Origin of the sequence: Serratia marcescens subsp. marcescens ATCC 13880, from assembly GCF_017299535.1 — a bacterium.
Lineage (GTDB): Bacteria > Pseudomonadota > Gammaproteobacteria > Enterobacterales > Enterobacteriaceae > Serratia > Serratia marcescens.
The window spans coordinates 3,406,099-3,463,769 of sequence record NZ_CP071238.1; the positions used below are offsets into that span (position 1 = coordinate 3,406,099).

The following is a 57,671-nucleotide window of genomic DNA, read 5'->3' on the forward strand; positions in this document are numbered from 1 at the left end:
GCCAAGGGAGATAACCACGTGGGCGATGCCCTGCTCGCGCAGCGCATGCGCGGCCTCGACCACGTCCGCCAGCGTCGGCAGCGGGCGACCGGCCCAGATTTCCAGCTCGCGGCGGTTCGGTTTGACCAGCCACGGCGAGGCCTTCAGCCCGGCGACCAGCGCTTCGCGGCTGCTGTCGAAAATGATGCACGGGCACTTGGCGCGCAGCTGGGTCATCCAGTCGGTAAAGGCGTCGGGATCGACGCCGGCCGGCAGGCTGCCGCTCACCGCCACCATGTCAAATTGGCCCAGCCAGCTCAGCGAGTCGCTGACGAAGCGATCCCAGTCCTGCGGCGTCACTTCGAAGCCGGAGAAGTTGAAATCGGTCACTTCGCCGTCTTTTTCCGTCAGCTTGACGTTGATGCGGGTGCGCCCCGGCACCACCTGAAAGCGGTTGGCGATCCCCAGATCGCTGAACAGCAGCTGGAAACCGTCCTGATTGTCTTTGCCCAGGAAGCCGCCGACGGTGACGTCGATGCCCAAATCCTTCAACACCTTGGCGACGTTGATGCCCTTACCGGCGGCGTGCAGGCCGGCGGTTTTTACCCGGTTGACTTCCCCGCGCTCGATCTGCGGGCAGAAACCCACCAGATCGTACGCCGGGTTCAGGGTGATCGTTGCTACTCTTCTGCTCATGCTGCGCCCTCGCCCAGTCCTTCATTAATCGCTTCGCCTATCGCCTTCAGCGCGGCTTCAGCATCTTCTCCATTGGCGGTAAAGCGCAGGTGATGCCCTTTCTTCACGCCCAGCGCCACCACCTTCATCAGGCTGCGCCCGTTGGCCGGCTTGCCGCTGCCGTCCAGGTTGGTGACGGTGATGTCACTGTTGAAACTTTTGATCACGTTGACCAGCGCCGTGCCCGGCCGCGCGTGCAGACCATGCTCGTTGCGGATCACGAATTCGGCGCTCAGCACGCTGCTTTCCTCAGCCACTTCACTGGTCAGCAGCGCCAGCACCCCGGCGGCATCCGCCTTCAGCAAACGTTCAGCTTTACTGGCCAGCAGCAGATCGCTGAGGTAGTTGAGCACCGCCAGCGGCTGCGCGTCGGCGACCGACACCGTCAGCAGCAGCGCCACCGGCTCGCCGTCTTCCACGAAAGCCTGCGCCGGGCGGCTGACGGTGGCCGCGCTGGCCAGGTTGCCTTCGACGCTGTCGCTCAGCCAGATGCCCTGCCCCAGGTTCAGCGGCTTGCGGGTAATGACATCACTGACGAACTGCGCGTTGACCGCGCCGGCCTTTTGCAGCCGGCCGGCGTTCAGCGCCTGCAGCGTCATCAGGCTGTCGGCGGCGACGTCGAGCGCAATCAGCGAGACGTCGAACTGGAATTCGGCGCTCTGCTGTTCGCCCATCAGCAGGCTGCGCAGTTCCTCCGCAGAGGTGGTTTGCGCCAGCCGCTCCGCCACGCTGTCATCGCTCAGGACGTGAGTGAGCTGGCGCAGCAGCGCCAAATGCTCGTCGGAGCGGGCGGCGATGCCGATCGCCACATAGGCGGTCTGGCCTTCGCCCCACGCAATGCCCTGCGGGAACTGGAACACCTGCACGCCGGTTTTCAACACCAGATCGCGAGTATCGGTGGTGCCGTGCGGAATGGCGATGCCGTTACCCAGATAGGTGGACGTCTGCAGTTCGCGCTGCAGCATGCCGTCCACGTAGCCGGCGCTGACGCAGCCGGCGTCGGTCAGGGCGGCGGCCACCAGGCGGATGGCCTCTTGCTTACCGTCGGCAACAGCGCCCAGATGAATGTCTTGCGGTGACAACTGGAACATGATTCTCCTCTCCTGCTGAATTGAATCGTTTCAGCTTCATTGAGAAAAAGGAGCGTTATCCGTTCGCCACAAGCGGCCGGACAACGCTGAAACGTTTCAAGGAGTGTGTGAGCTGCACAAGACGAAAGCAAGCTTTCTCCCTTTCGCCATTGCAGATTTTTGAGCTTACGCACACTTTCATCGGCTCATTGGTCAGCGCCGGAGCAAAATGACATACTGTGCTGAAACTTTGCTGACGGAGAAAAGCATGAACGTAGTGACGGGCGTCGGGGTGATCATCGTCAACCCACAAGGTGAGATTTTGTTGGGTAAACGCTGCGGCTCCCACGCGCCCTTTTGGTCGATCCCCGGCGGGCATCTGGATGCCGGTGAAACCTTCGAGCAGTGCGCCCAGCGCGAAATCGCCGAAGAAACCGGGTTGCTTATCGATCCGCCGCGCTTCGTTGGCGTCAGCAACAATCTGCAAACCTGGCGCGCCGAAGGCAAACACACCGTGTCTATCTGCCTGCAGGTGGATCACCCCGGCGGCAACGCCGAGCTGAAAGAGCCCGAGAAATGCGCCGAATGGCGCTGGTGCGCGCCGGACGCCCTGCCGGAACCGCATTTCGAAGCCAGCCGCACGGCGATCCGCCTGTGGTTGAGCGGCCAGGCCTATCTGCCCACGGCCTGACCCATCGCGAGCGCGTGCTGCGCTCGCTTTCCCTGCTGCATCGCCCCACCGCTATATAATTTAGAACATAACGCTATTTTTTGCGATATACGCCATTTTTTTGACTACGGATAACCCTATGGGGTTAACCCTCTTCTATCATTACCCCTGCAATCGACGTGGCATTCTGACCTCCGGTCGGTGGCCTTTTGGCAAGATTTTATTTTAAATTCATAATTATAAGCGGGTTTACCATGAGCAAAAAACTGACTGGCTTTGAAAAAAAGCGCCGGTGGGGATGGCTATGGCTTTTGCTGCTGGGGATTATCCTCGGCGCGGCGCTGTTGGCCGGGACTGCCACCGTCTTCCATAAAACCAGCGATACCGCCTTCTGCGTTTCCTGCCACACCATGCAACAGCCGCTGGCCGAATATCAGGGCAGCGTCCACTTCCAAAACACCAAGGGCATCCGCGCCGAGTGCGCCGACTGCCACGTGCCCCATCAGCCGATCGACTACCTGTGGACCAAGATCCGCGCGGTGAAAGACATTTACGGCGAGATGGTCGGCACCATCGATACGCCGGAAAAATACGAAGCGCACAAGCTGGCGATGGCGCAGTCGGTCTGGAAAACGCTGAAAGAGAACGACTCGGCCACCTGCCGCTCCTGCCACAGCTACGACGCCATGGACATCACCGCCCAGCGCCCTGAGGCGCGCCTGCAGCACCCGGTGGCGATCAAACAGGGCGAGACCTGCATCGACTGCCATAAGGGCGTGGCCCACATCCTGCCGGACATGAGCGGCGAAACCCAGGCCGGCGCCGCCGAGCTGGCGAAGGCCGCGGCGTTGACCGCCCCGGGCGCCACCACCCTCTACACCATCGCCACCGAACCGTTCTTCCTCGGCGCGGACGACAGCCATAACGCCGGCAACCTGATGCCGTCCACCGAAGTGCAGGTGGTGAAACAGGAGGGCGACAAGGTGCTGGCCACCGTGAGCGGCTGGCAACAAGACGGCGTCAGCGAAGTGTTTTACGCCGCGCAGGGCAAGCGCATCCTCAGCGTGCTGCTGGGTGAGGACGCGCGCCAACAGCTGAAGACCGCGTCGACTCAGACCGATGCGGAAACCGGCCTGGTCTGGCATCAGGTTTCTTTGCAGGTGTGGCTGCCGCGCAAGCAGCTGATCGACGATCAGCAAAAAATCTGGCGTTACGCCGCGGACATGATGTCGGCCAACTGCACCGGCTGCCACGGGCTGACCGCGCTCGATCGCTTCAACGCCAACCAATGGATCGGCGTCATCAAAGGCATGGCGCCGCGCACCTCGCTGACGCAGGAACAGCTGCGCGTGCTGACGCAATACGTACAAAAACACGCCAGCGACATGCCACCTGCCACACCGGCCAAGCTTTAAGGGAGAAGCGCAATGAGCAACCAACAACCGTTAAAAATGAGCCGCCGCCGCTTCCTGACCGGCGCCGCCGCGCTGACCGCCGCCCCGCTGCTGGCGGGCTTATGGCCCAAAGCGGCGCTGGCGCAGGCCATCAGCGAAGCGCTGCCGCAGTTCATCGTCTTGCGTCAGGCGCAAAAAGGCATCCTGACCGGCGCCCACTGGGGCGCGTTTGAGGCCATCGTGCAGGACGGCAAGATGGTCGGCGTGCAGCCGGTGCAGGACGATCCGTATCCCAATGAGCTGATCACCATGGCGCCTTATCAGGTGCACGCCGAGAACCGCATCAAATACCCGATGGTGCGCAAAAGCTGGCTGGAAGGCGGCCCCGGCAGCCGCACCGAGCTGCGCGGCCGCGATGAGTGGGTGCGCGTCAGCTGGGACAAAGCGACCGAGCTGGTGTGCAATGAGATCGTTCGCCTGCAGAAAGATCACGGCCCGCAGTCGATCTACGCCGGTTCCTACGGCTGGAAAAGCGTCGGCATGCTGCACAACAGCCGCACGCTGCTGCAGCGCCTGATGAACCTGACCGGTGGTTTCCTCGGCTACGCCGGCGACTACTCCACCGGCGCGGCGCAGGTGATCATGTCGCACGTGGTCGGTTCGATGGAGGTCTACGAACAGCAGACCGCCTGGCCGAACGTGATCGAGAACAGCGAGTTGGTGATCCTGTGGGGCTGCAACCCGATGGTCACGCTGAAGAACAGCTGGAACGTGCCGGATCACGTCGGCCAGACCGGCTTCGAAGCGCTGAAGAAGAAAGGCACCCGGGTGATCAGCATCGATCCGGTGCACAATGACAGCGCCAAGTTCGTCAATGCGCAGTGGATCGCCCCGCGCCCTTACACCGACGGCGCCATGCTGATCGGCATCGCCCACACGCTGCTGACCGAGAAGCTGCATAACCCGGACTTCCTGAAAACCTATACCGTCGGCTTCGACAAGTTCCAGGCCTACCTGCTGGGCGAGAACGACGGCGTGGCGAAAACCGCCGAATGGGCGGCCGACATCAGCGGCGTCGATGCCGGCACGCTGCGCGCGTTGGCGCGCGAGATGGCGAAGAGCCGCACCATGATCATGGGCGGCTGGGGCATTCAGCGTCAGCACCACGGCGAACAGCAGCACTGGCTGTTGGTGACGGTGGCGGCGATGCTCGGCCAAATCGGCCTGCCGGGCGGCGGCTTCGGCTTCAGCTACCACTATTCGTCCGGCGGCAGCCCGACCGCCAAGGGCGGCATCATCGCCGGCATCTCCGCCGGCAATGCGCCGAAGAACTCGCCGGCGCCGATCCCGGTGGCGCGCATCGCCGAATGCCTGAGCAATCCGGGCAAAACCATCGACTTCAACGGCGCCAAGGTCACCTACCCCGAGGTGAAAATGGTGTATGTGGCGGGCGGCAACACTTTCCACCAGCATCAGGACACCAATAACCTGGTCAAAGCCTGGCAGCGGCCGGACACCATCGTGGTCAACGAGCCTTACTGGACCGCCACCGCCAAGCATGCCGATATCGTGCTGCCGGCCACCACCAGCTACGAGCGCAACGATCTGGAAATGGGCGGCGACTATTCGCAGCTCTACGTGTTCCCGATGCATCAATGCGTGCCGCCGCAGCACGAATCGCGCAGCGACTTCGACATCTTCTCGGCGATGGCGGCCAGGCTGGGCGTGCAGGAAGCCTTTACCGAAGGCAAGGACGAAACCCAGTGGCTGAAAGGCATGTACGACGACATGAAAAACCAGGCGCGCGCCGCGCGGGTGGCGCTGCCGCCGTTCGACATGTTCTGGCAATCCAACAACTACGTGCGTTTCCCGGTGCCGGAGGCCAATAAGCAGTGGGTGCGCTTTGCCGACTATCGCGACAACCCGCTGCTGAACCCGCTGGGCACGCCGTCGGGCAAGATCGAGATCTACTCCGATGCCATCGCCAAAATGCATTATGCGGATTGCCCCGGCATCCCGACCTGGATGCCGCCGCACGAGTGGTATCGCGGGCCGGAAGCGGCCAAGTATCCGCTGTCGCTCAATACCGCGCACCCGACCAATCGGCTGCATTCCCAGCTCGACAATACGCCGCTGCGCAAGAAATACGCGGTGGCGGATCGTGAGGCGATCTTGATCCACCCGCAGGACGCGCAGCCGCGCGGCATCACCGGCGGCGATCTGGTGCGGGCGTTTAACGATCGCGGCCAGATCCTGGTGGGGGCGGTGGTCAGCGAAGACGTGCGGCCCGGCGTGGTGCGCATCAGCGAAGGCGCCTGGTTCGATCCGGCCGATCCGGCGCAGCCCGGCTCGCTGTGCAAGAACGGCAACGTCAACTGCCTGACCTTCGACATCGGCTCTTCCAGCCTGGCGCAGGGCAACTGCGGGCAGATGGCGCAGCTGCAGATCGAGAAATATCAGGGGCCGGCGCTGAAAAATACCGCACACGCGGTGCCGCAAGGCGCCTGATTTACCGGCAAGCAAGGGGGCGCGGCGCGCCCCTGTTTTCTCGTCGCCGCGCGACAGAGTCGCTTACTCTGCGCCGAGGGATAGCGGTTTGCGTTTCATTTCAACGGGCGTATGATGCGCGCGAGCTCCCTTTTTCGACGAATTATCAACCGCCATGCCAACTTCATCCGCAGTAACGCGACGCACGCCCGATCTCACTTCGCTGGCCTTTTTGGCGGTGGCCTTCCTAACCGGTATCGCCGGCGCGTTGCAAACCCCGACGCTGAGCCTGTTTCTGGAAACCGAAGTCAAGGTGCGGCCGGCGCTGGTCGGGCTATTCTTTACCGGCAGCGCGGTGATCGGCATTCTGGTCAGCCAGTTTCTCGCCGGCCGTTCGGATAAAAAAGGCGACCGCAAATCACTGATCTTCCTCTGCTGCATGCTGGGCGCGTTGGGATTCACCCTGTTCGCCTGGAGCCGCAACTATTACCTGCTGCTGCTCGTCGGCGTGCTGCTCACCAGCTTCGGCTCCACCGCTAACCCGCAAATGTTCGCGCTGGCGCGCGAACACGCCGATCGTACCGGGCGCGAGGCGGTGATGTTCACCTCTATCATGCGCGCCCAGGTCTCGCTCGCCTGGGTAATCGGCCCGCCGATCGCCTTCGCGCTGGCGCTGGGATTCGGCTTCAAGACCCTGTATCTGGCGGGCGCGGCGGCCTTTGTGTTGTGCGGCCTGCTGGTGTGGCAGCGGTTGCCTTCGATGCCGAAAGCCGTCGCGACGGGCGCCCCGCTGGCCGCGCCGCGCCAGCATCGCCGCGATGCGCTGCTGCTGTTCGCCGCCTGCACCCTGATGTGGACCGCCAACAGCATGTACCTGATCACTATGCCGCTGTATGTGGTGCACGAACTGCGGCTGCCGGAGCGGCTGGCCGGGATATTGATGGGCGCCGCCGCCGGGCTGGAGATCCCGATCATGCTGCTCGCCGGGCTGGCGGCGAACCGCTGCGGCAAGCGTTTCCTGATGCGCGTGGCGGTGGCCGCCGGCGTGCTGTTCTACGCTGGTCTGCTGCTTATCACCGGCAGTGGGCAACTCATCGCTCTGCAGCTGCTGAATGCGGCGTTTATCGGCGTGCTGGCGGGGATCGGCATGCTCTATTTCCAGGATTTGATGCCCGGTCAGGCCGGCACGGCCACCACGCTGTTCACCAATACCATTCGGGTGGGTTGGATCATCGCCGGCGCCCTCGCCGGCGCGGTGGCGGAAATCTGGAGCTACCATGCGGTGTTTTACGCCGCGCTGGCGATGGCGGCAGGCGCGACGCTGTGTCTGTGGCGGTTGAAAGACGCTTAAGGCGCGGTGTCCGCTTCCAGCCTGGCGAGATAAATCAGCGCCTGATCGCGGTGATCGTGGCACATGTCGCGGCTCGGCTGCAGGCTGCCGCACACCTTCGGCCGCAGCGGCGAATGAAACAGGCCGCAGCGCAGCCGCTCATCCAGATGAATGCAGCGGGTATTGGCGGGCTTGCCGTTTGGCATGCCGGGGATCGGGCTGGATATTGACGGCGCGATACAGCAGGCGCCGCAGTCGCTGCGACAGTCCATCAGCGCTACTCCTGGCGGGCTGGGGAAAAGAAGCGCGACAATAGCAGCCGCGTGCGGCCGCCGCCAGCAGAATCCCTGCGCCTTGCCGATCTTTACACTCGTCCCGCAACCGTCTTACCCCGGCCGATTCGCCGCATGGCGAATAAACGCCCAAAAAGCCGCAATTTAAAGACAAAAACGCGTGAAGCGTGCAATTCCTACGCTTTACATGCGCCATACACACATGTACCATTGAGCTAGTACAAAAGAACCTCTTCCCTCAGGAGCACGCATGTCTACGGACACCATCCAGAAGCTGGCCCGCCCTTCCGTCCTCGGCGGCGCGATGATCATTGCCGGAACCGCCGTTGGCGCCGGCATGTTTTCCATTCCGATCGTCACTTCCGGTGTCTGGTTCAGCGGCTCCGTCGCGCTGCTGGTGTATACCTGGGCCTGCATGCTGCTTTCCGGCCTGATGATCCTCGAAGCCACGCTGCACTACCCGAGCGGCGCCAGCTTCAACACCATGGTCAAGGATCTGCTGGGCAAAGGCTGGAACGCCGTGAACGGCCTGTCGGTGGCGTTCGTGCTGTACATCCTGACCTACGCCTATATCTCGGCCGGCGGCTCGATCATCGCGCACACGCTGGAGGGCATCGTCGGCGTCGGCCAGACCACCGCCGGCCTGGTGTTCGCGCTGGTCGTGGCGTTTATCGTCTGGCTCTCCACCCGCGCGGTCGACCGCCTGAGCACCATTCTGATCGGCGGTATGGTGATCACCTTCGTGATGTCGGTGGGCGACATGTTTACCCACGTGCAGCCCGCGGTGCTGTTCAACACCGGCGATGACCAGGCCAGCTATCTGCCTTACGCCCTGGCGGCGCTGCCTTACCTGCTGACCTCATTCGGCTACCACGGCAACATTCCCGGGCTGGTGAAGTACTACCGCAAGGACAGCGGCTCCGTGGTGCGCAGCCTGGTGTACGGCACCCTGCTGGCATTGGCGATCTACATCCTGTGGCAGTATGTGATCCAGGGCAATATCGCGCGCGACGCCTTTAAGCAGGTGATCGCCGAGGGCGGCAACATCGGCAGCCTGCTCAAGCAAATGGGCAACGTCTCCAGCAGCCAAACCGTCAGCCAACTGCTGAACGCCTTCTCCTATATGGCGCTGGCCAGCTCGTTCCTCGGCGTGTCGCTGGGCCTGTTCGACTACCTGGCGGACTTCTGCAAGTTCAAGGACGACGCCGTCGGGCGCAGCAAGACCGCGCTGGTGACCTTTGTGCCGCCGACCCTGGCCGCGCTGCTGTTCCCGAACGGTTTCCTGTACGCCATCGGCTTCGCCGGGCTGGCGGCCACCGTCTGGGCGGTGATCGTGCCGGCGCTGATGGCGCGCGCCAGCCGCCGCCGCTATCCGCAGGCCGGTTACCGCGCGCCGGGCGGCAACGGCGTGATCCTGTTCGTCATCCTGTTCGGGTTGATCAACGCCGCCGCGCATATTCTGTCGCTGTTCGGCCTGCTGCCGGTCTTCCGGTAATCCTCGAAGGGAGAGCGCCTGCTCTCCCTTTCCCGCACTGTTTTTACGCCGGGCTATTGCCTGAAATCGGCGGCGCGAGTACCTTGTCGCAACTTCTCTAATACTCTTCATTGCGGATGAATTGAAATGGCAAGAGCTAACGAAATTAAGCGCGGCATGGCGATCAGCTACAACGGCAAGCTGCTGCTGGTAAAAGATATCGACGTGCAGAGCCCGAGCGCCCGCGGCGCCAGCACCCTGTACAAAATGCGCTTCTCCGACGTGCGCACCGGCCTGAAAGTGGAAGAACGCTTCAAGGGCGACGATATCCTGGACACCATTTCCCTGTCGCGCCGCAAGGTGAACTTCTCCTATATCGACGGCGAAGAATACGTGTTCATGGATGACGAAGATTACACGCCGTACATCTTCAAGAAAGACCAGATCGAAGACGAGCTGCTGTTCATTCCGGAAGGCGGCCTGCCGGGCATGCAGGTGCTGACGCTGGATGGCCAGGTGCTGGCGCTGGAGCTGCCGCAGACCGTGGATATGGAAATCGTCGAGACCGCGCCGGGCATCAAAGGCGCTTCCGCCAGCGCCCGCAACAAACCGGCCACCATGGCGACCGGTCTGGTGATCCATGTGCCGGAATACCTCAGCGCCGGCGACAAGATCCGCATTCATATCGCCGAACGCCGCTACATGAGCCGCGCCGACTAGTCGCGCCAGCGGGGCCGATGCTCGGCCCCGTTTCATTTTCCGCTACGGCAATTCCGGGAAAAAGCGCCGCTTGAGCGCCAGCTCGACGCCGCGCAGCTCCGCCAGCCCTTTCAACCGCCCGATGGCCGAATAGCCCGGATTGGTTTTCTTTTTCAAATCGTCCAGCATCTGATGCCCATGATCGGGGCGCATCGGGATCGGCCGCCGATCGCCCGCCCGCTGCCGACGCAGTTCTTCGGTCAGGATCGCTTCGATCACCGCCACCATGTCCACATCGCCCTGCAGATGCGCCCCCTCGTGGAAGCTTTTCGGGTTTTCCTCGCGGCAGGTGGCGCGCAGGTGGGTAAAGTGAATGCGATCGCCGAAGGTTTCAATCATCCGCACCAGATCGTTGTCGGCGCGCACGCCGTAGGAACCGGTGCACAGGGTGAAGCCGTTATGAATGCTGTCGACGGTCTGCTTCAGCCACTGCATGTCTTCAATCGTGGAGACGATGCGCGGCAGGCCGAGGATCGGCCGCGGCGGATCGTCGGGATGCACCGCCAGCCGGATGCCGGCCTCTTCCGCCACCGGCACGATGGCGCGCAGAAAGACCGCCATGTTTTCGCGCAGCTGCGCCTTGTCGATGCCGTCGTATTCCGCCAGACGGCGGCGGAACTGCTCCAACGTATAACCTTCTTCCGCCCCAGGCAGCCCGGCGATGATATTGCCCGTCAGCGTGGCTTTCTCCTCCTCGCTCATGGCGGCGAAATAGGCCGCCGCCTGACTGCGCTCTTGCGGCGTATAGTCGGCCTCGGCGCCGGCGCGCTGCAGGATATGCAGCTCGAACGCAGCGAAGGCGATCTGATCGAAACGCAGCGCTTTGGCGCCGTTCGGCAGCGGATAGGCCAGATCGGTGCGCGTCCAGTCGAGGATCGGCATGAAGTTGTAGCAGACGGTGTCGATGCCGCAGGCCGCCAGATTGCGCAGTGACTGCTGGTAATTGGCGATGTACCGCCGCCAGTCGCCGCTGTGAGTTTTGATCGCCTCATGTACCGGCACGCTCTCCACCACCGACCACACCAGCCCCTTTTCCGCCAACAGCGCCTGCCGCGCGCGGATCTCGTCGATCGGCCAGACTTCGCCGTTCGCGATATGATGCAGCGCCGTCACCACCCCGGTCGCCCCGGCCTGACGCACGTCGTCCAAAGAAACCGGATCGTTCGGGCCATACCAACGCCATGTTTGTTCCATGTATTGTCCTTATGCCTGTCTCGCACCGCAATGTTGTTATACCAGTTTAATTTAGATGTCAGTTATCTTTAACTTACTCTTTCGCCACGCGCTGTCAAAACCGAACCCCTCATTGGTTGATCCACTTCACGCTTCTGGCTTATTTTGGACTGACCAATTCCTTTAACCGGCCGACATCCTTACACTGGTCGCAGTTTTTTATCACCGGCGCCACCCTGTCTATGTGGCAGAAAACTGGTCTGCTAACTTGGCGCAAGTGGCCCGCCAGCTGTCTTACATGCTTTGGAGATGAGATGAAAACGATCGCCAACACCCCGCTGCCGGGCGCCGTACGGCAGCCGGGCTATGACCGCCGGGCCCTGCGCAGCCGCATCGTGCACCTTGGCTTCGGCGCGTTCCACCGCGCGCATCAGGCGCTGCTGACCGATCGGGTGCTGAACGCCCACGGCGGCGACTGGGGCATTTGCGAGATCAGTCTTTCCGGCGGCGTGCCGCTGTTTGAGGCGCTGCGGCAACAGGATCATCTGTACAGCGTGCTGGAGAAAGGCGCGGACGGCCATCAGGCCATCGTGGTCGGCGCGGTGCATGAGAGCCTGCACCGCAAGCTGGAGGGCATCGCCGCGGTGCTGGAGAAGCTGGCCGAACCGCAGGTGGCGATCGTCTCGATGACCATCACCGAAAAAGGCTACTGCATCGAACCCGGCAGCGGACGGTTGGATCGACAGCATTCGGGGATCGTCGCCGATCTGGCGTGGCCGCATCAGCCGCAGACCGCGCCCGGCATTTTGGTGGAAGCGCTGCGGTTGCGGCGCGAACGCGGCCTGCCCGCCTTCTCCCTGCTTTCCTGCGACAATATTCCGGAGAACGGCCACGTGTTGCGCCGGGCGGTGCTCGATCTGGCGCAGGCGCGGGATCCGTCGCTCGCCGACTGGATCGCCACCGCCGCCACCTTCCCCTGCACCATGGTGGATCGCATCGTGCCGGCCGCCACGCCGGCCACGCTGGATGAGATCGCCGCCGCGCTGGGCGGCGTGCGCGACGAATGCGCCATCGCCTGCGAGCCCTTCATTCAATGGGTAGTGGAAGACAACTTCACCGCCGGACGCCCGGCGTGGGAGTTGGCCGGCGCCCAGTTGGTCAGCGATGTGCTGCCGTTTGAACACATGAAACTGCGCATGCTGAACGGCAGCCACTCGTTCCTGGCTTACTTAGGCTACCTGGGCGGCTACCGCTATATCAACGAGTGCATGGCGGATGAGCACTACCGCCGCGCCGCCCTGCGGTTGATGCTGGACGAACAGACGCCGACGCTGAGCGTCACCGGCATCAGCCTGCCCGACTATGCCGCACGGCTTATCGCGCGCTTCAGCAATCCGGCGCTGCAACACCTCACCTGGCAGATCGCCATGGACGGCACGCAGAAACTGCCGCAGCGCCTGCTGGATGCCGTGCGCTGGCATCTGCGGCACGGTGGCGACTATAGCGGGCTGGCGCTGGGCGTGGCGGGCTGGATGCGTTACGTCGGCGGCGTCGATGACGCCGGTGAGCCGATCGACATTCGCGATCCGCTGGCAGACGTGCTGAAGCAGACGATCGCCGCAACGCCGGACGATCGGCGGCGCGTAGCGGCGCTGTTGGCGTTGAAATCGGTATTCGGCGAAGCGCTGGCGGCGCATGCGGCATTTACCGAAGCGGTGACGCAAGCCTATTTGTCGCTGCGCGATCGCGGCGCGCGTGAAACGGTGAAGGAGTGGGTGATGCGGTGAGGAGCCTGCAGGGCCGAGAATAACCATGCCGGCGTAACGTTACGCCGGCATGGCGGAACGACTTAACGATAAACGACCGTCATAACAGCGAGTTTCTTCTGTTGGTCCACCCACTTCATTTCGGTTGTGCCTAGATTTAGCGGAAGTTCTTTGCGTGTAGTATCAAAACCTGACAACGCTTGCTGGGCCTGATAACGCTGGCCGTTGCGGTAACATTGCGTATTCGCCTTAGAATCTGCAATATTGACCGTGCAAGGACTTTCAACGATAGAACCGACGAAGCGAATTACCCCGCCGGCCACTCCTGCATGACTCACTGCCGTCCATGAAAACAACATTCCTACGATCAAAAATAACCGAAAGGCATTCATGGCAACCTCATTTTTAGTTAAGCCAATTTAACCATAGAGGATCTTGTTAGGAATAATCGCAAGGAAAGGGACGAGATTTGATCGTTAATCTCGTCATTAACAATGTAAAAACAAGCTACTAACAAAAGTTAACCGCCTCTAATACAGGGTCTTATCTAAGAATTTTCTTGTTATAAACGGTGGATTTTGTCGGTTGAAAAGCGCATGGTGACGTGCAAAATTTGCGAGATAGAGCACAAATTTAAATCGCGGCCGTTTCACCGATACGGCTGCGTAACTCATTTATTAAGCAGGTTAATTTTTGCGCCAGGAATTATTAATGACCAAAACCAATTTGATTACCGGTTTCCTCGGCAGCGGCAAAACCACCACTATCCGCCATTTGCTGGCTCATAAGCCCGAACATGAACGCTGGGCGGTATTGGTCAATGAGTTCGGCGAGATCGGTATTGACGGCGCGCTGCTGGCGGACAGCGGCGCGGTGCTCAAAGAGATCCCCGGTGGCTGCATGTGCTGCGTCAACGGCCTGCCGATGCAGGTGGGCTTGAATATGCTGTTGCAGCAGGCCAAACCGGATCGGCTGCTGATCGAGCCGACCGGGCTCGGGCATCCGAAACAAATCCTGTCGCTGCTGACCCAGGAGAGTTATGCCGGCTGGATCGATCTGCAGGCCACCCTGTGCCTGCTGGATGCCCGCCAGCTCAGCCAGCCCCGCTACCGCGACAACGAAAACTTCCGAGATCAGCTGGCCGCGGCCGATATTATTTTGGCCAGCAAAAGCGATACCTACCGGCCGGAAGACAAGCTGGCGCTGGAGGCCTGGAAGGCGCAAGACCCGCTGCAACGGCCCTGCTATGCCATCGCGCAAGGCGAAGCGGATGTCGCGCTGTTGTCACTTCCGCGCACGAATCGTACAGAATTGCCGGACGCGCAGCATCATCATGGTCAGGCGAAAAAGCAGGGGCTGGCGGCGCTGCGGCTGCCGGAGCACGCCCGCTGGCGGCGAGCGTTGAATGAAGGGCAAGGCTTCACCAGCTGTGGCTGGATTTTTGACGGCGATACCCGGTTCGACACCGTCGGTTTCATGGAATGGGTGCGACTCGCGCCGGTCGAACGCGCCAAAGGCGTGGTGCGGATCCCCGAAGGCACATTGCTGATCAATCGTCAGGGGCAGGATCTCAACATCGAAACCCGCCCGGTCGCGCCGCTCGACAGCCGAATTGAGCTTACCCACAGCGAAAATGCCGATTGGAATGCCCTGCAATCCGCCTTGTTTAAGATTCGTTTAAGTTAGACCCCGTACCGTTTCCCCCCGGTTGCCGCAGGGTAGCCGGGTTTTATTTCGTTTTCATTTTTCCAACAGGTTATGTCATGACACGCCGCAATTTACCCCTCATTCTCTTCTTCAACTTACTGGGCGTTGCGCTGTTTCTGTCCTGGTTCCTGCCGGCCAATCACGGCGGCTGGTTTACCCTGGATTCGGCGATTTTCTTCTTCTTTAACCGCCATCTGGCCACCGACCCGGCGTTTTTACATCTGGTCGCCATCACCAACAACCGCGCGTTCGACGCGATCTCGCTGCTCGCCATGGGGCTGCTGTATCTGTACTTTTATCTGAAGCAGGACGCCGCCGGCCGCCGCCGCCTGGTGATCACCGGCGTGGTGATGCTGCTGACCGCCGTGGTGCTGAACCAGCTTGGCCACCTGCTGCCGGTGAAACATCCAAGCCCCACCCTGACCTTTGACAATATCCATCGCGTCAGCGAGCTGACCGGCATCCCCACCAAGGACGCTTCCGGCGACAGCTTCCCCGGCGATCACGGCATGATGCTGATTATTTTTTCCTGCTTTATGCTGCGCTATTTCGGCCGCGGCGCCTTCGCCGTCGCCCTGCTGATTACGGTGGTCTTCTCATTGCCGCGCGTGATGATTGGCGCCCACTGGTTTACCGATATCGCCGTCGGCTCATTGTCCGTAGTGCTGGTTGGCGCCAGCTGGGTGCTGATAACGCCTTGCAGCGACTGGATCGTCGATCGGTTGAATCGCCTGTTGCCCGGCAAGCACCGCCCCGGCCAACCATAATTTGTGTCTATGACTCATTCCGGGAGGCGCCCGCCTCCCGTCCTCTCCCCCTCGCCGCGCGCAAAAATTTCCCCGCCGTTCGTTAACGCTTTTGCAACCTGATTTCACGCCAGATTCATACATCGGACAATTGGCGTTTTTTATATGAAGATTTACATTATGTTACATCACAAATTCATATAAAAAAGACGGGAAAAAGGCTCGCAATCCCCTATTGGTTCCGGTAATCTCAGATGCGTTTGTGCCTGGTTTAAGTCGAATCAGTATGAAATCCGATAAAAATGTGCGTTCTCGCACGTTTTCAACGGTAACTGGTTGTCGATGCAACAGGTGCGGACTAGGCTCGTTTCGTTTGGCATTTTTCAGGTAGCGACTTTCGTCGTTAAGGACTTCAAGGGAAAACAACAACAATGGTCAAATCTCAACCGTTTCTGAGATATTTTTTGCGGGTAGTCCCTGCAATTGCCGCTGCGGTTATGCTGTCAGCGTGCAGCTCGACTCACACTTCGAACTTGAATAACGCACAAACTGAGATGCGTGCAGTTAATGACAAAGACGGTCTTTTACTGCAAGCCTCTCAGGATGAATTCGAAGCGATGGTCCGCAACGTTGACGTCAAGTCAAAGATTATGGATCAGTACGCGGACTGGAAAGGCGTTCGCTACCGCTTAGGCGGTGACACCAAGCGCGGCATCGATTGCTCGGCGTTTGTACAGCGCACCTTCCGCGAACAGTTCGGCATGGATTTACCGCGTTCAACCTATGAACAGGAAGATCTCGGCAAGAAAATCCAGCGCACCAAGCTGCGCGCCGGCGATTTGGTGCTGTTCCGCGCCGGTTCTACCGGGCGCCATGTCGGCATCTATTTAGGCAACGATCAGTTCGTTCACGCCTCCACCAGCAGTGGGGTCATGATTTCCAAGCTGACCGATAACTATTGGAATAAACGTTATCGAGAAGCGCGCCGGGTGCTGACCAACGGCTGACGGCGCAACGCCCTGAAGATCCTGAATACCAAACGAGCGATAAGCGCCGCCCACGGGCGGCGTTTTTTTTTGGGCTGTCGAACGGGTATCATCAAGATTGATCCCTGCCTTATCGTCACCGTTCCCCACTTAACACTGCCGCACGTCGTTATTTTGATAAACTGTTGGCAGGAAATCGCGCCGTCGAGGAAAAACTCGCCTATTATCGTCAGATGACGGCAACGGCGCCCCGGCGTTATTTAAAACGTTTCCGCTGATATTATGCGCATGATATTTCTGTCGGCGACGCCGCATATTTAAACGGCGCCGCCGGTTGGTACGGGATAAAAAGGCAAAAATGAAAAAAAAGCCGCTGGCACAATCCATTAACTGGCTGCGCGACACGCCTGACGCCCTGTTGCAGAGGGCTCGGTTATGGGCTTGAAAAGAGCTTTCGCCCGCAGCGTGTCTCACCGACAACGCAGCCTGGCTAAAAGCGGTGTCGCCGCCCTGGTATTTTTTACGCTATTCACCGCGGTCACGCTTTCTTTGATCAATCACCAGCGCACGCAATATCAACATAAGGTCGAAGCGCGCACGCAAAAGTTCACGCTGGGTTATATCTCGCATCTGACGGCGGTGATGCGGCAAATGATGCCGCTGCTGGACAAGCCTTGCCTCTCCAGCCAGTCGGACATTACCTACCAGGCGGCCTTTACCAGCGGCGTGCGCACCTTCCTGTTGGTGAAGGACGGCTACGCCTATTGCTCCTCCGCCACGGGCGACATGATGTTGCCGATGAAAAATATCTACCAGGATATCGACTGGGATCTGCCTCTGGATCTCAAGCTGCAGCAGGGTACGCCGATGGTGCCAAACAAACCGGCGGTTGCGATTTGGCTGCGGCATCCCGGCGAAAAGGCCACCGGCATCCTCGCTACGCTGGACATCGATCTGATGCCCTACCTGCTGTTCACCTCGCACGACGAACAGGCGCCGGGCATCGCCATCGTGATGGGCAACCGCGCGCTGACCACTTTCAGCCCGAACCTGATGCCGGTCAATCAGCTGCCGAAGGGCAAGGCGGATACCCTGACGATGCCCAATCTGCCGCTGACCATCCTGTTCTACAACGAGAAACTGACCCCCAACGACATTCGCCTGACGCTGCTGGGCAGCTTGGTGCTGTCATTGATGACCGGCGTACTCTGCTACTACATGCTGCTGCTGCGGCAAAGCCCGGAACGCGCGCTGCTGCGTGGCATCAAGCGCAACGAGTTCTTTATCGAATACCAGCCGGTGTTCCATACCGACAGCAACAGCATCGGCGGGCTGGAAGCGCTGATCCGCTGGCAGCATCCGATCGAGGGCCGTATCCCGCCCGATGTCTTTATCCCCTACGCCGAAAGCAACGGGCTGATCGTGCCGCTTACCCGCCACCTGTTCAGGCTGATCGCCGAAGATGTGCCACAGCTCGCCAAAGCGCTGCCACGGGGAGGTAAAGTTGGCCTCAACATTTCCCCCGCCCACCTCAGCGCGCCGTCGTTCCACCAGGACGTGTATGAACTGTTGACGCAGCTGCCGGGCGATTACTTTACGCTGGTGTTTGAAATCACCGAACGCGGCATGGTGGAAGAAGAGAGCGCGCTGGCGGAGTTTGACTGGCTGCACAAACAGGGCATCGAGATCGCAGTGGACGATTTTGGCACCGGGCACAGCGCGTTGATCTATCTTGAGCGCTTCACCATGGATTATCTGAAGATTGACCGTGGCTTCGTCAACACCATCGGCCAGGATACGGTCACCGCGCCGGTGCTGGATGCGGTGATCTCGCTGGCGAAAAAGCTGAAAATGCTGACGGTGGCCGAGGGCGTGGAAACCGCCGAGCAGATGCAGTTCCTGCAAGAGCACGGCGTCAATTTCATGCAGGGGTACTACTTCAGCAAGCCGCTGAGCATCGATGATTTCGTCGCTTACTGCAATACTCATCAGGTCTTTGATTATCAGGAAAAAAATAGTTAATCTTTAAGCATCTTTACCCTGCGCCCGCCCGAAGAATGTTATGCTGGGCGCAGGCTGTACTTTATTCCACAGCAGGAGCTTACCGTCTGATGTCCGTGCGCATTTTCGCTGCTCTGGTGCTCTCGGCACTGAGCTTCGGTCTGCGGGCCGAAGCCCTCAACGAAAGCTACGCTTTCGCCCTTCTCGGTGAACCGAAATACGCCACCGACTTCAGCCATTTCGACTACGTCAACCCGGCGGCGCCCAAGGGCGGCGACGTGCGGCTGGCGGCCATCGGCACCTACGACAACTTCAACCGCTTCGCTACCCGCGGCGTGCCCGGCGAGCGCACGATGGAGCTGTACGATACGCTGTTCACCAACTCCGACGACGAACCCGGCAGCTATTACCCGCTGATTGCCGAATCGGCCCGTTTCCCGGCCGACATGCGCTGGATGGAATTGGATATCAACGCCCGCGCCCGCTTCCAGGACGGCAGCCCGATCACCGCCGCCGACGTGGCCTTTACCTTCAATAAATTCATGGCCGAAGGCGTACCGCAGTTTCGCTCCTTTTACAAAGGCGTCACGGTCAAGGCCATTTCCCGGCTGACGGTGCGCATCGAGCTGCCTAAGGCGAACCGTGAGCAAATCCTCAGCCTGCTCAGCCTGCGCGTATTGCCGGAAAGCTTCTGGAAAAACCATAAGCTCAACGAACCGCTCAGCACCCCGCCGCTTGCCAGCGGCCCGTATAAAATCGGCGATTACCGCCTCGGCCAGTACATCACCTATCAGCGGGTGCGCGACTACTGGGCCGCCAATCTGCCGGTGAACCGCGGCCGCTACAACTTCGACAGCATTCGTTACGATTATTATCTGGACGATAAAGTGGCGCTGGAAGCCTTCAAGGCCGGCGCTTACGATTTCCGCATCGAGCCGTCGCCCAAAAGCTGGGCCACCCAATATCAGGGCGGCAACTTCGCGCGCAACTACATCATCAAGCAAGACGAGACCAACCAGGCGGCGCAGAATACCCGCTGGCTGGCGTTCAATCTGCAAAAACCGCTGTTCGCCGATCGTCGGGTACGGGAAGCGATCGGCCTGGCTTTCGATTTTAACTGGATGAACAAGGCGCTGTATTACAACGCCTATCAGCGCACCGACAGCTATTTCCAAAACACCGCCTACGCCGCCCGCGGCTACCCGGACGCCGCTGAACTGGCCTTGCTGGCACCGCTCAAGGGCCAGATACCGCCGGAGGTATTTACCAGCATCTACCAACCGCCCTCCTCCGACGGTAGCGGCAACGATCGACAAAACCTGCTGAAGGCGACCCAACTGCTGAAAGAAGCCGGTTGGGTGGTCAAAAATCAAAAGCTGGTCAACGCCAAAACCGGCCAGCCGTTCACCTTTGAACTGATGTTGCTGAGCGGCAGCAACTTCCAGTACGTGCTGCCGTTCCGCCACAACCTGCAACGGTTGGGCATCGATATGCAAATCCGCGAGATTGACGCCTCGCAGTACACCCGCCGCATGCGCGAGCGCGATTTCGACATGATGTCGACGGTGTATATGGCGATGCCGTTCCCCAGCGCCGATCTGCAAATTCTGTGGGATTCGCAGTACATCGATTCCAGCTATAACACCCCCGGCGTCAAAGATCCGGCGGTCGACAGCCTGGTCAGGCAAATCGCCGCCCATCAGGGCGACGAAAAAGCCCTCTTGCCGCTCGGCCGCGCGCTGGACCGGGTGCTGACCTGGAACAACTACATGCTGCCGATGTGGTACTCCAACCACGACCGCTACGCCTATTGGGACAAATTCTCCACGCCGTCGATTCGCCCGGCCTATGCGATCGGCTTCGACAACTGGTGGTACGACGTCAACAAGGCGGCGCGCTTACCGGCTCAGCGGCAATAAGGAGTCGGAATGGCGGCCTATCTGATACGCAGACTGTTATTGGTGATCCCCACGCTGTGGGCGATCATCACCATCAACTTTTTTATCGTGCAAATCGCCCCCGGCGGTCCGGTCGATCAGGCCATCGCCGCCATCGAGCTCGGGCACGGCAGCGGGTTTGGCAGCGGCGGTGTCGGCGAAGGCCTGGGCCACGCCCGGACGGGCATCGCGGCTGGCGACGGCCAATATCGCGGTTCGCGCGGCCTGGATCCGGAGGTGATCGCCGAGATCACCCAACGTTACGGCTTCGACAAACCGCTGCACGAGCGCTACTTCACCATGCTGTGGAACTATATGCGCTTCGACTTCGGCGACAGCCTGTTTCGCGGCGCTTCGGTGATGCAGCTGATCGGCCAGAGCCTGCCGGTCTCCATCACGTTGGGCCTCTGGAGCACGCTGATCATCTATCTGGTGTCGATCCCGCTCGGCATCCGCAAGGCCGTCCACAACGGCAGCGCGTTCGATACCTGGAGCAGCACGCTGATTATCATCGGCTACGCCATTCCGGCTTTTCTGTTCGCCATTCTGATGATCGTGCTGTTCGCCGGCGGCAGCTACCTGGACTGGTTCCCGCTGCGCGGCCTGGTATCGAGCAACTTCGACACCCTCTCATGGCCGGCGAAGATCGCCGACTATCTGTGGCATATCACCCTACCGGTGCTGGCGACGGTGATCGGCGGCTTCGCCACCCTGACCATGCTGACCAAAAACGCGTTCCTCGACGAGATCCGCAAACAGTACGTCACCACCGCCCGCGCCAAAGGGCTGGACGAGAAAAAAATCTTGTACCGCCACGTGTTCCGCAACGCCATGCTGCTGGTGATCGCCGGTTTTCCGGCCACCTTTATCAGCATGTTCTTCACCGGCTCGCTGCTGATTGAGGTGATGTTCTCGCTCAACGGCCTGGGGCTGCTGGGCTACGACGCCACGCTGCAGCGCGACTACCCGGTGATGTTCGGCACGCTGTATATCTTCACCCTGATCGGCCTGCTGTTGAATATCCTCAGCGATATCACCTACACCCTGGTCGATCCGCGCATTGACTTCGAGGCCCGCCAATGAGCCGCCTTAGCCCGATCAACCAGGCGCGCTGGGCGCGTTTTCGCCGCAACCGCCGCGGCTACTGGTCGCTGTGGACCTTTTTGGTGCTGTTCACCCTGAGCCTGGCAGCCGATCTGATCGCCAACGACAAACCGCTGTTGGTGCGTTATGAAGGCCGGTTGTACCTGCCGTTTATGATTAGCTACAGCGAAACCGCCTTCGGCGGCGAACTGAATACCGAAGCCGACTATCAGGATCCGTTCGTGCAGCGGCAGATCGAACGGCACGGCTGGGCGGTCTGGGCGCCGATCCGCTTCAGTTACGACACCATCAACTTCGCCACCGAGGTGCCCTTCCCTTCGCCGCCTTCGCGGCACAACCTGCTGGGCACCGACAGCAACGGCGGCGACGTGCTGGCCCGGGTGCTGTACGGTTTTCGCATTTCGATGCTTTTCGGCCTGGCGCTAACGCTGTTTTCCAGCCTGATCGGCGTGTGCGTCGGCGCGACGCAGGGGTATTACGGCGGGCGTTTCGATCTGTGGGGGCAGCGCTTTATCGAAGTGTGGTCGGGCATGCCGACGCTGTTTCTGATCATTCTGCTGTCGAGCATCGTCCAGCCCAATTTCTGGTGGCTGCTCGGCATCACCATCCTGTTCGGCTGGATGAGCCTGGTGGGCGTGGTGCGCGCCGAATTCCTGCGCACCCGCAATTTTGACTATATCCGCGCCGCGCGCGCCATGGGCGTGCCGGATCGGGTAATCATGTCCCGCCATATGCTGCCCAACGCCATGGTGGCGACGCTGACCTTCCTGCCGTTTATCCTCTGCGGCTCGATCACCACCCTGACGTCGCTCGATTTCCTCGGTTTCGGTCTGCCGATAGGCTCGCCGTCGCTCGGCGAATTGCTGCTGCAAGGCAAAAACAATCTGCAGGCGCCGTGGCTCGGCATCACCGCCTTCCTGGTATTGGCAGTGCTGCTGTCGTTATTAATCTTTATCGGCGAAGCGGTGCGCGACGCCTTTGACCCCAGCAAGGCGCATTGATATGGCCACTCCTTTGCTCGCTATTCAGGATCTCAGCATCGCCTTCCGCCAGGGCGACACCGTCACGCCGGTGGTCAACGAACTCTCGCTGCAAATAGCGCCGGCGGAAACGCTGGCGCTGGTAGGGGAATCCGGCTCCGGCAAAAGCGTCACCGCCCTGTCGATACTGCGTCTGCTGCCCGCGCCGCCGGTGGTTTACCCTGCCGGCGATATTCTGTTCAACGGCGAGTCGTTGTTGCATGCGCCGGAAGCGGCACTGCGCAAGGTGCGCGGCAATCAGATCGCGATGATCTTTCAGGAACCGATGGTGTCGCTCAATCCGCTGCACACCATCGAGAAGCAACTGGCGGAGGTGCTGATGCTGCACCGCGGCCTGCGGCGCGAAGCCGCGCGCGCAGAGATCGTCGAATGCCTGGAGCGCGTCGGCATCCGTCAGGCCAAGAGCCGGCTGCAGGATTACCCGCATCAGCTGTCCGGCGGTGAACGCCAGCGGGTGATGATCGCCATGGCGGTGTTGACCCGCCCGAAACTGCTGATCGCCGACGAGCCCACCACCGCGCTCGACGTGACTATCCAGGCGCAGATCCTGACGCTGCTGCAAGAGCTGAAGCAAGAGATGGGCATGGGGTTGCTGTTTATCACCCATAATCTGAATATCGTGCGCCGCCTGGCGGACAACGTGGCGGTGATGCGCCAGGGGCGCTGCGTAGAGCAAAACGGCCGCGCGCAGCTGTTCAGCCGGCCGCAGCATCCCTACACGCAGCAGCTGCTGGCCACCGAAGACGTCGGTGAGCCGCTGCCGTTGCCTGCCGCGGCCAACGCGCGCTCCGGCGACGAGCGGCCGCTGCTCAAGGTGGAAGATCTGCAGGTGCGCTTCCCCATTCGGCGTGGCCTGCTGCGCCGCACGGTGGATTATCATTATGCATTGAAATCATTGAGTTTCGAGCTGCGCGCCGGGGAAAGCGTGGGGCTGGTGGGAGAATCCGGCTCGGGTAAAAGCACCACCGGGCTTGCGCTATTGCGTCTGCTGGCCTCGCAGGGCGCCATCTGGTTCGACGGCGAACCGCTGCACCCGCTCACGATGAAACAGATGCTGCCCTACCGCAGCCGAATGCAAATCGTCTTCCAGGATCCTTATTCCGCACTGAATCCGCGCCTGAGCGTGCAGCAGATCATCGCCGAGGGGCTGGAGGTGCACCAGCGACTTAGCCCCGAGCAGCGGGAACAACGCGTGATCGCGGTGTTGCGGGAAGTCGGCCTGGATCCGCAGCTTCGCCACCGCTATCCCACCGAGTTCTCCGGCGGCCAACGCCAGCGTATCGCCATCGCGCGCGCGCTGATCCTGCAGCCGCAGCTGCTGATCCTCGACGAGCCGACCTCTTCACTGGATAAATCGGTGCAGGCGCAGATCCTGACGCTGCTGAAATCGCTGCAGCAACGCCATCGGTTGGCATATCTGTTCATCAGCCATGACCTGCAGGTGGTGCGTTCGCTATGTCACCAGGTCATCGTACTGCGACAGGGGGAAGTGGTTGAACAGGGAGACTGCCGGGCGATTTTCGCGGCGCCCGCGGCCGACTATACCCGTCAACTGCTGCAGTTGGCGGATTAGCGGCGAATTCAGAAGGGGTATTGCGCGCTGAGCGGTTCGGCGATCGCGGCGCCGACGTTTTTCAGGCGGCACATGGTGGCGCTCTCGTCGCTGCGCTGCACGAACAGGCAAGGTTCCCCTTCCCATTCGACGATCGCACAGTCGACCTGAATCTCCTGCAACGACAGATTGAGCTGTTGCATGACCTGCCAGGCCTCGGCCCCTTCATGGCTGAGCAACTTCAGCCCAATCAGGTTGTTATCTTCGTCTATTCCGTTAAACGGAATCGGTTCGACCTTCACGCCGGTGAAACCGGATAGCCAACGATAACTTTGCGGCAAGCGATGCACTACCGAAAGTTGGATACTCTCCACATGAAATCCCTAGATTGAAAAGGTGAAACACTTTTACCTGACAGGGTTACTAAGTTATAGCCGTTGACTCCCGACTCTGCCGCGCACAAATGTTATTTAAATGTAAATTTTGCCGCAAGCCATTAACCTGACCCCGTGCTTGCCGATGCCGTGCCACTTTTTGGCGCGCCGTGCGGTGTTATTTCACGGCATTTTGCGACTCAGCTCGCATTTTTGCGTTATATGTAACCCTTTCCCGCAGCGATCTCAACTCTTTTTTCTTGCAATGCGACTACTTTTTCGTCGCCATATTTTTACAATGAAGAAACATCTTACCCATCACGTTAGCGCAGGCACTGTTGCTAATACCTTGATTTACATCAATCCTAATACAAACCCCCGCGCTGCTCAGCCAACAGCGCGCCGCGCTACTCGGGGAATATTGGGCGGCACGCCGGCGGATTTTTTTAACAAAAAGCACACAGATGGGAAAACGGCCAATTAATTAGCTTGCGTATATTTAGCAACAAATTTTTCATTGCCGGTTGCCCCCTGAAATGGCAGGGCGCACCCCCGTGACGATGCGGAGCGACACGCCCCGCATCGGGAGAACATCAGGCTGCGCGATCGCGCGGCCGGCTGGCGTAAACATAGAACAGCACCGCCACGATGCTGCACAGCGCCATCGAGGTGACCATTGGCCAAGCGCTTTTGCCCGGCGCCATCGACAGCACCGCCCCCACCAACGCACCGATGCTGAAGCGCAACGTGCCGGCCAGGGAAGAAGCGGTGCCCGCCATATGCGGAAAATCATCCAGGATCACCGCCATGGCGTTGGAGGAGATCATCGCGATGCACCCCAGATAGACCGCAACGCCGATCACCAGCGCCCAGAATCCCAGGCCCACGGTGCTCACCGCCATCAGCCACAGCCCCATCGCCAGCTGTACCAGCAGCCCCAGCTTGAACATCTTGACCGCGCCGAAGCGCCGCACGTTGCGGCTGTTGATCAGCGTCGTCAGGAACAAGAAGACGATGTTCAGCGCAAAATAGTAACCGAAATGCTGCGGCGAAACGTGGTTCAGTTCGATGTAGACGAACGGCCCGGCGCTGAGGAACGAGAACATGCCCGCAAACGAGAAGGCGCTGGCCAACATATAACTCAGCACCCGCTTATGGCGGAACAGCGAACCGAAGTTGCCCAGCGTGGTGCGCAGGTGGAACCGTTGTCGCCGCTCTTTCGGCAACGTCTCCTTGATGAACAAGGCTACCAGCAGCGAACCGATCAGCGCCGCGGCGCCCATGGTCCAGAAGATGGCGTGCCAGCTGAACCACAGCAACAGCGCGCCGCCGATCATCGGCGCCAGCAGCGGCGCAATGGTCATCACCAGAATGACGAACGACATCATGCGCGAGAACTCATCCTTGGTGAACATATCGCGCATCAGGGCGTTGATCACCACGCTGGCGGCCGCCGCCGCCAAACCATGCAGGAAACGCAGCCCGATCAACTGATCGATAGACTGCGCCATGGCACAGGCGCAGCCGGCGATGGCGAAGATCAGCGTTCCCCACAGGATCACCGGCTTGCGGCCGATGCTGTCCGACATCGGCCCATAGAACAGCTGCCCGAAGGCGAAGCCGAGCATATAGGCGCTGAGCGTCATCTGCACGCTGCCGGACTCGACGCCAAACTGGGCGGCGATCACCGGCATGCTGGGCAGGTACATGTCGATGGCCAACGGCATCAACATGGACAACAGGCCCAGAATGAAAATCAAACCGAGATGAGAGGTTCGGTTCTGTTGCACGTTCCACGACTCCTTAATCGGCCGCAATCAATGATCGGTTATCAGTCCTGCAGGTGCGGCGCGCCCACGCTGGCGATCTCTTCTTCCGTCAATGGGCGGTATTCGCCCGGCGCCAGATCGTCATCCAGCACGATGGCGCCGATGCGCTCGCGGTGCAACGCGATCACCCGGTTGCCGACGGCGGCGAACATCCGCTTCACCTGGTGGTAGCGCCCTTCGCTGATGGTCAGGCGCACCACGTGCTCGTCGACCTGCTCCAGCGTCGCCGGCCGCGTCAGATCTTTCTCGTTGTGCAGTTGCACCCCTTCAGCGAAACGCTGCGCGGTGTCTTCCGCCAACGGGTGCTCCAGCGTGACCAAATAGGTTTTCTCGCAGTGGTGGCGCGGCGACGTGACGCGGTGCGACCATTGACCGTCGTCGGTCATCAGCACCAGCCCGGTGGTGTCGATATCCAGCCGCCCGGCGGCGTGCAGCTTGTACGCGACCGGCTCATCGAGGAAATACAGCACCGTCGGATGATCGGGATCGTCGGTAGAGCAGACGTAGCCCTGCGGTTTGTTGAGCATGAAATAGCGCGGGCCGTTCTGCTGCTGCAGCGGATTGCCGTCGAACGCCACTTCTTGCTCCGGGGTCAGTTTAATCGCCCCGCTCTTCACCACCTCACCGTCCACGGTGACGCGTTTAGCCCGAAGTTCGCGCGCGACCAGCGCACGGCTGATGCCTAACTGCTGAGATAAAAACTTGTCCAATCGCATGGGATCTGCTTTGCCTGTCGTTGTTATGATCGCATTGATCGTATTGCCAAAATATGACGCCCACCGTTGCACCGGGTGCAAATAGCAGGTTCAGGGGGGAAATCGCGTGGGGGAACAGCGATTGCTGTCACACAAGTATAGCGACACTACGCGTTGCCCGACAGAGGTAATTTTCACGCTTCTCGCACCGCGCGCGCGCAGAAGGCATAATAGTAGAAATTTTTCGGCCGCCCGGGGCGTAAAATGTCGCTGTTTCTGTGGGAACGGAGGCGACAAGATCTGTACCCGGCGGCCCATTCCACTCTACGGCGTTCATTTATGGCCTTTACCCTACGCCCCTACCAACTGGAAGCGGTCGAAGCCACCATCAACCATTTCCGGCGGCGTCCCGAACCGGCGCTGATCGTGCTGCCGACCGGCGCCGGCAAAAGCCTGGTGATCGCCGAACTGGCGAAGCGCGCCCGTGGGCGGGTGCTGGTGTTGGCGCACGTCAAGGAACTGGTGGCGCAAAACCACGCCAAATACTGCGCCTACGGCCTGGAGGCGGACATCTTCGCCGCCGGCCTGCAACAAAAAGAAAGCGCCGGCAAGGTGGTGTTCGGCAGCGTGCAGTCGGTGGCGCGCAACCTGCCGCTGTTCGACGGCGCCTTTTCGCTGCTGATCGTCGATGAATGCCACCGCATCAGCGATGACGACGACAGCCAGTACCAACAAATCATCCAGCATTTGCAGAAAACCAACCCGCAGCTGCGGCTGCTGGGGTTGACCGCCACGCCCTATCGTCTGGGCAAGGGCTGGATTTACCAGTATCACTACCACGGTTTCACCCGTGGCGACGGCGCCAGCCTGTTTCGCGACTGCATCTATGAGCTGCCGCTGCGCTATATGATTAAGAACGGCTTCCTGGTGCCGCCTGAGCGGCTGGACATGCCGATTGTGCAGTACGATTTCAGCCGGCTGGAGGCCAGAAGCAACGGCCTGTTCAGCGAAGCGGATCTGAACCGCGAGCTGAAGCGGCAAAACCGCGTCACGCCGCACATCATCAGCCAGATTGTGGAATACGCTGAGGATCGCAAAGGCGTGATGATCTTCGCCGCCACCGTCGAACACGCCCGCGAGATCCACGGCCTGCTGCCGAACGGCGAAGCCGCGCTGGTCAGCGCCGAAACGCCACCCGCCGAGCGCGATGCGCTGATCGAGGCGTTCAAACAGCAGCGGCTGCGCTATCTGGTCAACGTCGCGGTATTGACCACCGGTTTCGACGCGCCGCACGTCGATCTGATCGCGATCCTGCGCCCGACCGAGTCCGTCAGCCTGTATCAGCAGATCGTCGGCCGCGGGCTGCGGCTGGCGCCTGGCAAGGAAGATTGTCTGATCCTCGATTACGCCGGCAACCCGCACGATCTGTTCACGCCGGAGGTCGGCGTCAGCAAGCCGCACGGCGACAGCCAGCCGGTGCAGGTGTTCTGCCCGGCCTGCGGCTTCGCCAATCTGTTCTGGGGCAAGTGCACCGAGAACGGCGACATTATCGAGCACTACGGCCGCCGCTGCCAGGGGTGGCTGGAAGACGACGACTGCCACCGCGAACAGTGCGATTACCGCTTCCGGTTCAAGAGCTGCCCGCACTGCGGCGCGGAGAACGACATCGCCGCACGCCGCTGCCATCAGTGTCAGGAGGTGCTGGTCGATCCCGACGACATGCTGAAGGCGGCGCTGAAGCTGAAAGACGCGCTGGTGCTGCGCTGCGGCGGCATGGAGCTGCAAAGCGGCCGCGATGACAAGGGCGAATGGCTGAAGGCCACCTATTACGACGAGGACGGCACCAGCACCAGCGAGCGTTTCCGCCTGCAGACGCCGGCGCAGCGCAAAGCGTTCGAGATGCTGTTCCTGCGCCCGCACCAGCGCGCACCGGGCGTGCCGTTCGCCTGGCACACCGCCGCCGACGTGCTGGCGCAACAGCAGGCGCTGCGCCATCCGGATTTCGTGGTGGCGCGCAAACGCGGCCAGTTTTGGCAAGTGCGCGAGAAAGTGTTCGATTATCAAGGCCGTTTCCGCCGCGCCAATCAATTGACCTGAGCGAACGGTCCTCAATCTGGACAGGTTTTCGTTGCCCTGCGGGCGGCTTTCCGTTAAAATGCCGCGCGCTTTACCTGGGCCTGCTCGGCGTTAAAGCGGATTTCCGAACTTGCTACTTGGGTCGCCTGTAGCAGGGTAAATTTTCTTTTAAGAGAAAAAACAATGTTCACTATCAATGCAGAAGTACGTAAAGACCAGGGTAAAGGTGCGAGCCGCCGCCTGCGTGCAGCAAACAAATTCCCAGCTATCGTTTACGGTGGCAAAGAAGCTGCAGTTTCCATCGAATTGGACCATGATTCTGTTAAGAACATGGAAGCTAAACCAGAATTCTACAGCGAAGCAGTAACTCTGGTTATCGACGGTAAAGAAACCAAAGTTAAGGTTCAGGCTGTACAGCGTCACCCGTTCAAGCCAAAACTGGCTCACATCGACTTCGTTCGCGTTTAATCGCTACGTTTTCGAACCTTTCGGGACGCCGAAATAAAGAACGCCGCAATTGCGGCGTTTTTTATTGTCTGCGATTCGGCGCGCTTACTTGCCGCTGCCGGTCCGGCGTTGCAGCTGATCGCGCAGGTTCGGCGGCGTGCCTCTGATGGTCAGCGTGTCGGTGGCCGCATCCCAGAAAATGCGCTCGCCCAGCAGCATGGCGTCGAAATTCAGGCTGATGCCGCCGCCGCTGCCGGCAAATTTGGTCAGCTGGCGCAGCGTGCCGCGATCCGCCGGGAAGCTTTCCTCCAACTCATACCCTTGCTCGCTGGAGAACTGCATGAAGTCTTTCTCGCCGACCGGCGACAGCTCCTGCGACAGGGCCTGCAGTTCAATCTCTTCGCCCGCCTGCAGCTGTTCGTTGCAGTAGCTGTACACCTGTTGGCGCACCGACTGGCGCTCGTTCTTGTCCAACTGCGCATCGGCGCAGTAGTCGTCCACCGCCTGCAGCAGCCCGCGGTTTTGCGCCTTGGTGTCCAACCCTTCGGACGCCGCCAGGAAATCCATGAAGAAGTCGGCGACCTTGCGGCCTACGCGCCCGCGCAGGAAGGTCAAATAGCGGGTCGATTCCGGGTTGGTTTCCCATTCGGTCAGATCGATGCGCGCGACGATATCGGCGTTGTTGATGTCCAGATAGTGCGTGGTGTTGATATCCAGTTCTTCGTTGACGCGCATGCTGTTACGGCTGTTCAGCACCGCGATCAGCAAGTACTCCACCGCCAGATAACGGTATTGGCCGAACAGCACCACGCCGCCTTCGGCAAACGGATACTTCGCCAGTTCGTCGCGCAGGCGGCCGGTCGCCGCGCGGCTGAAGGCCAGAAAGTCCTTATCGTCCTTGCGGCAAGTGCGCAGCGCTTCCGCCAGCTCGCTGCCTTCGTTGAACAGGCCCAAGGCCTTGCTCTTGGCGCTGTAGACGCGATGCAGTTCCGTCATCATTTCTTCCACCGCCGCGTTGGTGGGAAGCAAGGTATCGCGCAACACCACGTCCAGCGTTTGCTCGTCGCGTTTCACCAATTGGTGCAGAGCGATCTGGTCGATATCCAGACTCATGATAAATCCTCCTGTTCTTTAGGCGCGTATTCAAACACTGAAGACCCCGCCCTGCAATACTAAAAAGCCGCGGCAAACCGGAAAGGCGCTGCGAGGAGCAGCCCCGCCACGGGCGCCCCCTTCCCCAAATGACAGGAAGTGATAAAAGAGCGGAAAATCACTGCCCTATACGGTAAGATAGGGCACTTTGCAGATTACTAAGCGCAATTTTATGCCACAATCATCCCGTTACAGTGACGAACACGTTGAACAACTGCTCTCAGAGCTGGTCAATGTTCTGGAAAAACACCATACCCCCACCGATCTTTCCCTGATGGTGCTGGGCAACATGGTCACTAATTTGATCAACACCAGCGTTGCCCCCGCGCAGCGGAAAACCCTGGCAAGATCGTTCGCGGAAGCCCTGCAGGCTTCTGTCCGTGAAGATAAAGCACATTAATATTGACTTATGGTGACAAACCGTCAGCGTTATCGTGAAAAAGTCTCCCAGATGATCAGCTGGGGGCACTGGTTCGCCTTATTCAACATCCTGCTCGCCCTTGGGCTGGGCAGCCGCTACCTGTTTGTCACCGACTGGCCCGCATCCCTGCTGGGCCGGGTCTATGCCTTTGTCAGCGTGCTGGGGCATTTCAGCTTTATCGTGTTCGCCGGCTATTTGCTGGTGATCTTCCCGCTCACCTTCGTGGTGATGTCGCAGCGGCTGCTGCGATTTATTTCCGCCGCGCTGGCCACCATCGGGCTCACGCTGTTGCTGGTCGACAGCGAAGTGTTCTCCCATTTCCACCTGCACCTCAATCCGGTGGTGTGGGATCTGGTGGTCAACCCGGATCAAAGCGAACTGTCGCGTGACTGGCAGCTGATGTTTATCTGCGTGCCGGTGATCTTCCTGGTGGAGATGCTGTTCGGCACCTGGAGCTGGCAGAAGCTGCGCAGCCTGAACCGCCGCCGCTTCGGCAAACCGCTGGCGGCGCTGTTTATCAGCGCCTTTTTCGCGTCGCACCTGATTTACATTTGGGCTGACGCCAACTTCTATCGCCCGATCACCATGCAGCGGGCCAACCTGCCGCTCTCGTACCCGATGACCGCGCGCAAGTTCCTCGAAAAACACGGCCTGCTCGACCAGCAAGAGTATGAGCGCCGTCTGGTGCAACAGGGCAACCCGGAAGCGGTGTCGGTGGAGTATCCGCTCAGCGATCTCAGCTACGGCGATCAAGGCAGCGGCTATAACCTGCTGATGATCGTAGTGGACGGCATTCGCGCCAAAGACGTGGCGCAGGACATGCCAACCCTGACCCGCTTCGCCCAGGAAAACGTGCGTTTCAGCGATCATTACAGTTCGGGCAACCATGCCGATACCGGGCTGTTCGGCCTGTTCTACGGCATTTCCCCGACCTATCTGGACAGCGTGCTCGCCGGCCGCAAGCCGTCGGCACTGATCAATGCGCTCGGCGATCGGGGCTACCAGCTGGGGCTGTTCTCCTCCGATGGCTTCAATGCCAGCCTGTACCGCCAGGCCCTGTTGACCGACTTCTCGCTGCCGACGCCGGCGCCGCAAAGCGACGCCCAGACCACCCAGCAATGGCAGCGTTGGCTGGCAGAGCAGGGTAGCAAAGAGCCGTGGTTCTCCTATATCAACTTCAGCGGCGCCGAGCCGACCGAAGGCGACAAAAAACCGGTCCCGGCCGACTTTATTCGGCGCTATCGCGCCGGCGCGCAAGATGTGGATACCCAGATAGCCCAGGTGCTGGACACGCTGAAACAGCGCGGCCTGCTGGATAAAACCGTGGTGGTAATCACCGCCGAGCACGGCGTCGAGTTCAACGACAGCGGCAAAGGCCAATGGGGCGCCGGCACCGCCTTCAACCAGGCGCAGCTACAGGTGCCGTTGGTGATCCACTGGCCGGGCACCCCGGCGCAGACCATCAGCAAGCTGACCGGCCATAACGACGTCATGCGCACCTTGATGCAACGCCTGTTGCACGTGAAAACCGCGCCGAAAGACTATTCGCAAGGCGAGGATCTGTTCACCGCCCAGCGCCGCAACAACTGGATCGCCACCGGCGATGGCAACCAGCTGGTGATAACCACGCCGACACAAACGCTGATGCTGGACAACAGCGGTAACTATCGCGTCTACGATCAGAACGGCGAAGAGATAAAGGACGAGAAACCGCAGCTTGCTCTGCTGTTGCAGGTGTTGACCGATGTAAAACGCTTTATCGCCAACTAACTGCTTAAAACTAAAGCAATCAAGTGGCGAGGCGCTTGCATTAACATCGGGAATCGGTAGTATGATTTTTCATAGCGTCGGCATGTAGCGCAGCCTGGTAGCGCACCGTCATGGGGTGTCGGGGGTCGGAGGTTCGAATCCTCTCATGCCGACCAAATTTAAGAAAACCTGCTGTTACAGCAGGTTTTTTTTCGTCTGCGCGTCGAGAGGATGAGAATCTCCGAAGGAGGTTTGAGCCGAACGAAGTGAGACCACGTTGCTTTAGCAACGGCCCGCAGGGCAAGCATCGAAGACGCGCATAATCCTCTCATGCCGACCAAATTCAAGAAAACCTGCTGTTACAGCAGGTTTTTTTTCGTCTGCACGTCGAGAGGATGAGAGCGCAGCCGCTGCGCCACTGTCTCCCCCAACGATCATTGCGCGCCTCGCGTTAGCGATGGCCTTTCTCCTTACCAGGCTCAGGCTGAAATTTTGTCTTGTTGGTTTTCGGGCGCCGCGGCGATGAACGCCGGGAGCTGAGTACAGGCGTCGTAAACCGCCTTACAGCGCGGATACCCGCTCAGATCGCACCCCATCCGCAGGGCATTCGCCCACTGAGGGATCAAGCAGCAATCCGCCAACGTCGGGGTATCGCCAACGCAGAAGGGGCCTGGCGGCCTCTGGAGCAACAGCTGTTCTACGGCGCTCAGCCCTTGGCGGATCCAGTGCGCATACCAGCGTTTTTTCTCTTCCTCACTCACCTTCAGCTCTTCACTCAGGTAGCGTAACACCCGTAGGTTATTGACCGGGTGAATATCACAGGCAATGACATAGACGATTTCCAGTACCCGGCTGCGCGCCGGATCGGCCGCCGGCAACAGCGGCGACTGAGGGAAATGGCGATCCAGCCAGTCGGTAATCGCCAGCGACTGGCTGAGAGACTCGCCGTCGTCCGTGAGCAGCGTCGGCACCAGCCCGACCGGGTTCATGCGCCGATAAGCCAGCTCATTCTGCTGCCCGATGCGAATATTGACCCCCACCGTCTGGTAATGGAGGCCTTTCAGCGCCAGCGCAATGCGCACGCGGTAGGAGGCTGAGCTATTAAAAAAACTGTACAGCTTCATCATTCACCTCTGAATCGGCCTCAGACAATCTTCACGGCGATAGGGGTTAGCCCCTCGACATTGCCGGTAATCACATCGCCTTTCACCACCGCGCCCACCCCTTCCGGCGTGCCGGTAAAAATCAGATCGCCGGGCTGCAGCTCAAAAAAGCCGGACAGATAGCTGATGGTTTCATTCACCGACCAGATCAGATGGCGGATATCGCTGCGCTGGCGATCGCTGCCGTTGACCTGCAGCCAGATAGGCGCGTTGTTCACGTCTGCGCTGTCGCCGGCTTTATGCAATGGCGCGATGGGCGCAGAAAGATCGAACGACTTGCCGATTTCCCATGGGCGCCCCATCTGACGCATGTCCATCTGCCGATCGCGGCGGGTCATGTCCAGGCCTGTGGCATATCCCCAAATGTATTCATGCGCCTTTTCCAGCGGAATATCGCTCCCCCGTTTACCAATCGCCACCACCAGTTCGATTTCGTAGTGATAGTTGTCGGTTTGCGACGGATACGGCAACGCCAGCGTTTCGCCGGCCGCCACCGGCACCACCGCATCGGCAGGCTTGCAGAAGAAAAACGGCGGCTCACGATCCGGGTCAAAGCCCATTTCGCGGGCATGCGCGGCATAGTTGCGCCCGACGCAGTAGACACGGCGCACGGGAAACTGTTTATCACTCCCCACGACAGGAACCGTCACGGGGGCTTGCGGTGCAAATACGTATTGCGTCATTTTGTCTCTCCCAAATTAATAACGTGCTTCACGGAACAGTCCCAGGGCTTCCTGAACCGGCCGGTCCGAAAAACTGAATAACACGGTGTCTTCGTCCGCCTGGAACGACACGTCGAACCAGGTCGGCGCCACGAAGATATCTTTTGCCGAAAAGTGAAGGGTTTCGTTGCCGATGCTGACCTGACCGCGCCCTTCCACCACGTGATAAATGGTGCTGTCCGTGGTTCGCGCTTTCCGTGAGGAAAAGCCTTTCGGCAGCAGCTGCAGGAAGGCGCCCATCGAGGGCATGGGGTAACCGCCGGTCACCGGGTTGGCGTAGCGCATCTTGTACCCTTCCCATTCGTCGGCGTCCCCCATGCGGGTGAGGTCATGCAGCGCTTCCCGGCTGCGATCGTAGCGGTAGTTGAAAATGGGCGATGAGTTGCCTTTCTGGTGGCGCAGCGGCAGCATATTGGCCGCATAGCGCGGTAAATAATCCCCCTCCTGGCGCGTCACGGGCTGCTGCTCTTGCGGATAGTCTTCCGCGAAACCGCAACCCAGCAGGTTCACCAGCGGCAAATCCAGCCCGTCCAGCCATACCACCGGCTCCTCGCCGGGATTACCGTGATCGTGCCAGCGCCACTGCGGCGTCAAAATGAAGTCGCCTTCATGCATTTGCGTACGTTCACCGTCAACAGCGGTAAATGCCCCTTTCCCTTCGACGATAAACCGCAATGCCGACTGATTATGGCGATGGCTCGGCGCGACTTCGCCCGGCATGATCAACTGCAATCCGGCATACAGCGTCGGGGTGATGGAGGACTGTCCGCGCAGCATCGGGTTTTCCAGCACCAGCACGCGGCGAACCGCCTCTTTGGCGCCAATCAACTCGCCGCTGGCCAGCAGATGCGGGCGAATCGCCTGATAGTTCCAGTAAGCCGGGGCGCAGTTTGCATTCGGCGTCGGCGGCACCAAATGGTGCAGCGACTCCCACAATGGGGTCAGGTTCTGCCCTGAAATATGCCGGTAGAACTGCTGGCGGCTGGGATTAACATCCTGATTGCGTTCAGGCATAGGGATTCTCCTTTTCATTCACGACGCTGCGCGAGGCAACGTATCAGGGGCTGGGGCAGACTGGCGAACGACAGCCGTCAGCAGCATTAACATCACCGTACTGATCGCCGCCGGCACGGCAATAATGAAAAATAGCGTATCGAATGAGAAATTCATCGCCATCATCACGCCGCCGGCAAGCGAGCCGACAATCGCGCCGCAGCGGCCAATGGCATTGGACCAGCTGACGCCGGTCGCCCGGCTTTGCGTCGGATAGAGCGTGGCGGTCAAGGCATTCAGCCCAACCTGCGAACCGCTGATGCCGATGCCGGTGCCGAAGATCGCCAGCGCCATCGGCCATAGGCCGTTCTCGCTCAGGCCAATCATGGCGATACAGACGGCGCCTAAGGCGTAGCTCACCGCCAAGACCCGGAAGGGATTGTATTTGTCCATCAACGCGCCCAGCCCCAGCGCCCCCACCGTGCCCCCCATCTGGAAAGCGGCGGTCACCCAGGAGGCATGCTGCAGATCAATACCGCGGTGGTTAAGCAGCGTCGGCAACCAACTGGAGAGCAGGTAGATGATCAGCATGCTCATAAAAAAAACCGCCCAGAGCATGAGGGTGATACGCAACTGGCGGCCGGCAAACAGCGGGCTGATGCTGCCTTTGGCCGCCGTGGCGGCTTCGCTCAGATAAAAATGGGTTTCTTCATCGCACTCTCGGGTGATGGCGCTGACCGTTTTGGCAATCACCTTGTGCGGCAGTTGGCGGCGAACCTGCCAGCGCGGGGATTCCGGCAGGGCAAACAGCAGCACCACAAAGAGCATCAGCGGCAAAACGCCACCGAGCACCAAAATGCCGTGCCACCCCATCACCGGCACCAGTTGGGCGCTGACGATCCCGCCCAGGGCTGAACCGAGCGTGAAACCGCAGAACATCAGCGTGACCAGCGCGCCACGGCGGCGAGCGGGCAGATATTCAGAGGTCATCGTGATGGTGTTCGGCATCGCGCCCCCCAATCCCAGGCCGGTGAGAAAACGCAAAACGACCAGCGTTGACAGATCGGGTGAGAAGGCCGAAATCAGGCTCAGCGCGCCAAACAGCGCCACGCAAAGCTCGATGACACGCTTGCGGCCAAAGCGATCAGCAAGCGGGCCGCAAAGCAGTGCACCCGCTGTCAATCCCAGCAGCCCCGCGCCAAACAGCGGCGCCAGTTCACCGGCGGTCAGTTGCCACTGGGCGCGGATGTCGGGTGCGATGAAACCAATGGCGGCGGTGTCAAAACCATCCAGCATCACCACCAAAAAGCAGCAGATGATAACGCGCCACTGTGTCTTACCGATGGGAGCAGCATCGATCAGAGCTTGTAAATCACGCCATTGAGTCATAGTGAGCGCCTCGGTGCGGGTAGGAAGATGTCTGTCTTGTTTTAGGTATGTTACGAATTTGTATCCTTAGCGATAAAATGTACAATGGCTTTTCAGGCGGAGACATAACCGGAGGGTTATAGCAAATGGCGAACTGGGCGCAGAAAATGAAACTTCACCATCTGCAAATGTTGGTGGCGTTGGGCGAGCAGGGAAATCTGACCCACGTTGCCCGGATGATGAACATCTCCCAACCCGCTCTGTCAAAATGGTTGTCACAGCTCGAAGATGAGATTGGGATCACGCTGTTTGAGCGGCATAGCAAAGGGCTGCGCCCCTCCGAGGGGGGGAAATTGCTGCTTCAGCATGCGCAGCGTTTGATCAATGATCTGGAGCGTTCGCAGTCTGAAATCGCCCGCTTTAAGCAAGGCGGGCTGGTGGGAAGCCTGAAAATCGGCTGTTCGCCGGTCGCCACCGACTGCGTTTCGCAGGCCATATTGAGCCTGCTGCAAGAAATGCCAACGCTGCATCTCAATATTGAGGAAAAGGTGATGACCCCGCTGCTGCACGATCTGCTCGCGGGCGCGGTGGACGTCGTCGTGGGCCGCGTTGGCGGGCGGGCGCTGCAACTGCCGCTTAACTATCAAGTGCTCTACACCGAACCGGTATGCTTTGTTGCCCGCCCTCACCATCCGCTGGCAAAATCCGCCTCCCTCACCTGGCACGATCTCACCCACTGGCGCTGGATTGTCTGGCCGACCGGCACGCCCATCCGCCTCAGCATTGATAATGCGCTGGCGGATAACGGCGTGATGCTGCCCGAAAACACGGTTGAATCGGCATCCATGAACGTCAGTACCAACCTGCTGCAAAGCAGCGATATGATCTCCATTCTTTCCCTACGGCTGGCGCAGCGTTATGCCAGCCAGGGGCAGTTGGCGATCCTGAATCTGCCGAAGATAGAGCAGAAAGGCAGCGTGGGCGTCTTCTGGCGCAACAGTGAACCGCCTTTTGCCGCGCTGAGCCGCTTTTTGCAGCTGCTGACGCAGGCTTAACACCCCTCACCTGCAGCCACAGCAGATTTACGGCTGCGCCTACGCGGAAAGCTTGACGATGGTCGCAGGGATCCCCTGACGCACCGCCGCACCGGTCACCCAATCCAGCCAGGTATTCGGCACTTCGCGCGTCGGATCGGCAAACCCCAGATCGTTGAGGTTGATGCCGGCGGCGATGCGCTCATCCATCGCCAGCGGTTCACCGTCCAGGTAGTGCTGGCTGGCCCCCATCTCCCGGTGGCCGTAGCCGTGTTCCACCGCGATCACGCCGGGCATCACGCCCGCCAGTAAACTGATCTGCGCCTCTCGACTGCCGCCCGGCGTGCTGATGCGCACCCGGTCGCCGTGTTGAATGCCGAAACGCGCCCCGTCCGCCGGATTCAGCGCCACCAGGTTCACCGGCTTCACGTCGTGCAGGCGCCGGATCACCGCGGTAGAGCTGCTCATCACGTTGGATTTGAAGGACATCAGGCGCAGTGGCCACTGCCGCTCAGGGTAGAGCGCTTCCACCGCGCGGCCGTCCGACAAACGCGCCGGATAGCAGGTGGGGCAGCCGCTGAAACGCTCGCCGGTGATCGCATGCCGGTGCTTCGCCACTTCCGCATTCCAGATCTGCAGCGGTTTCTCCCAGCGGTTGCCCACGCTGCCGTCGCGGCGGCCGCTGTCATGATCCGCGAATCGGCCGCCGCGGCTGTAAATAAACGCCACGCGGTCGATTTCATCGGCGCGCAGCGTCTGCGCAAGCTGCGGCAACAAGCGATCGACGCCGCTCAGCGTCAGTTCGTCCGCCCTCGCGGCCGGCACCGGCGCCTTGCCGGCAAACGCCACGTTGGCGGCGGCGCGCAGATAATAATCCTCGGCGCGGTTGAGCGGCAGCAGCCCGCCCTGACCGTCGCCGATAGCGCGATCGCCGAACCCCGGCAGCGCCAGGCGTTTAGCGACGGCGATGCAAAACGCCTCCATGGAAATCGGCTGCCCTTGCGCCGTTTTCGCGGTCGCCGGCGTCACTATCGGCCAGCGCGCGGTAGTGGCCTTGCTGGCGACGCCGCCCCAGGGGGCGCTGAACCCCCAGCTCTCAAAATTATGGGTGTCCGGGACGATATAGTCGGCCAGCGCCGTCGTTTCGTTGATAAACGCATCGATGGCGATAAACAGCGGCAAACGCGCCGGATCTTTCAATCGTTCCTCCGCCACGCTACGCAACCCGGCGATACCGTACAAGGGGTTGGTCATGTTCGAGATCCAGGCTTTCAGCCCGTACGGATACCCCGCCAACGCCGATGTCAGCAGCTCGGTCAGTTGCCCGGCGACGAACGGATACCAGGGCGCCCTGGCCGGCCAGGGGGAAACGCCCGCCGCCACTTTTTCGCGGTACTCGTCGGAGGTTTCATAGGCGGCCTTGCTGCGCGCGATATTCAGGCCCTTCGGTTTTACCAGGCCGGGAAACTCGACCAGGTTATAGCGCGGCCCCTCGGCGAAGCCGTTGAATTTTCCGCCGCCGACGAACACGCCTCCCGCCAGGCTCAGGTTGCCGATCAGCACGTTAAGCATCATCACCGACCAGGTATTGTAAAACCCGTTTGCCGCCATCATCCCGCCATGGGCGATCACCGCCGCCTTGCGCCCGTGGGCGGTAAAAGCCTCGGCCAGCGCCGCGATGCGCGCCACCGGCACGCCGCATTGCCGGCTGTACGCCTCCGGCGACAGCTTGTCGGCGGCCTCTTTCAAACACTGGAAGCCGCTTTTCACCCCCACCTGCGCGCCATCGTGCAGCGTCACCGTACGGCTTACCCACAGCTCGGCGCTGTCGCACGTCTCGGCCGCCACCAGCTCACCCGCGCCGTTGACCACCAGCGGCGACGCCGACCCGGCGCCGTTCAGATCGGCCAGCGTCAAATGCTGCCCCGCGCGCGGATGCTCGTTCTCGGCGATCACCAGATGCGTGGCGTTGGTCCAGCTCTTCTCGCCGGCGCGTTGCATGGCGGCCTCCGACGGGATGGCGAGATAAGCGGCCTGATAACGCCGGTGGTCGAGGATCCAACGGATCATCGCCATCGCCAGCGCCGAGTCGGTGCCCGGCAATATCGGGATCCAATGGCCATGATCGTCCGCCAATGTGGTGGTCAGCGGCAGCGCCGGCGCCACTACCGCATAACGGAACTCGCTGCGCAATCTGGCGCTGGCCAGTTGCCGAGCCTGGCGCTTGAACGGGTTACCGGACTGTGCCGGCGAGGTCCCCATAAACAGCGCGAATTCGACCTGTTCCCAGTCGGGTTTTACGTGCGGATTTTTGTCCAGATCGTTCATCAACGCGCCGGAACCGGCACGGTAGGCCAGCCCGCAGTAAGCGCCGTGCGCGCCGAAGTTTTTGCTGCCGAAACTGTTCTGGGCGAAACGTCGCAGGAAGCCGTCGCGCCCATCGTCACCGGCGTTGGTCACCAGCAGCTGATTGGCTTTCGGCCCCAGCCCCGGCTGTCGGGCATCGATCGGCGTCTCCAGATCGCGGATCGCCCGCAGGCCCTCCACATGCCCCTCGCCGAACAGATCGCCGCCTTCCACCACTTCAGCGATCAACTGCTCAAAGCTGATGCGCTGCCACTTGCCCTCGCCGCGTTTGCCGACGCGCTTCATCGGCTCCAGCACGCGCAGCGGGCTGTAAAGCCCCTCCAGCAACGTGGCACCGCGCGCGCAGGCGGTGGAACGGGCGTCGAGGCCGCTTTCGCCGCCCAGCTGCGCCAACGCGTCCTGCAGCGGCAAGGCCGAGTCGACGTGCCGTTCCTGAGACAGCGGATGATACGGGTTGCCGGCAATGCGCAATACCCGGTCGGTCTGCCTGTCCACCCGCACCCGCACGCCGCATTGCGTCCAGCAGCCGAAACACTGGGTCATCGAGATGGCCTGCTGCGGATTGCCTTGCCACTCCGGCATTGCCCGTCCTTCGGGCGGCAGGGAGTTGCCGTTGATACGATCCAGAGTCACCCGCCCTGAAGTGCCGTGAATCAAGCCGTCGATCGCCCGTTTGGCGACCTCGCGATAGCTCAGGCCAAAAGCGGACAGCCCGCCGAAGGCCAGGCCCACTTTCAACCACTGACGCCGGGTGAGTTTAGCCATGTTGTTTTCTCCGCAGTAAAAACGCCTGTGCTTCACGCACCATGATCATTAACGCCAGCCACAACCCGAAGGTGCCGACGATCGCCAGCAAACCGTCGGTGCCGAGCGGCAGGCTATAAGGGGAGTTAGACGCGTTGTATTTCGGGATGGTTTGTACCTCGATCAACAGCGTCCAGCGCATCAGCCAGCTCAGCCCCAGTGCGCCGGCCACCAGCAGCGGCGCGCCGCCGCGCGGCAAGCGCCGATAGCCGATCCAGGCGGCGCAGGCCAGCGTCAGCCCCCACAGCGCAATCCATCCCGCGGCATACCGGCGCGCCATCGCCTGCGTCTGCAGCCAGTGGCGTACCGCCGCGCCGGATAACGTATCGCCGCATCCCCACAGCAGGATCGCCCCGCCAAGCAGCAGCAACGTCAGCAGCATCCCGCGCGCCAGCGGCGCTTGCAGATCGGGCCGTTCGCGTAATGTCAGCAGCAGCAAAGCCAAGAGCGCCTGCAGCGCGCTGAGGAACATCACGATCGGAAATCCGTAGCTGAACCAGATTGGGCGGGCGCGCACGATGGAAACCTCTCGCCCGGTGTACAACAGCAGGCCGATAGCCACCAGCGCGCAGGCGGGCGCTATCCCACGCAGCAGCGCAACCGGTCTGCCCGTCAGCCGCGTAAATTCAATCGCGATAAACCACAGGCCGATCAGCAGGGTAAACAGCGGCAAGAACAGCGCGCCCCACGGCATCCACGACCAGGGCGTCGGGTAGGCGTAGAAATGCCAAAAGCGAGCGGTTTGATGCAGGTCGGCGGTCAACGCCAGCGGCGCGGTGATGGCGCACGTCAGCCCGATAAACAGCGCCGCACGCTCCAGGCGTGCGGCGTTGTCCCCACCGCGCCAGCGCCACACGCAGGCCAGCAGCGCGGCGCAGGCGGCGATGCCGATAAAGAAGAAATATTGCACGGCCCACGGCAGCCAGCTCACCGCCTGCGGCTGGCTCAGCACTTCTGCGATCATCAGTTGGCGGCTCATCGTCCCTCCCCCCATAAGGCGACCTGCGCCCGCCCCGGCAGCGGCGTGACAAAGGCGTCATCCAGCCCCAGATAAAACACGTGGGGCGCGGTTTGGTTCTCCGGCTTGAGGACGTTGATCTCGGCCTCGTGGCGCCGCAGCAGCTTGCTCAGCGTGCTGTGCGGATCGCGCATATCGCCGATGATCCGCGCCCCACCCACGCACGACTCCACGCACGCCGGCAGCAATCCCGCTTCCAGCCGGTGCGCGCAGAAGGTGCATTTGTCCGCCGTTTGGGTGGCGTGATTGATAAAACGGGCATCGTACGGGCAGGCCTGCACGCAATAGGCGCAACCCACGCAGCGTTTGTTGTCGACCACCACGATCCCGTCCTCGCGCTGGAAGGTGGCCTGTACCGGGCATACCGGCACGCAGGGCGGGGTGTCGCAGTGGTTGCACAGCCTGGGCAGCAGCACGTTGGTCGCGACGGATTCGCCTTCGAGGCTGACCTGGTACTGGTTTACCGTGGTGCGGAACTCACCGTGCGGCGTCTGGTTTTCAATGGCGCAGCTCACGGTACAAGCCTGGCACCCTACGCAGCGCCGCAGATCGATCAGCATCGCGTAACGGCGGCTCGCATCCCCCTCGCGCCGCGTCGGCGCTAACGTCAGCCCGGCCTCCGCCACGGGGATCAGCGAAGCCCCCGCCGTCAACACGCCCAGCCTCTGTAAAAACTGCCGTTTACCGAAATCCATGCGCCTCTCCCACGTCCTGGGCATCACCCCGATCACGCTATTGATGCCCGTTAGATGAATAAACAATGTCGATGATTTACAGTGTAAAAATGACATTGGGCTCAGCTCTATTGTGGTTAACCACATACCGAACCTAACGTTGATCTAAAACAAGTGACGGCAGGCAGATTGCCCATCAGGAGGGGCTGTGAGGGTCGTGTTATTACTGCTGTTCAGTCTCGGCTGGGGTATGGCGGCACAGGCGGGAGAGTGGTCGGTCGGCGTGCTGGCGATGCGCGGCGATGCGGCGACCGCGCGTGACTGGCAGCCGCTGATCGACAGTCTCAACGGCAGCGTCGGCGGTGAACGCTTCCGCCTGCAGCCGCTCGATCTGGCGCAGATGCGCGAAGCGGTCAATCGGGGCAGCGTGCAGTTCGTGGTCACTAATCCGGCGCAGTTCGTGCAGTTGAACAGCCACTATCATCTGCGCTGGCTGGCGTCGTTGCGCGCCGCCAACGGCGATCGGGCAACGGGCAACATCATCGGCAGCGTGATTTTGGTGCGGCGCGACAGCGGCATTACGACGCCGCAGGCGCTGATGGGCAAAACGGTGGGCGCCATCGATCCGCAGGCCTTCGGCGGCTATCTGACCGGTTATAAGGCGCTCAGCGACGCCGGCATACGGCCCGAGCGCGATTTTCACCTGCGCTTTACCGGTTTCCCTGCCGATGCCCTGCTCTATCTGCTGCGCGAGCGCGCCATTCAGGCCGCCATCGTTCCCGTCTGTCTGCTGGAGAAAATGGATCGGGAAGGCCTGATCAACCCGGCGGATTTTCGCCCGCTGTTGCAACGGCCCATATCGGTTCCCTGCGTCACCAGCACGCCGCTTTACCCCAACTGGTCGTTCGCCGCCCTGCCCGGTCTGGATAACTCTCTGGTGGATGCGGTGGCAAAAGCCTTGCTGACCGCCCCACCGCAATCTCCCTTCCTGTGGGGCGCCCCGGCCTCGACCAGCGAGGTGGAAGCCTTGCTGCGCGCCGTCAACCAACACCCGGAACAGCGGCGGCTGTGGCTGGATATCAAGAGCTGGCTGATCCAGCATCAGACGGCCGTCGGCCTGTCGCTGGCGATGCTGGCGCTGTTGATCGTCAACCATATCTGGATCGCGCTGCTGGTACGCCGGCGCGGGCGGCAGTTGCTTCATGCCGGAGAGCAACTGCGGCGACAGGAGCAGGCGCTGGAGAATGCCAGACAGCTGAACGTATTGGGGGAAATGGCCTCCGGCTTCGCACACGAGCTCAATCAACCGCTGGCGGCTATTCGCCACTATGCGCAGGGGTGCCTGATCCAACTGCGCAAAACGGACGCCAGGCACCCGCTGCTGACGCCGCTGGAAAATATCGACCGGCAGGCGCAGCGCGGCGGCGAGACGATTCATAACCTGCGCCAGTGGGTCCAGTCCCCCAGCGAGAAGGGAGACAGAGCGAGCTGGCGCCCCATCGCGGTGAGCGAAACCGCCGAGCGGGTGTGGACACTGCTGCGCCTGACGCAGCGCTATCCCGACCTGACGTTGTTCAACAATGTGCCACCTTCGCTGACGCTAACCCTGCCGCCGGCGCTGCTGGAACAGCTGCTGGCGAACCTGCTGCTGAATGCGGCGCAGGCCGGGGCCAACGCCGTCTGGCTTTCCGCCGACGAGCGCGAACGGGCGATCGAGTTGCATCTGCAGGACAACGCGGGTGGGATGAGTGCGGCCGGGCTGGAACAGGCTTTTCGTCCCTTCAACACCACCAAAGCCGGCGGCATGGGGCTGGGGTTGGCCATTTGCCGGCGCCTGGCCCGCTATGGCGGCGGCGAGATCCTGCTGGCTAACCGCCTCGCCCCCGACAGCCGCAAGGGGCTGTGCGTAACCCTGCATTTCATATTGAATGATGAGGAAAACCATGTCGCTAATTCATCTGGTGGATGATGACGTCGCCGTCACCGACGCCTGCCATTTTTTGCTGACCAGCCTCGGCCACGACGTGCAATGCTGGAATGACAGCGCCGGCTTTTTGGCGCAGGCCGATCTGTTTCAGACCGGGATCGTCTTGCTGGACATGCGGATGCCGATACTCGATGGGCATCAGGCCTACGCTGAGCTGCGCCGCCGTGGCAGCACGCTGGCGGTGGTGTTCCTGTCCGGCCATGGCGACGTGCCGATGGCGGTGGAGCAGATGAAGTACGGCGCGGTGGATTTCCTGCAAAAACCGATCGCCGCTGAACCGCTGATCGCCGCCCTCGAACGGGCGCAGCAAGTCTCGGCCAAAGCCTGGCGACGCCATGAAACTTGCGGCCGTTACCGCACGCTCACGCCGAAAGAACGCGACATCGCGCAGTTGGTGGTGCGAGGCATGATGAACAGAGAAATGGCGGAACGGTTGAATATCGCCCTGCGCACCGTAGAGGTTCACCGGGCGAAAGTGATGGAGAAAATGCAGGCCGCCAGCCTGGCGGAATTGGTGATTCAGCTGCAGGTTTTACCGCACGCCGCGCAAGAATGATCGCATCAGGCAAAATTCCGCGCGCCCTCTTGCCAACCGGTCTTCCTCAGGCCAGAATACTGTACATTAAATCAGTATTTACAGGTGAGTCATGTTTGTAGAATTGGTGTACGACAAACGCAACGTCGCTGGGCTGCCCAACGCCGCCGAGATTATTCGCAACGAGCTGGAAAAACGCGTGCATGCGCTGTTTCCGGAAGCTGACGTGCGCGTAAAACCGATGCAGGCCAACGGCCTGAACTCCGACGCCAGCAAAAGCGATCGTGAGAAGCTGAACCGAATGTTGGAAGAGATGTTCGAAGAAGCGGATCAGTGGCTGGTCACTGATATTTGACGGGCAGCAACGCTATTGACTCCCACTCAGCGGGAACCTTGCCGGGCAGAACGGGCAGCGTGTTTGCCCGAGCCTCTCGGTGATAATGCCGGCGCCGATGCAATAGGCGGCCAATAACCTACTGCACCGGCATTTTACCTGGCATCCACTTTATTTATGAAACCGCGTTGGTTTCCGATGACACGTCATCGTTTGATACCAGCGCGTCCGGCGGCAACACTTCCACCTCTTCACGCGCCGGCATGGCGAGGCGCAGATCGATCCAGCGCCCTTCAGGAATATCCATCGCTTCGCCGGCCACGACCGTCGCGGTATCGATGTCAAAACGGCGTTTGCTGATTTTCACCGTAATAACGCCGTCGCTGTCGGTGGCGGTTTCTACAAAGCACAGGCGGTTGCCGTTCACGTCCTGCGGTACTTCGATGGTCCAGCCCTCCTTTGCCAACCCCAACGAACCACTCAACTGATAAACGCCGGTGGAGATTCGCTCTGCGCTCACCCCTGTCGCCTCACCGTTAACGGCGACACAGCCGGCCAGCGCAAAGCAGCCGTCCAGATAGTCAGCCTGCATATGCTCGGGCGCCGCGGACAATCTCGCGATCGGCGAGGCTTTCTTGATAAAACCGTTGCCGTCAACCGTGGTGTTGGCTTCCGACCACATCCAAACCCAGGGGGTAAACGCGGTGCCATTCCAGCTGCGCACGGCAATTTTTCCCGTCTGCGTAGCACTCACGCCATAGCCGTAACAGGTTTGCACCGTTCGATAGCTGTCGTCGGTTCCCGCCTGCGTCACCGCCCATGAGCGCGTATCGAGGAAATATGTGCCAACGTCTTTGAAGGGGTTGCCAATGGGATCCGTGCTCACATAACCACGCCGGCTTTGCATTTGCGCATTGAAGTTTCCTTTGGAAGCTGCTGACACGCCTTTCGTTAATCCCCAATATTTCAAGTCTGAAATGTCGGCCACCCCTGGGAGATCTGTCGTGCTGAATAATCGAGACCAAGAAATGGTTGAAGCGGCTGCGGGGGTTGAACTACCGACCCAAGCTTTCCGTTCAACCGATGTTGCAAAATACGCACTCGACGGCCCACCATCAACGGGTAAAACCATTACGCCGCCTGCCGCGCCGCCAGGCCTGTTGGCTGTAGCAGTGGTATAGCGGCGAAGGCTTGACTTATTATCTGTAGAAAAAATATCAGCCGTATGAACTGGGCCAGATGCAAAACCTGCGGCGATAACGACTTTGCTATTTTCGGCTGCATTCTGCTCGCTGACTTTTGCCGCTGCTGCTGATGCTGCTGATTTGTCAGCGGACAAAGCAGCCTCTGCACGCAGTCGATCGACAGTTTGCACAATCTCCGGCGTGATATTGCTTTCCCCTGGCCGACGCAGGAAATCATTGAGCGTGCCGGGCAGCGAATCGTTATAAACCTCAATAGCCCCCACCCGCTCCGGTTGCGCGCCATACACCGAAATGATGACCTCGTAAGCGCCCGGCTCCACGGGTAGGGAATATTTACCGCTATCATCCGTCACTGATTGTGATTTAGCCAAGCTCAGAACCGTTGACGAGGTTCTGACTGCGCGCAGGGTAATGGTTACGCCGGAGCGAGGATCGCCGTAAGGGCCTTTTAATACGCCGCTGATTAATGTCATTGTACTTTCTCCATAAGTTCTTTGATTAATTCATCCTGGCGATCGATTCTATCCAGAGCCTGATTCAATGCGGCCAGGGCCACATATCCCAGCGTTGAATAATCGACGGATTTTACTTTTTCGATATTTCTACCATCTTTTAATGTGATAGATCCGCCATCACTAATTAATAACGGCATCGTCTTTTCAATTTCCTGAGCAATTCCACCTATCTGTGGCTTGCCATCACGATTGAAAGAATAAAGCTTCAAGCCTCGAACAAGGGAAATAGGATCATTAATAACTTCAATGTCAGTTTTGATTCGACGATCGGACCCGGTCACCCAACTTCCTGTCATGTTATTAATGTTCCCGCTAGCCAACCAGCGAGCCTCATGCCAATTCCCGGCATAGTCCTGATATGAAATATACCCATAGTCTTCAATGCCAATCTCGCGACGTAACGCCATGACCATCGCGGTTTTCAAACCGTTTTGCTTCAGCGTTGATAGAAAAGTCCCTCCTGTGACTTGCCCAGCCATGGCAGTCGATGTGCGATGACAGATGACTGAGGGGGATTCATTATTTCCCCCATCAGCAATGAGTCCTTTAGGAGAAAAAATTGTATCATCAAATGTCGTTGACTTACGGAAGCGTGAATATCCCCCCACGTCAAGGTTTGCCGTTTGCCCTGTCACCAAAGAACCCTGTAAAGACAGTGAACCTTTAATTTCCTGGGCAGCGCTAATCGTCTTGTCTAACTTATTATTGAGTGAAGCTGAAATATTATTCCAAGCCTGGCCGCTATAGATGCTGCCATCCGGCAACTTAACGGTAATATTTCCGGTATTGCTGAAGACCTGCTGCCAGTTCTCTTTATCGAGGTTCAGCCCACGCAGGGCTTTGGCCGTCTCAGCGGCCAGTTGGGCGGTGATAGCATTCATCGCATCGCGCGGTACGGCATACCATGCCGCGCCCGACTGTGTTGGGCCGTCATAGGCTTTAATCAAAGTCGCCTGAGTGGCGCTATCAACGGTTTTCACCGGTAGCGTATAGGTAACGCCGCCGACCACGCTCACGATGAGATCACCGGCTTTCAGCTCGGTATTAAAGGCCGTTCCGGTACCTTTTACTATTGTGGAATTATTTGTTAGGGTGAGAGTGCCTGCTGGCATAAATATCCTCCTGAATTAGCCTGATAAAAACCTCGTTACGGAGATGATGGTTACTCCAGCCCAAAGGCTGTATATTGCGGAGTGGCAAAGATGTTCACAATAAAAGTCGTTGAGTGCGATTGTCCTTGGTCAAGCTCTCCTGAGGCAAGCTGCCAAAAGGCAGTCGAAGACTTTCCAATTAATGTATCGATATAAACGATGGATACTGAAGGTTGCCCGCTACCAGAACTGGAACTAACGGAAACCTCTGGCATATAGCCTCCGCCGGTTGTGTTTTGCCTAACCCCGCCATAACCGTGAGGATAGCCTCGTCCACTTCTTTTAATTTGAATCTGTCCAAAGACACGAACGGGAATAACATTATTACCACCAAAGCGTAATAACCGACTCGCATTAGTATTATGACCCGTCCAGCTTAACATCGAGCCATCCATGATCGCGCCCTCGATATTAGCAGCGGAAAGTTTTCCCTCAATGGAGCAACTCTCAAGGATCCGGCAATTGCCAATCACGCCATTTTTAAACTCACCAGTGTCGGCATATATCGCTCCACGGGCGCTAATGTTATTGAATTGTGCCCCGCCATCTTTATTTATCGCCCAGCCACGCTGCCCACTTACCCAATTAGAAGACTGGATATGCTGTGCGATCTTTGCGCTATCGATGGTGCCATTGCGAATAAACGCATCGCTAATAAACACCTGCCCATCCACCACGGCAAACGGCGAATACTGATTACTGTTGTTGCCGCTCATCAGCACGAACTGGTTGGCGTTAAAGCCGACGCGGGTGGTGACCGGCCTGCCGTTTTCCGCCAATACCGCGATCGACATGCCGGCGTTATAGAAGGTGCCGTTCACCCGCACGCCCGCTTTCAGCGTATGGATGGCCGTGGCGCCGTCGGCGTCTACCGTCGCCGTCAGTTTGTCTTCAAGCACCGCCGCGACGTCGTCAATCTGCGCCTGCACCTGGGTTTTCATCTCGGCCAGCCCGCGATCGACCTCCGCGATGGTGGTTTTCACCACCATGATATCGGCGCGCACCGTGCCATACTGCGCCCACTGGTGATCCACCGTCGCATTGTTGGCCAGCGCATTCTGCAAGATGGCGTCGATGTTGGTGTCGATATCGCCCACCAGCCGATCGCCATCTTTCGCGGTGAGGAGATCGTCGCCGATGTTCTCGAGATAATCGCCGGCGTCCGCGTTCGCCTGCCCGGCGGTCCAGCCTGTCCAGTCGCCCTGATTGCCGGTGCGGTCTTGCAGCCGCGCGCGGAACCAAAACTCTTGCCCCGCCTTCAACCCGGTCATGGCGTGGGTGTGCAGCGGGTACGGGATATCGGCCAGCAGCATCGCATTATTCCCGGCCGCGTTGTCCGCATACTGAATTTCGGTTTTCAGCGTATCTTCAGCGCCGCCAGGGAACGCCCAGTCGAGCTGGATGCCCCACAGCAAAGGCGATGTCTTGAAGCCGACCGGCATCGGTGGCTTGCCCTCTTTGCCCTTGAGGTAAGTTTCCATCGACGTCGCCCAGATAGACGATACGTCACTGGCGTTGATGGCCCGCACCCGCACCCGATAACGACCGGCGTAAATCCCCGGCACTTCAAAGCCGAGCGCCGAGGTGCGCGGCACCGACACCCAGTTGCCGTTATCTTTGCGCCATTCCGCCTCATAGGCGATGGCATTTTCAACCGCGCCCCAGGCGGCGCGCAGGGTGGTAATGGCGATGCCCTGGCTCACCGAGGAGTAGCTGTCGATGGTGATGTTTTTCGGCGGCGCCTGCACGCCGGGCGGAATGATGGAGATCGGACGATCGTCGATACGCGCGCCGGTATCGATACGGGCGTACTTGTTCGGATCGTGTTCCGCCGCGTTGACGGTATAGGTGTTGTCGCCGTTATCGGCGATACCCACCACGCGGTAAAGCTGCACCGCCAGATCGTCCGCGTCGATGGACCAGGCCGCTTCCGGCGCCGGCGTCTCGCTGTAGGCCGTGGTGACGGTCACTACGCGATCATTCACCGCCTGCACGGTGCGCGCCTGCGCTTTACCTGAAGGCAGGTTAACGATAAGACGATCGCCGGCTTTGGCGCCCGGCTTCCTGTCCAGCGTCAGTTTACGTCCGGCCACGCCGCTGAGGCGCCCGCCAATCACTCGTCCGGCCAGCATCTGGTCCGCCACGCCGACGATATGCCCCGGCATGGGGATCATGCCGTCCAGCCCCACGGAGAAGCTGACCGTACGATCCTTGCTGTTGGTCAATAGCGCCCAGCGGCCGCGGCGGTTCGCTTCGCTCGGCGTGGTGCAGCCGATGGCCGTCAGTTCGGTCTGGTTCACGTCGTAGCGGCGCACCAGATCGCTGTCGAATACCGCCTCTATCGCATCAGCGTAATGGTTGCCCGGATCGGACCAGCTGACCATCGCGGTGCTGTAGCGGGTGCGTTCGCTGGCGGACGAGTAGGTAAACTTGCCGTCGATCACGTTGGCGCGGGTGTAGGTGAAGTCCATATCGCGCGGCATGTCCGCCAGGGCGACCATTTGGTTTTGCCCCCAATAGGTCATGCCGCGGAAGATGCCGGCCAAATCGCTCAGCACCGTCCAGGCCTCTTCCCGCGACTGCAAATAAACGTTGCAGGTGAAGCGCGGCTCCATGCCCTCGCCGCCGCGCCCGTCCGGCACCAGCTGATCGCAATACTGCGCGATGCGGTACAGTTCGGACTCGGAGACCTGGGAGGCGTCGATGCGATCGCCCAGGCCAAAGCGCTCGGCCAAAATAATGTCGTAAAACACCCACGCCGGGTTATCGCTGTAGGCCCACTTAAAGCCGCCGCTCCAGATGCCGGTATAGCTGCGCGTTTGCGGATCGTAATTGTCCGGCACGCGGATCAGGCGGCCGCGCGGTTTGCAGCTGATCTTCGGGATGTTGGGGAACTGCTTCGAGTCGAACTCCACGTAAAGCAGCGCAGTGTTGGGATAGCGCAGCTTGGCGTCGATGATTTCGGTCAGCGCCTCGATGTTCATCCGGTCGGCGATCCGGGCGCTGTTGGCGTTAGGCGTCAACCGGCGCACGCGCAGTTGCCATCCCGTGGTGGCCTTCGGCAAATTGATGCGGTGCGAGCGTTCATACAGCGAGGTGGTTTTATCGTCAATCGCCGCCGTTAACACCTCCTGGTAACTGCCGCCGTCGGTCGCCACGTCGATGGCGTACTCGATGCGATAGCCGTTGACGTCACCGTTGTCCGCCTGCTTTTGCAGCATGGGCCACCCCAGGCGCAGTCGAACAGCGGAAAGTTGCAGGTTAGAGACGGAGCGCACCCACGGCGCACCGCTTTTCAGTTCGCTGCCGACCGAGATCTCATTTTCAACGGCGGGAATGCCCTGGATATATTCCTGCGCCTGCGAACCAGGGCGGAACTCCCAGCGGAAACCGGGAAAGTTTTCCGTGCCGTCGCTGCTCAGCACCGGCGTACCGTCAACAAAAATGTTTGTGCCATCCAGCCCGCCGGCAAATTCTCCTTCGCCTAATGCGAACAGCATCTTCGCTCTGGCGATCGACTGAATGCTGTCCGGCGATTCTACCGGCGTGTGGCCGCCACCGCCGCCGCCTTTTCGCCCACGGATCATGTTCTGTGCCATATTTCGCCCATAAAAAAAGCCGCTATTGCGGCTGTCTGTTCAAATGGATGTCGTTATTGCTGGTCTTCGGTATAAATACCTGCGGAGATAATCGCCCCGCCAATTTCACGCGTGCCGTACAGCACGCCGACGGGGTTGCCCTGCGCCGTGGTGTTGACCGGCCCGCCAAAGGCATAGCTCGGTTTATTTTCCGGGCCTTGCCGCATGCGCAGCCCGCCCATTTGCGGGGAGAGCATTTGGAGGATGCCGCCGAGGGCCATTGCGGCACCAGTTAATGCAACCCCACCTGTCAACCCACCAGCACTAAATACTCCCATGCCTACTGGTCCACCAATAAGCATTGCAGCTCCAATTAATGCTACCCCAAGAATAGTTTGAAATAGCCCAGCACGCTTGCTCCCAATAATAACGGGTACAAGATGAATATCGTCTGTTCCTTTGGTTAGCTCAAGCTCAGACTGCCCTATATTTCGCTTTCCGACAAAGATGGCGAAGGTTAATCCTCTTTTATGAGCCTCAAGCATATACCGTTCAAATCCATCTAATAGATTTTTCATAGCATCAATTGCTTTTGGTACATTGTGAGCGCGATAGTCAAATTTAGGCCCAAAGATTTTAACCATAGGGCCGTGAAACCTTACAGTTCTTAGTGGTGCTTCAGAGAAGGACATACAGAGACCCTATAAAAAACCCACCTTCAGGTGGGTTATGTTAAAGACAGTGTTTTATTTTATTCAGCCTATTATTTATGCGATGGCTCATCATCATCCCTTGATATCTATATTCGATTTTTGACTCCCCATTCACATTGAAAACATCCGTAATCTCAATATTAGACGGGGATAATATTGTGTATCCATTACTATATGGCTGAATATAAACATCACCGTATCTAAAGCTACTCTCTTGATATCCAAATAAAATGCATTCAGAAATAGATTTAGCATCCTTTTTTGAGACAAATGATTCTGCCGGAGGTGAGCTGCGCATTTCACTCATTGAAGAGCACCCAGACACAAGGATTGCCGTGATTAATAAAACCTTTTTCATTACCCTTTTCCTTAAGCTGAAAAGTGGAATGATAGCATCACATCAGGGCTTTGTGGCGCAACACCTTCACCGTTCGCTCCTTCCAATAACCGCCGTAAGGCACCCGCTGGCTGAGCATGCCGTACATATGGTGCAGCAACAGGCCATCTGCCAGCAGAATGCCGGCGTGGTTGGCCACCGGCGCCGAAACCTGCATGATCGCCATGTCGCCTGGGTGCGGCGGGCCATCGAACTCGCGAAAGCCGCAGGCATGCCAGTTTTCCAGATAGCGGTTTTCACCCCGCTCCCACCACGGGTAATCAACGCGGTAATCCTGGAGCGTTATGCCGTGCTCCTGGCGGAAATAGCTCATGACCAGCCCCCAACAGTCGGTATGCCCCAACACGAACTGGCGACCCACCAGCGGCAGTTCGCCGCGCGGCAAAATGGTGCGCAAATCCCCCTCCGGCCAGCTGGCTATCGCCCAGGGCAACTCCATCGCGTCGCACTGCGCCTTGTCCAGCTCACTCGGCTGCGTGGTGGCGTCCGGGTGGCTGTGCACAATGAGGGTGATGGTGCCCCATTCGGCGGCGGCCACGTAGTCTTCCGGCGCCAGATGAAACTGCTCGGTGGGGTTGTCCGCCAGGTTGCGACACGGGAAATAGCGCTCCACGCGGGATTTTTGCGCCACCACGCCGCAGCATTCGCGCGGGTACTCGGCCTTGGCGTGCGCCATAATGGCCGCCGCGGTTTTTTCTTTCATACTCGCCCCCTACTGCCGGATTAACGCCGCGCCCGGGAAGCCGCCAAACGGCAGCGGTTCGTGCTCGCCAAAGCGTTTCTGGCAGTCGCTCAACAGCCCGCCGCAGCGATCCTGGCTCGGGTCATCCACCGGGTTGCCCTTGTCGTCAAAGTAACGGCTACCGGCGTAATCGCAGCCCTTGCCGGTGCGATAGCCGCCGCGCGAGCACCAGGTGCACAGGCTGTGGATTTGCCGGGTCGGGATGCGCAATCCCCGCAGGTCAGCCGGACTCGAGAGTTCGAACTCCACCGCTTCGTCGCTTTCTGTCGCCTTGCGATCGATGTAGAACACCTGCAGCTTTTCCTGCAGCGGATCGGCCGAAGAGTTCCCTTGCGGGAAGTTGCGGGCGTCAAGGTAGTGCACCAGCGTGTCGTGGATCCGCACCTTGGCCTGCGCCATGTCCTCAAACTGCAGGCAGAGCGCGCTGATCAGGCCGTTGATATTTGCGACCGACAGCTTGGGCGCGTTGCCCTGGCTGTCGGCGGAAATCTCCAGCCCTTCAACGCTAAACGGCCACGGGCCGTACTCCAGCCCCTGCCACCAGACCGATTTCGCCGGCAGTTTGCTTTCATCACCGCCGGCGGCGGCCAGCTCTTGCGGCGTAAACGGCAGGGTATCGCAATGAAAGCGCAGAATATCGGCGCCAAACCGGGTGCCATCCACCTCAATCAGGCGGATGCGGTTGCCCGGCTCCAGCTTTTGCAAATCTGAATTCAGCATCATCTCCCCCGGTTAAACGTGAAAGGCCTCGGTAAACGTGGCCGTCAATGAATAGTTATCCCCGCCCATGGCGACCGGCTTATAGCCCTCGCAGCGGTAAAGGCCGGGAACCTGCGTCGGTGGCGTCCATTGAAAGGACTTCACCCCGTGATGGTTTTCCAGAAAGACGATGATCGGCGTGATGTAGTCATACTTGCCGACAAAGGTCAGATCCCAGGAGCGCACGATCGGGTTAATGCCGTCGCCGGAGACCTGCGCATAGCCGTCGCCGAACTGCGCCTTTCTGACGCGAAAGCGCGTATCGCCGGCGGCGTTGACGCGCGCCGGAAATTCAAATGTCTGAATGCCCATTACATCCCCTTGATTGCTTTCCAAATCGGCTGGCCCGGCATCAGGTTACGGTTGATCACCTTCTGGCTTTCCTGCGCGGCGATATTGCCCATCCGTTTACCGAACTCGCCCCATCCCGGATCGGCCTGCGAACTGACGTTGCCGCCGTTCTCGATGGTGATGTAGACAGTCGGCGCCGCCGAAGGCTGCGGGCCGCCGCCGATCGCCCGCACGCCGAGCGAACCGTCCGCGCCGCGTTTGAGCGGCATGATGGCCTCCGGCCCGGCTTCGCCCATCAAGCCGGCGCCTCTGGCGAACGCGAACAACGTGGGATTGCTGACGATCTGGCCGCTGAATGCGCTCAGCGAAGGCGAGGCGTATACGCCGCCCTTGGCGTTGGGGACATAGCCTTGCCAACCGGTCGGCATGCCCATCGCGCCTGAACCGGCCGCGCCCGCGCCGGCGCTTGCCGCCCCGCCCAGCAAACCGCCGCCGATGTTCATAAAGGTAGAGAGAAAGGTTCTGGTTAACAGCGCCTGCATCGCCAGATCGATCAGTTGCTGAATGATGGACTGCGTCATGGAGGTCATCAAACCGAGCATGCTTTGCTTAAAGTTTTGCGTCCCGGTCAGCAGATCGAACATCATGCCGGAGGTCCGTTCCCGCGTCATGTCCACCAGCCCCAGCGCCATCTTGTGCACGCGGCTCTGCCCGCCGAACAGACTCAGCGCCTGCTGATACTGAGCGTCCGACGATTCTTGCGTCGACGCCTGCATCAGCTGTTCATAGCGCTGTTTATCCAGCAAGCCTTGCTGGTAGTAGGCCTGGTATTGCGCCTGCTGCTGCACCAATTGGTTGTTAAGCCGAGCGACAGGGTCCACATCACCGGCAATGTTCATACCCGGCGCGGCGAGCGCGTCGGTTTCGGCCTTCAGCCGCTGGCGCGTCATTTCTTGCTGCTGCATCCGGCTGGCGGTGTGGTACTCGCGCTCGGTCAACAGCCGCCCGTCATACAACGCCTTCAGCGCCTTGCCGACCTCTTGCTCTTTACGCACCGCCGCCTGCCCTGGCGCGTATTGTTCAGCGAGCTGTTGCCGCTGCCGCTGGTACTTCTCGGCGTTCAGCGCCATCGCACGCTGCACATCGGCCTGCCCGGCACCGGCCGCCTTGGCCGCTGACGCCAGCTTGGCCTGTGCGCTTTGTTCATCCTGGGTGATTTTGTCGAGGCTGCTCAGATGCGCCTGCTCGATTTCCTGACGCAGCTGTTGGTACTGATCAAGAGCCTGCTGCTTACCGTTATCGTTTAAAATACGACCGACAGGAGGAGCGCTAGTTTGATGGCTCTTAGGCTTAACAGGTTTGGTCTCAACATGGCTATCATTGCCATTCTGTGCATTAACGGCATTGCTTCGCCTAAGCCGGATCGCTTTCTCGCCCTTAATGACATCTTCCAACTGCGCTTGCAAGGCGTTGCGTTCTTTCTTCACCTCTTTGGGATCAGAATAGAGGAATCCCAACAACCCTTTGCTTCGCCGCTCTAAGCCAGCAATTCGGATATCGCTCCTGCGCGCCAGTTGGTTTTCGATCTTGGCTTTTTCCTCACTGAGCGTCTTTAGCTGATCGTCGAAGGTATCAATTTTGACGGCGAGCTTTGCCTTGGAGAGCTTGCTGAGATCTTCGGCCGTCTCGACCGCCGCATCTTTCAATGCCAAAGCCGATTGACGGGCCAATTGGTTTTGCTCATGGAAGTACAGCATCGCCAATCCCGCCTGGATGGCGACACCGATCGGGCCGCCAAGCACACCCAGCGCGACGTTGGCGACGCGAGACGCCGCGCCGACGCCCGATGTCGCCTGAGCCGCCCCGCGCGCCGCCGCCGCCTGATCGCGCCAGGCCGCCGCGCTGTCATTCAGGCCACCGGCCAGTTTCAGCATCTCCTCCGCCCGGCTGCCACCTTCGCCGGAAGCGCTGCTCGCCTGGCGGGCCGCGTCGTCCAACTGTTTCATCTGCGCCGTCGCGGCGACGGTGATGGACGCGAGTTCGGTGAGCGCCTGTCCATACTGGCGCGAGGTGGCGGCGAGGCCCTGCAGCGACAATTCAACGCCGGCCAGCCCCGCCAGTTTCCCCGCCAGGCCGCCAAGCGTGCCACCGATGCGTTGATACGACTCGTCGGTCTTCTTCGCGTCCTGCTGAGCCTGGCGGTTAAATTTGGCGGATTGTTCCCCGGCGGTACGGTAAGCCGCCGTCAGTTTGTTTTTAAAGTTGGTGTCATTCAGTTGCAACCCGACGACCAACTGTGCGGTATCAGCCATTTCCCAGCACTCGCATAACGTCAGCACACTGCATATCAATACTGCTTTGCGCGGGCTGACCGG

General features: G+C 60.0%; 49 protein-coding genes, 1 tRNA gene and 1 other RNA gene (2 of these 51 only partly in view). 25 read left to right on the forward strand and 26 right to left on the reverse strand.

Annotation, left to right across the window (positions count from 1 at the left end; translation table 11 throughout):
• Positions 1-675, reverse strand: partial view of a 1-phosphofructokinase gene (gene fruK, locus J0F90_RS16280; protein ID WP_015378523.1) — the 5' portion only. The gene continues 267 nt to the left of window position 1, outside the view; only the first 675 of its 942 coding nucleotides appear in the window; it begins with the start codon at positions 673-675; its stop codon lies beyond the left edge, outside the window.
• The gene (gene fruB / locus J0F90_RS16285; RefSeq protein WP_033639846.1) at positions 672-1,805 is read right to left on the reverse strand and encodes a fused PTS fructose transporter subunit IIA/HPr protein; all 1,134 of its coding nucleotides are present in this window, start codon (positions 1,803-1,805) and stop codon (positions 672-674) included. Before fruB ends, fruK begins: the two co-directional genes overlap by 4 nt.
• Before the next feature lie 247 nt (positions 1,806-2,052).
• Between fruB and J0F90_RS16290 the strand changes: the two genes are divergently transcribed.
• The 4 genes from J0F90_RS16290 to J0F90_RS16305 all read left to right on the forward strand — a co-directional run bounded on the left by J0F90_RS16290 (position 2,053) and on the right by J0F90_RS16305 (position 7,686).
• Positions 2,053-2,475 carry a nucleotide triphosphate diphosphatase NUDT15 gene (locus tag J0F90_RS16290; protein ID WP_016926985.1) on the forward strand — a complete coding sequence of 141 codons (423 nt, stop codon included), beginning with the start codon at positions 2,053-2,055 and terminating at the stop codon, positions 2,473-2,475.
• A 233-nt stretch (positions 2,476-2,708) separates the two neighbouring features.
• Complete coding sequence (locus J0F90_RS16295) at positions 2,709-3,869, forward strand: NapC/NirT family cytochrome c (RefSeq protein ID WP_033639845.1); 1,161 nt, start codon at positions 2,709-2,711, stop codon at positions 3,867-3,869.
• A gap of 12 nt (positions 3,870-3,881) precedes the next feature.
• The gene (gene torA, locus J0F90_RS16300) at positions 3,882-6,356 is read left to right on the forward strand and encodes a trimethylamine-N-oxide reductase TorA (RefSeq protein ID WP_033639844.1); all 2,475 of its coding nucleotides are present in this window, start codon (positions 3,882-3,884) and stop codon (positions 6,354-6,356) included.
• A gap of 154 nt (positions 6,357-6,510) precedes the next feature.
• A complete protein-coding gene (locus J0F90_RS16305; RefSeq protein WP_033639843.1) occupies positions 6,511-7,686 on the forward strand; it encodes a sugar efflux transporter in 1,176 nt (391 codons plus the stop codon).
• On the opposite strand, the gene J0F90_RS16310 is transcribed toward J0F90_RS16305, so the two are convergent.
• A complete protein-coding gene (locus J0F90_RS16310) occupies positions 7,683-7,937 on the reverse strand; it encodes a YkgJ family cysteine cluster protein (RefSeq protein ID WP_015378527.1) in 255 nt (84 codons plus the stop codon). The genes J0F90_RS16305 and J0F90_RS16310 overlap by 4 nt on opposite strands.
• 271 nt (positions 7,938-8,208) lie before the next feature.
• Between J0F90_RS16310 and mtr the strand changes: the two genes are divergently transcribed.
• Both mtr and yeiP read left to right on the forward strand, forming a co-directional pair.
• On the forward strand, positions 8,209-9,453 hold the full coding sequence (mtr, locus tag J0F90_RS16315; protein ID WP_033639841.1) for a tryptophan permease: 1,245 nt from the start codon (positions 8,209-8,211) through the stop codon (positions 9,451-9,453).
• A 126-nt stretch (positions 9,454-9,579) separates the two neighbouring features.
• On the forward strand, positions 9,580-10,152 hold the full coding sequence (gene yeiP / locus J0F90_RS16320; protein ID WP_004935725.1) for an elongation factor P-like protein YeiP: 573 nt from the start codon (positions 9,580-9,582) through the stop codon (positions 10,150-10,152).
• A 42-nt stretch (positions 10,153-10,194) separates the two neighbouring features.
• Here yeiP and uxuA read toward each other — a convergent pair whose 3' ends face one another.
• Positions 10,195-11,385 carry a mannonate dehydratase gene (gene uxuA, locus J0F90_RS16325; RefSeq protein ID WP_033639840.1) on the reverse strand — a complete coding sequence of 397 codons (1,191 nt, stop codon included), beginning with the start codon at positions 11,383-11,385 and terminating at the stop codon, positions 10,195-10,197.
• 293 nt (positions 11,386-11,678) lie between these two features.
• Between uxuA and J0F90_RS16330 the strand changes: the two genes are divergently transcribed.
• Entirely contained in the window at positions 11,679-13,151 is a 1,473-nt protein-coding gene (locus tag J0F90_RS16330; protein WP_033639839.1) for a mannitol dehydrogenase family protein, read from the forward strand.
• Positions 13,152-13,213: 62 nt separating this feature from the next.
• Here J0F90_RS16330 and J0F90_RS16335 read toward each other — a convergent pair whose 3' ends face one another.
• The gene (locus J0F90_RS16335; protein WP_033639838.1) at positions 13,214-13,522 is read right to left on the reverse strand and encodes a type 1 fimbrial protein; all 309 of its coding nucleotides are present in this window, start codon (positions 13,520-13,522) and stop codon (positions 13,214-13,216) included.
• A gap of 319 nt (positions 13,523-13,841) precedes the next feature.
• Between J0F90_RS16335 and J0F90_RS16340 the strand changes: the two genes are divergently transcribed.
• The 8 genes from J0F90_RS16340 to yejF all read left to right on the forward strand — a co-directional run bounded on the left by J0F90_RS16340 (position 13,842) and on the right by yejF (position 24,224).
• Positions 13,842-14,816, forward strand: coding sequence for a CobW family GTP-binding protein (locus J0F90_RS16340; RefSeq protein WP_033639837.1), 975 nt, complete (start codon positions 13,842-13,844; stop codon positions 14,814-14,816).
• 77 nt (positions 14,817-14,893) lie between these two features.
• Positions 14,894-15,604, forward strand: a complete 711-nt coding sequence (locus J0F90_RS16345; RefSeq protein WP_033639836.1) for a phosphatase PAP2 family protein — start codon at positions 14,894-14,896, stop codon at positions 15,602-15,604.
• Between the two features lie 410 nt (positions 15,605-16,014).
• Positions 16,015-16,590 carry a bifunctional murein DD-endopeptidase/murein LD-carboxypeptidase gene (gene mepS, locus J0F90_RS16350; RefSeq protein WP_025303553.1) on the forward strand — a complete coding sequence of 192 codons (576 nt, stop codon included), beginning with the start codon at positions 16,015-16,017 and terminating at the stop codon, positions 16,588-16,590.
• 414 nt (positions 16,591-17,004) lie between these two features.
• On the forward strand, positions 17,005-18,591 hold the full coding sequence (locus J0F90_RS16355; protein ID WP_033639835.1) for a cyclic di-GMP phosphodiesterase: 1,587 nt from the start codon (positions 17,005-17,007) through the stop codon (positions 18,589-18,591).
• A gap of 89 nt (positions 18,592-18,680) precedes the next feature.
• The gene (locus J0F90_RS16360) at positions 18,681-20,489 is read left to right on the forward strand and encodes an extracellular solute-binding protein (RefSeq protein ID WP_033639834.1); all 1,809 of its coding nucleotides are present in this window, start codon (positions 18,681-18,683) and stop codon (positions 20,487-20,489) included.
• A 9-nt stretch (positions 20,490-20,498) separates the two neighbouring features.
• Complete coding sequence (locus J0F90_RS16365; protein ID WP_016926973.1) at positions 20,499-21,590, forward strand: microcin C ABC transporter permease YejB; 1,092 nt, start codon at positions 20,499-20,501, stop codon at positions 21,588-21,590.
• Positions 21,587-22,612, forward strand: coding sequence for an ABC transporter permease (locus J0F90_RS16370; RefSeq protein ID WP_033639833.1), 1,026 nt, complete (start codon positions 21,587-21,589; stop codon positions 22,610-22,612). The genes J0F90_RS16365 and J0F90_RS16370 overlap by 4 nt, the downstream gene beginning before the upstream one ends.
• A gap of 1 nt (position 22,613) precedes the next feature.
• Positions 22,614-24,224, forward strand: coding sequence for a microcin C ABC transporter ATP-binding protein YejF (gene yejF / locus J0F90_RS16375; protein ID WP_033639832.1), 1,611 nt, complete (start codon positions 22,614-22,616; stop codon positions 24,222-24,224).
• A gap of 8 nt (positions 24,225-24,232) precedes the next feature.
• Here the strand turns inward: yejF and J0F90_RS16380 are convergent, their stop codons facing one another.
• From J0F90_RS16380 to rsuA, 3 genes are all read right to left on the reverse strand, one after another.
• Positions 24,233-24,577, reverse strand: coding sequence for a YejG family protein (locus J0F90_RS16380; protein WP_004935763.1), 345 nt, complete (start codon positions 24,575-24,577; stop codon positions 24,233-24,235).
• Positions 24,578-25,170: 593 nt separating this feature from the next.
• Positions 25,171-26,367 (reverse strand): Bcr/CflA family multidrug efflux MFS transporter, encoded by a 1,197-nt coding sequence (locus J0F90_RS16385; protein ID WP_015378537.1) that lies wholly within the window; start codon positions 26,365-26,367, stop codon positions 25,171-25,173.
• A 41-nt stretch (positions 26,368-26,408) separates the two neighbouring features.
• On the reverse strand, positions 26,409-27,122 hold the full coding sequence (gene rsuA, locus J0F90_RS16390) for a 16S rRNA pseudouridine(516) synthase RsuA (protein ID WP_033639831.1): 714 nt from the start codon (positions 27,120-27,122) through the stop codon (positions 26,409-26,411).
• A gap of 318 nt (positions 27,123-27,440) precedes the next feature.
• Between rsuA and radD the strand changes: the two genes are divergently transcribed.
• Positions 27,441-29,198: a DNA repair helicase RadD gene (radD, locus tag J0F90_RS16395; protein WP_033639830.1), complete on the forward strand. Its 1,758-nt coding sequence runs from the start codon at positions 27,441-27,443 to the stop codon at positions 29,196-29,198.
• Positions 29,199-29,360: 162 nt separating this feature from the next.
• Positions 29,361-29,645: a 50S ribosomal protein L25 gene (gene rplY / locus J0F90_RS16400; RefSeq protein ID WP_004935776.1), complete on the forward strand. Its 285-nt coding sequence runs from the start codon at positions 29,361-29,363 to the stop codon at positions 29,643-29,645.
• A gap of 84 nt (positions 29,646-29,729) precedes the next feature.
• Here the strand turns inward: rplY and yejK are convergent, their stop codons facing one another.
• Positions 29,730-30,737: a nucleoid-associated protein YejK gene (gene yejK, locus J0F90_RS16405; protein ID WP_004935779.1), complete on the reverse strand. Its 1,008-nt coding sequence runs from the start codon at positions 30,735-30,737 to the stop codon at positions 29,730-29,732.
• 211 nt (positions 30,738-30,948) lie between these two features.
• Here yejK and J0F90_RS16410 point away from each other — a divergent pair, with 211 nt between their 5' ends.
• The 4 genes from J0F90_RS16410 to J0F90_RS16425 all read left to right on the forward strand — a co-directional run bounded on the left by J0F90_RS16410 (position 30,949) and on the right by J0F90_RS16425 (position 33,286).
• Positions 30,949-31,176: a YejL family protein gene (locus tag J0F90_RS16410; RefSeq protein WP_004935782.1), complete on the forward strand. Its 228-nt coding sequence runs from the start codon at positions 30,949-30,951 to the stop codon at positions 31,174-31,176.
• 9 nt (positions 31,177-31,185) lie between these two features.
• A complete protein-coding gene (gene yejM, locus J0F90_RS16415) occupies positions 31,186-32,967 on the forward strand; it encodes an LPS biosynthesis-modulating metalloenzyme YejM (RefSeq protein ID WP_033639829.1) in 1,782 nt (593 codons plus the stop codon).
• A 78-nt stretch (positions 32,968-33,045) separates the two neighbouring features.
• Positions 33,046-33,122 (forward strand) — tRNA-Pro (locus tag J0F90_RS16420).
• Between the two features lie 34 nt (positions 33,123-33,156).
• A non-coding RNA gene (locus tag J0F90_RS16425) (RtT sRNA) lies at positions 33,157-33,286 on the forward strand.
• A gap of 139 nt (positions 33,287-33,425) precedes the next feature.
• Here J0F90_RS16425 and maiA read toward each other — a convergent pair.
• The 4 genes from maiA to mhbT are packed head-to-tail and all read right to left on the reverse strand — an operon-like array spanning position 33,426 to position 37,213.
• Entirely contained in the window at positions 33,426-34,070 is a 645-nt protein-coding gene (maiA, locus tag J0F90_RS16430; RefSeq protein WP_033641386.1) for a maleylacetoacetate isomerase, read from the reverse strand.
• A gap of 20 nt (positions 34,071-34,090) precedes the next feature.
• The gene (locus J0F90_RS16435) at positions 34,091-34,792 is read right to left on the reverse strand and encodes a fumarylacetoacetate hydrolase family protein (protein WP_025303616.1); all 702 of its coding nucleotides are present in this window, start codon (positions 34,790-34,792) and stop codon (positions 34,091-34,093) included.
• Between the two features lie 15 nt (positions 34,793-34,807).
• On the reverse strand, positions 34,808-35,845 hold the full coding sequence (gtdA, locus tag J0F90_RS16440; protein ID WP_033639828.1) for a gentisate 1,2-dioxygenase: 1,038 nt from the start codon (positions 35,843-35,845) through the stop codon (positions 34,808-34,810).
• 18 nt (positions 35,846-35,863) lie between these two features.
• Positions 35,864-37,213, reverse strand: a complete 1,350-nt coding sequence (mhbT, locus tag J0F90_RS16445) for a 3-hydroxybenzoate transporter MhbT (protein ID WP_033639827.1) — start codon at positions 37,211-37,213, stop codon at positions 35,864-35,866.
• A gap of 125 nt (positions 37,214-37,338) precedes the next feature.
• On the opposite strand from mhbT, the gene J0F90_RS16450 reads away from it, so the two are divergent.
• Positions 37,339-38,247 (forward strand): LysR family transcriptional regulator, encoded by a 909-nt coding sequence (locus tag J0F90_RS16450; RefSeq protein WP_033639826.1) that lies wholly within the window; start codon positions 37,339-37,341, stop codon positions 38,245-38,247.
• A 39-nt stretch (positions 38,248-38,286) separates the two neighbouring features.
• Here the strand turns inward: J0F90_RS16450 and ttrA are convergent, their stop codons facing one another.
• Genes ttrA through ttrB form a run of 3 tightly spaced genes read right to left on the reverse strand, consistent with a single transcriptional unit; the run spans position 38,287 to position 43,110 of the window.
• Complete coding sequence (gene ttrA / locus J0F90_RS16455; protein ID WP_033639825.1) at positions 38,287-41,358, reverse strand: tetrathionate reductase subunit TtrA; 3,072 nt, start codon at positions 41,356-41,358, stop codon at positions 38,287-38,289.
• The gene (ttrC, locus tag J0F90_RS16460) at positions 41,351-42,376 is read right to left on the reverse strand and encodes a tetrathionate reductase subunit TtrC (RefSeq protein ID WP_033639824.1); all 1,026 of its coding nucleotides are present in this window, start codon (positions 42,374-42,376) and stop codon (positions 41,351-41,353) included. The genes ttrA and ttrC overlap by 8 nt, the downstream gene beginning before the upstream one ends.
• On the reverse strand, positions 42,373-43,110 hold the full coding sequence (ttrB, locus tag J0F90_RS16465; RefSeq protein WP_033639823.1) for a tetrathionate reductase subunit TtrB: 738 nt from the start codon (positions 43,108-43,110) through the stop codon (positions 42,373-42,375). The genes ttrC and ttrB overlap by 4 nt, the downstream gene beginning before the upstream one ends.
• A gap of 229 nt (positions 43,111-43,339) precedes the next feature.
• Here ttrB and ttrS point away from each other — a divergent pair, with 229 nt between their 5' ends.
• From ttrS to J0F90_RS16480, 3 genes are all read left to right on the forward strand, one after another.
• Positions 43,340-45,058 (forward strand): tetrathionate respiration histidine kinase TtrS, encoded by a 1,719-nt coding sequence (ttrS, locus tag J0F90_RS16470; protein WP_042706584.1) that lies wholly within the window; start codon positions 43,340-43,342, stop codon positions 45,056-45,058.
• A complete protein-coding gene (ttrR, locus tag J0F90_RS16475) occupies positions 45,033-45,632 on the forward strand; it encodes a tetrathionate respiration response regulator TtrR (protein ID WP_016926956.1) in 600 nt (199 codons plus the stop codon). Before ttrS ends, ttrR begins: the two co-directional genes overlap by 26 nt.
• 91 nt (positions 45,633-45,723) lie before the next feature.
• Positions 45,724-45,966, forward strand: a complete 243-nt coding sequence (locus tag J0F90_RS16480) for a DinI family protein (RefSeq protein ID WP_004935803.1) — start codon at positions 45,724-45,726, stop codon at positions 45,964-45,966.
• A 154-nt stretch (positions 45,967-46,120) separates the two neighbouring features.
• Here J0F90_RS16480 and J0F90_RS16485 read toward each other — a convergent pair whose 3' ends face one another.
• The 10 genes in view from J0F90_RS16485 to J0F90_RS16530 are tightly spaced (at most 53 nt apart) and all read right to left on the reverse strand, a layout consistent with a single transcriptional unit that may run on beyond the window.
• Entirely contained in the window at positions 46,121-47,623 is a 1,503-nt protein-coding gene (locus tag J0F90_RS16485) for a phage tail fiber protein (RefSeq protein ID WP_072009658.1), read from the reverse strand.
• Positions 47,620-48,777, reverse strand: a complete 1,158-nt coding sequence (locus J0F90_RS16490) for a tail fiber domain-containing protein (protein ID WP_033639821.1) — start codon at positions 48,775-48,777, stop codon at positions 47,620-47,622. The genes J0F90_RS16485 and J0F90_RS16490 overlap by 4 nt, the downstream gene beginning before the upstream one ends.
• Positions 48,778-48,827: 50 nt before the next feature.
• Positions 48,828-52,415, reverse strand: coding sequence for a TipJ family phage tail tip protein (locus J0F90_RS16495; RefSeq protein ID WP_033639820.1), 3,588 nt, complete (start codon positions 52,413-52,415; stop codon positions 48,828-48,830).
• 53 nt (positions 52,416-52,468) lie between these two features.
• Positions 52,469-53,086 (reverse strand): tail assembly protein, encoded by a 618-nt coding sequence (locus J0F90_RS16500; protein WP_033639818.1) that lies wholly within the window; start codon positions 53,084-53,086, stop codon positions 52,469-52,471.
• Between the two features lie 40 nt (positions 53,087-53,126).
• The gene (locus J0F90_RS16505) at positions 53,127-53,465 is read right to left on the reverse strand and encodes a hypothetical protein (RefSeq protein WP_072009657.1); all 339 of its coding nucleotides are present in this window, start codon (positions 53,463-53,465) and stop codon (positions 53,127-53,129) included.
• 37 nt (positions 53,466-53,502) lie between these two features.
• Positions 53,503-54,207, reverse strand: coding sequence for a C40 family peptidase (locus J0F90_RS16510; RefSeq protein ID WP_033639817.1), 705 nt, complete (start codon positions 54,205-54,207; stop codon positions 53,503-53,505).
• Between the two features lie 9 nt (positions 54,208-54,216).
• Positions 54,217-54,969 (reverse strand): phage minor tail protein L, encoded by a 753-nt coding sequence (locus tag J0F90_RS16515; protein WP_033639816.1) that lies wholly within the window; start codon positions 54,967-54,969, stop codon positions 54,217-54,219.
• Between the two features lie 9 nt (positions 54,970-54,978).
• Positions 54,979-55,317, reverse strand: coding sequence for a phage tail protein (locus J0F90_RS16520; RefSeq protein WP_033639815.1), 339 nt, complete (start codon positions 55,315-55,317; stop codon positions 54,979-54,981).
• Positions 55,317-57,608, reverse strand: a complete 2,292-nt coding sequence (locus J0F90_RS16525; protein WP_033639814.1) for a phage tail tape measure protein — start codon at positions 57,606-57,608, stop codon at positions 55,317-55,319. The genes J0F90_RS16520 and J0F90_RS16525 overlap by 1 nt, the downstream gene beginning before the upstream one ends.
• Positions 57,601-57,671 carry the final stretch of a hypothetical protein gene (locus J0F90_RS16530; RefSeq protein WP_004935830.1) on the reverse strand. Its footprint extends 151 nt past the window's final position, so 71 of the gene's 222 nt are visible here — the last part of the coding sequence; the start codon falls outside the window, past its right edge; it ends in the stop codon at positions 57,601-57,603. The genes J0F90_RS16525 and J0F90_RS16530 overlap by 8 nt, the downstream gene beginning before the upstream one ends.

Bases quoted from the DNA above. Each gene is read 5' to 3' on its own strand.
- J0F90_RS16485 (WP_072009658.1), bottom strand. From the start codon at position 47,623: ATGACATTAATCAGCGGCGTATTAAAAGGCCCTTACGGCGATCCTCGC.
- J0F90_RS16310 (WP_015378527.1), bottom strand. From the start codon at position 7,937: ATGGACTGTCGCAGCGACTGCGGCGCCTGCTGTATCGCGCCGTCAATA.
- fruB (WP_033639846.1), bottom strand. From the start codon at position 1,805: ATGTTCCAGTTGTCACCGCAAGACATTCATCTGGGCGCTGTTGCCGAC.
- yejK (WP_004935779.1), bottom strand. From the start codon at position 30,737: ATGAGTCTGGATATCGACCAGATCGCTCTGCACCAATTGGTGAAACGC.
- J0F90_RS16340 (WP_033639837.1), top strand. From the start codon at position 13,842: ATGACCAAAACCAATTTGATTACCGGTTTCCTCGGCAGCGGCAAAACC.
- J0F90_RS16480 (WP_004935803.1), top strand. From the start codon at position 45,724: ATGTTTGTAGAATTGGTGTACGACAAACGCAACGTCGCTGGGCTGCCC.
- mhbT (WP_033639827.1), bottom strand. From the start codon at position 37,213: ATGACTCAATGGCGTGATTTACAAGCTCTGATCGATGCTGCTCCCATC.
- torA (WP_033639844.1), top strand. From the start codon at position 3,882: ATGAGCAACCAACAACCGTTAAAAATGAGCCGCCGCCGCTTCCTGACC.
- J0F90_RS16505 (WP_072009657.1), bottom strand. From the start codon at position 53,465: ATGAAAAAGGTTTTATTAATCACGGCAATCCTTGTGTCTGGGTGCTCT.
- J0F90_RS16500 (WP_033639818.1), bottom strand. From the start codon at position 53,086: ATGTCCTTCTCTGAAGCACCACTAAGAACTGTAAGGTTTCACGGCCCT.
- J0F90_RS16495 (WP_033639820.1), bottom strand. From the start codon at position 52,415: ATGGCACAGAACATGATCCGTGGGCGAAAAGGCGGCGGCGGTGGCGGC.
- ttrA (WP_033639825.1), bottom strand. From the start codon at position 41,358: ATGGCTAAACTCACCCGGCGTCAGTGGTTGAAAGTGGGCCTGGCCTTC.
- J0F90_RS16305 (WP_033639843.1), top strand. From the start codon at position 6,511: ATGCCAACTTCATCCGCAGTAACGCGACGCACGCCCGATCTCACTTCG.
- J0F90_RS16515 (WP_033639816.1), bottom strand. From the start codon at position 54,969: ATGATGCTGAATTCAGATTTGCAAAAGCTGGAGCCGGGCAACCGCATC.
- J0F90_RS16345 (WP_033639836.1), top strand. From the start codon at position 14,894: ATGACACGCCGCAATTTACCCCTCATTCTCTTCTTCAACTTACTGGGC.
- J0F90_RS16410 (WP_004935782.1), top strand. From the start codon at position 30,949: ATGCCACAATCATCCCGTTACAGTGACGAACACGTTGAACAACTGCTC.
- yejM (WP_033639829.1), top strand. From the start codon at position 31,186: ATGGTGACAAACCGTCAGCGTTATCGTGAAAAAGTCTCCCAGATGATC.
- ttrB (WP_033639823.1), bottom strand. From the start codon at position 43,110: ATGGATTTCGGTAAACGGCAGTTTTTACAGAGGCTGGGCGTGTTGACG.
- J0F90_RS16520 (WP_033639815.1), bottom strand. From the start codon at position 55,317: ATGGGCATTCAGACATTTGAATTTCCGGCGCGCGTCAACGCCGCCGGC.
- J0F90_RS16525 (WP_033639814.1), bottom strand. From the start codon at position 57,608: ATGGCTGATACCGCACAGTTGGTCGTCGGGTTGCAACTGAATGACACC.
- ttrR (WP_016926956.1), top strand. From the start codon at position 45,033: ATGTCGCTAATTCATCTGGTGGATGATGACGTCGCCGTCACCGACGCC.
- J0F90_RS16360 (WP_033639834.1), top strand. From the start codon at position 18,681: ATGTCCGTGCGCATTTTCGCTGCTCTGGTGCTCTCGGCACTGAGCTTC.
- yejF (WP_033639832.1), top strand. From the start codon at position 22,614: ATGGCCACTCCTTTGCTCGCTATTCAGGATCTCAGCATCGCCTTCCGC.
- rplY (WP_004935776.1), top strand. From the start codon at position 29,361: ATGTTCACTATCAATGCAGAAGTACGTAAAGACCAGGGTAAAGGTGCG.
- J0F90_RS16365 (WP_016926973.1), top strand. From the start codon at position 20,499: ATGGCGGCCTATCTGATACGCAGACTGTTATTGGTGATCCCCACGCTG.
- gtdA (WP_033639828.1), bottom strand. From the start codon at position 35,845: ATGCCTGAACGCAATCAGGATGTTAATCCCAGCCGCCAGCAGTTCTAC.
- J0F90_RS16450 (WP_033639826.1), top strand. From the start codon at position 37,339: ATGGCGAACTGGGCGCAGAAAATGAAACTTCACCATCTGCAAATGTTG.
- J0F90_RS16490 (WP_033639821.1), bottom strand. From the start codon at position 48,777: ATGCCAGCAGGCACTCTCACCCTAACAAATAATTCCACAATAGTAAAA.
- mepS (WP_025303553.1), top strand. From the start codon at position 16,015: ATGGTCAAATCTCAACCGTTTCTGAGATATTTTTTGCGGGTAGTCCCT.
- radD (WP_033639830.1), top strand. From the start codon at position 27,441: ATGGCCTTTACCCTACGCCCCTACCAACTGGAAGCGGTCGAAGCCACC.
- rsuA (WP_033639831.1), bottom strand. From the start codon at position 27,122: ATGCGATTGGACAAGTTTTTATCTCAGCAGTTAGGCATCAGCCGTGCG.
- mtr (WP_033639841.1), top strand. From the start codon at position 8,209: ATGTCTACGGACACCATCCAGAAGCTGGCCCGCCCTTCCGTCCTCGGC.
- J0F90_RS16355 (WP_033639835.1), top strand. From the start codon at position 17,005: ATGGGCTTGAAAAGAGCTTTCGCCCGCAGCGTGTCTCACCGACAACGC.
- maiA (WP_033641386.1), bottom strand. From the start codon at position 34,070: ATGAAGCTGTACAGTTTTTTTAATAGCTCAGCCTCCTACCGCGTGCGC.
- ttrS (WP_042706584.1), top strand. From the start codon at position 43,340: ATGGCGGCACAGGCGGGAGAGTGGTCGGTCGGCGTGCTGGCGATGCGC.
- J0F90_RS16370 (WP_033639833.1), top strand. From the start codon at position 21,587: ATGAGCCGCCTTAGCCCGATCAACCAGGCGCGCTGGGCGCGTTTTCGC.
- J0F90_RS16435 (WP_025303616.1), bottom strand. From the start codon at position 34,792: ATGACGCAATACGTATTTGCACCGCAAGCCCCCGTGACGGTTCCTGTC.
- J0F90_RS16295 (WP_033639845.1), top strand. From the start codon at position 2,709: ATGAGCAAAAAACTGACTGGCTTTGAAAAAAAGCGCCGGTGGGGATGG.
- ttrC (WP_033639824.1), bottom strand. From the start codon at position 42,376: ATGAGCCGCCAACTGATGATCGCAGAAGTGCTGAGCCAGCCGCAGGCG.
- J0F90_RS16510 (WP_033639817.1), bottom strand. From the start codon at position 54,207: ATGAAAGAAAAAACCGCGGCGGCCATTATGGCGCACGCCAAGGCCGAG.
- J0F90_RS16335 (WP_033639838.1), bottom strand. From the start codon at position 13,522: ATGAATGCCTTTCGGTTATTTTTGATCGTAGGAATGTTGTTTTCATGG.
- uxuA (WP_033639840.1), bottom strand. From the start codon at position 11,385: ATGGAACAAACATGGCGTTGGTATGGCCCGAACGATCCGGTTTCTTTG.
- yeiP (WP_004935725.1), top strand. From the start codon at position 9,580: ATGGCAAGAGCTAACGAAATTAAGCGCGGCATGGCGATCAGCTACAAC.
- J0F90_RS16330 (WP_033639839.1), top strand. From the start codon at position 11,679: ATGAAAACGATCGCCAACACCCCGCTGCCGGGCGCCGTACGGCAGCCG.
- J0F90_RS16290 (WP_016926985.1), top strand. From the start codon at position 2,053: ATGAACGTAGTGACGGGCGTCGGGGTGATCATCGTCAACCCACAAGGT.